56 protein-coding genes and 2 CRISPR repeat arrays (2 of these 58 cut by a window edge) are annotated in these 56,600 nt (G+C 54.8%); of the genes, 24 read left to right on the top strand and 32 right to left on the bottom strand.

The features are described from left to right. The 5 genes from Abin_RS12220 to budA all read right to left on the bottom strand — a co-directional run. A protein-coding gene (locus Abin_RS12220) for a lactate utilization protein B (protein WP_048847283.1) crosses the window boundary here: on the bottom strand, positions 1-924 show its 5' portion. The gene continues 471 nt to the left of window position 1, outside the view; the window shows 924 of its 1,395 coding nt (coding positions 1-924); the start codon lies at positions 922-924; its stop codon lies beyond the left edge, outside the window. Then, positions 921-1,664 (bottom strand): (Fe-S)-binding protein, encoded by a 744-nt coding sequence (locus Abin_RS12215; RefSeq protein WP_048847281.1) that lies wholly within the window; start codon positions 1,662-1,664, stop codon positions 921-923. The genes Abin_RS12220 and Abin_RS12215 overlap by 4 nt, the downstream gene beginning before the upstream one ends. 27 nt (positions 1,665-1,691) lie before the next feature. Continuing rightward, positions 1,692-3,392 (bottom strand): thiamine pyrophosphate-binding protein, encoded by a 1,701-nt coding sequence (locus tag Abin_RS12210; RefSeq protein ID WP_048847279.1) that lies wholly within the window; start codon positions 3,390-3,392, stop codon positions 1,692-1,694. Positions 3,393-3,406: 14 nt separating this feature from the next. Further along, the gene (locus Abin_RS12205; RefSeq protein WP_158319918.1) at positions 3,407-3,580 is read right to left on the bottom strand and encodes a hypothetical protein; all 174 of its coding nucleotides are present in this window, start codon (positions 3,578-3,580) and stop codon (positions 3,407-3,409) included. A gap of 230 nt (positions 3,581-3,810) precedes the next feature. Beyond that, positions 3,811-4,593 carry an acetolactate decarboxylase gene (budA, locus tag Abin_RS12200; RefSeq protein WP_048847278.1) on the bottom strand — a complete coding sequence of 261 codons (783 nt, stop codon included), beginning with the start codon at positions 4,591-4,593 and terminating at the stop codon, positions 3,811-3,813. A gap of 119 nt (positions 4,594-4,712) precedes the next feature. On the opposite strand from budA, the gene Abin_RS12195 reads away from it, so the two are divergent. Continuing rightward, positions 4,713-5,648: a LysR family transcriptional regulator gene (locus tag Abin_RS12195; RefSeq protein WP_048847276.1), complete on the top strand. Its 936-nt coding sequence runs from the start codon at positions 4,713-4,715 to the stop codon at positions 5,646-5,648. 53 nt (positions 5,649-5,701) lie between these two features. Here the strand turns inward: Abin_RS12195 and Abin_RS12190 are convergent, their stop codons facing one another. Then, positions 5,702-6,577, bottom strand: coding sequence for a sulfurtransferase (locus Abin_RS12190; protein ID WP_084593617.1), 876 nt, complete (start codon positions 6,575-6,577; stop codon positions 5,702-5,704). Positions 6,578-6,751: 174 nt separating this feature from the next. On the opposite strand from Abin_RS12190, the gene Abin_RS12185 reads away from it, so the two are divergent. Continuing rightward, positions 6,752-7,087, top strand: a complete 336-nt coding sequence (locus tag Abin_RS12185; protein ID WP_048847364.1) for an STN domain-containing protein — start codon at positions 6,752-6,754, stop codon at positions 7,085-7,087. 87 nt (positions 7,088-7,174) lie between these two features. Here Abin_RS12185 and Abin_RS12180 read toward each other — a convergent pair whose 3' ends face one another. The 7 genes from Abin_RS12180 to Abin_RS12150 form a co-directional block, all read right to left on the bottom strand. Next, complete coding sequence (locus tag Abin_RS12180; RefSeq protein WP_048847272.1) at positions 7,175-7,630, bottom strand: 23S rRNA (pseudouridine(1915)-N(3))-methyltransferase RlmH; 456 nt, start codon at positions 7,628-7,630, stop codon at positions 7,175-7,177. Between the two features lie 75 nt (positions 7,631-7,705). After that, entirely contained in the window at positions 7,706-8,158 is a 453-nt protein-coding gene (rsfS, locus tag Abin_RS12175) for a ribosome silencing factor (protein WP_048847270.1), read from the bottom strand. 92 nt (positions 8,159-8,250) lie between these two features. Then, the gene (locus Abin_RS12170) at positions 8,251-8,919 is read right to left on the bottom strand and encodes a nicotinate-nucleotide adenylyltransferase (RefSeq protein ID WP_052948225.1); all 669 of its coding nucleotides are present in this window, start codon (positions 8,917-8,919) and stop codon (positions 8,251-8,253) included. Positions 8,920-8,924: 5 nt separating this feature from the next. Continuing rightward, the gene (locus Abin_RS12165) at positions 8,925-10,154 is read right to left on the bottom strand and encodes a glutamate-5-semialdehyde dehydrogenase (protein ID WP_146867665.1); all 1,230 of its coding nucleotides are present in this window, start codon (positions 10,152-10,154) and stop codon (positions 8,925-8,927) included. A 123-nt stretch (positions 10,155-10,277) separates the two neighbouring features. Next, on the bottom strand, positions 10,278-11,372 hold the full coding sequence (gene ychF / locus Abin_RS12160) for a redox-regulated ATPase YchF (RefSeq protein ID WP_048847266.1): 1,095 nt from the start codon (positions 11,370-11,372) through the stop codon (positions 10,278-10,280). Then, the gene (gene pth, locus Abin_RS12155; RefSeq protein WP_048847264.1) at positions 11,372-11,953 is read right to left on the bottom strand and encodes an aminoacyl-tRNA hydrolase; all 582 of its coding nucleotides are present in this window, start codon (positions 11,951-11,953) and stop codon (positions 11,372-11,374) included. The genes ychF and pth overlap by 1 nt, the downstream gene beginning before the upstream one ends. A 93-nt stretch (positions 11,954-12,046) precedes the next feature. Further along, a complete protein-coding gene (locus Abin_RS12150; RefSeq protein ID WP_272931006.1) occupies positions 12,047-12,685 on the bottom strand; it encodes a 50S ribosomal protein L25/general stress protein Ctc in 639 nt (212 codons plus the stop codon). Between the two features lie 179 nt (positions 12,686-12,864). On the opposite strand from Abin_RS12150, the gene Abin_RS12145 reads away from it, so the two are divergent. The 3 genes from Abin_RS12145 to Abin_RS12135 all read left to right on the top strand — a co-directional run bounded on the left by Abin_RS12145 (position 12,865) and on the right by Abin_RS12135 (position 16,914). After that, entirely contained in the window at positions 12,865-13,908 is a 1,044-nt protein-coding gene (locus Abin_RS12145) for a threonine aldolase family protein (protein WP_048847261.1), read from the top strand. Positions 13,909-14,024: 116 nt separating this feature from the next. Next, positions 14,025-15,821: an aspartate--tRNA ligase gene (aspS, locus tag Abin_RS12140; protein WP_048847360.1), complete on the top strand. Its 1,797-nt coding sequence runs from the start codon at positions 14,025-14,027 to the stop codon at positions 15,819-15,821. A gap of 232 nt (positions 15,822-16,053) precedes the next feature. Next, complete coding sequence (locus tag Abin_RS12135) at positions 16,054-16,914, top strand: cell envelope integrity EipB family protein (protein WP_258027426.1); 861 nt, start codon at positions 16,054-16,056, stop codon at positions 16,912-16,914. Positions 16,915-16,950: 36 nt separating this feature from the next. Here the strand turns inward: Abin_RS12135 and Abin_RS12130 are convergent, their stop codons facing one another. The 3 genes from Abin_RS12130 to Abin_RS12120 form a co-directional block, all read right to left on the bottom strand. Beyond that, positions 16,951-17,517 (bottom strand): hypothetical protein, encoded by a 567-nt coding sequence (locus Abin_RS12130; RefSeq protein WP_255319327.1) that lies wholly within the window; start codon positions 17,515-17,517, stop codon positions 16,951-16,953. A 16-nt stretch (positions 17,518-17,533) separates the two neighbouring features. After that, the gene (locus Abin_RS12125; protein ID WP_048847259.1) at positions 17,534-18,829 is read right to left on the bottom strand and encodes an aminopeptidase; all 1,296 of its coding nucleotides are present in this window, start codon (positions 18,827-18,829) and stop codon (positions 17,534-17,536) included. A gap of 139 nt (positions 18,830-18,968) precedes the next feature. Then, a complete protein-coding gene (locus Abin_RS12120; protein ID WP_048847258.1) occupies positions 18,969-19,523 on the bottom strand; it encodes a DUF1643 domain-containing protein in 555 nt (184 codons plus the stop codon). 818 nt (positions 19,524-20,341) lie between these two features. Here Abin_RS12120 and Abin_RS12115 point away from each other — a divergent pair. Together Abin_RS12115 and gabT are read left to right on the top strand one after the other, a co-directional pair. Beyond that, complete coding sequence (locus Abin_RS12115; RefSeq protein ID WP_048847353.1) at positions 20,342-21,283, top strand: LysR substrate-binding domain-containing protein; 942 nt, start codon at positions 20,342-20,344, stop codon at positions 21,281-21,283. A 305-nt stretch (positions 21,284-21,588) separates the two neighbouring features. After that, positions 21,589-22,869: a 4-aminobutyrate--2-oxoglutarate transaminase gene (gabT, locus tag Abin_RS12110; RefSeq protein WP_048847256.1), complete on the top strand. Its 1,281-nt coding sequence runs from the start codon at positions 21,589-21,591 to the stop codon at positions 22,867-22,869. A 92-nt stretch (positions 22,870-22,961) separates the two neighbouring features. Here gabT and Abin_RS12105 read toward each other — a convergent pair whose 3' ends face one another. Then, positions 22,962-24,173 carry a cation:proton antiporter gene (locus tag Abin_RS12105; RefSeq protein ID WP_048847255.1) on the bottom strand — a complete coding sequence of 404 codons (1,212 nt, stop codon included), beginning with the start codon at positions 24,171-24,173 and terminating at the stop codon, positions 22,962-22,964. 379 nt (positions 24,174-24,552) lie between these two features. Then, positions 24,553-25,470: a nucleoside triphosphate pyrophosphohydrolase gene (gene mazG / locus Abin_RS12100; protein WP_371862215.1), complete on the bottom strand. Its 918-nt coding sequence runs from the start codon at positions 25,468-25,470 to the stop codon at positions 24,553-24,555. Positions 25,471-25,724: 254 nt separating this feature from the next. On the opposite strand from mazG, the gene argC reads away from it, so the two are divergent. Continuing rightward, positions 25,725-26,636: an N-acetyl-gamma-glutamyl-phosphate reductase gene (gene argC / locus Abin_RS12095; RefSeq protein WP_048847253.1), complete on the top strand. Its 912-nt coding sequence runs from the start codon at positions 25,725-25,727 to the stop codon at positions 26,634-26,636. 38 nt (positions 26,637-26,674) lie between these two features. Beyond that, positions 26,675-27,406: an SDR family NAD(P)-dependent oxidoreductase gene (locus Abin_RS12090; RefSeq protein WP_048847250.1), complete on the top strand. Its 732-nt coding sequence runs from the start codon at positions 26,675-26,677 to the stop codon at positions 27,404-27,406. An 80-nt stretch (positions 27,407-27,486) separates the two neighbouring features. Here the strand turns inward: Abin_RS12090 and acuI are convergent, their stop codons facing one another. Both acuI and Abin_RS12080 read right to left on the bottom strand, forming a co-directional pair. After that, the gene (gene acuI / locus Abin_RS12085; RefSeq protein ID WP_048847248.1) at positions 27,487-28,473 is read right to left on the bottom strand and encodes an acrylyl-CoA reductase (NADPH); all 987 of its coding nucleotides are present in this window, start codon (positions 28,471-28,473) and stop codon (positions 27,487-27,489) included. Positions 28,474-28,636: 163 nt separating this feature from the next. Beyond that, positions 28,637-29,929: a restriction endonuclease gene (locus tag Abin_RS12080; RefSeq protein WP_143217186.1), complete on the bottom strand. Its 1,293-nt coding sequence runs from the start codon at positions 29,927-29,929 to the stop codon at positions 28,637-28,639. Positions 29,930-30,319: 390 nt separating this feature from the next. Between Abin_RS12080 and Abin_RS12075 the strand changes: the two genes are divergently transcribed. Both Abin_RS12075 and Abin_RS12070 read left to right on the top strand, forming a co-directional pair. After that, the gene (locus tag Abin_RS12075) at positions 30,320-30,967 is read left to right on the top strand and encodes a flavin reductase family protein (protein WP_048847349.1); all 648 of its coding nucleotides are present in this window, start codon (positions 30,320-30,322) and stop codon (positions 30,965-30,967) included. Between the two features lie 334 nt (positions 30,968-31,301). Further along, on the top strand, positions 31,302-32,138 hold the full coding sequence (locus Abin_RS12070; protein ID WP_084593615.1) for an META domain-containing protein: 837 nt from the start codon (positions 31,302-31,304) through the stop codon (positions 32,136-32,138). Between the two features lie 405 nt (positions 32,139-32,543). Here Abin_RS12070 and Abin_RS12065 read toward each other — a convergent pair whose 3' ends face one another. Continuing rightward, on the bottom strand, positions 32,544-33,017 hold the full coding sequence (locus tag Abin_RS12065) for a nuclear transport factor 2 family protein (protein ID WP_048847244.1): 474 nt from the start codon (positions 33,015-33,017) through the stop codon (positions 32,544-32,546). Between the two features lie 174 nt (positions 33,018-33,191). On the opposite strand from Abin_RS12065, the gene Abin_RS12060 reads away from it, so the two are divergent. The 3 genes from Abin_RS12060 (at position 33,192) to Abin_RS12050 (ending at position 34,666) form a co-directional block, all read left to right on the top strand. After that, a complete protein-coding gene (locus Abin_RS12060; RefSeq protein ID WP_143217035.1) occupies positions 33,192-33,380 on the top strand; it encodes a hypothetical protein in 189 nt (62 codons plus the stop codon). 125 nt (positions 33,381-33,505) lie between these two features. Continuing rightward, the gene (locus Abin_RS12055; RefSeq protein WP_048847239.1) at positions 33,506-33,937 is read left to right on the top strand and encodes a CHRD domain-containing protein; all 432 of its coding nucleotides are present in this window, start codon (positions 33,506-33,508) and stop codon (positions 33,935-33,937) included. Between the two features lie 168 nt (positions 33,938-34,105). Then, positions 34,106-34,666, top strand: coding sequence for a YceI family protein (locus Abin_RS12050; protein ID WP_048847237.1), 561 nt, complete (start codon positions 34,106-34,108; stop codon positions 34,664-34,666). A 73-nt stretch (positions 34,667-34,739) separates the two neighbouring features. Here Abin_RS12050 and Abin_RS12045 read toward each other — a convergent pair whose 3' ends face one another. The 5 genes from Abin_RS12045 to Abin_RS12025 all read right to left on the bottom strand — a co-directional run bounded on the left by Abin_RS12045 (position 34,740) and on the right by Abin_RS12025 (position 37,055). Continuing rightward, complete coding sequence (locus Abin_RS12045) at positions 34,740-35,087, bottom strand: DUF3147 family protein (protein WP_048847235.1); 348 nt, start codon at positions 35,085-35,087, stop codon at positions 34,740-34,742. Positions 35,088-35,153: 66 nt separating this feature from the next. After that, the gene (locus Abin_RS12040) at positions 35,154-35,564 is read right to left on the bottom strand and encodes a hypothetical protein (protein WP_255319328.1); all 411 of its coding nucleotides are present in this window, start codon (positions 35,562-35,564) and stop codon (positions 35,154-35,156) included. Positions 35,565-35,750: 186 nt separating this feature from the next. After that, positions 35,751-35,984, bottom strand: a complete 234-nt coding sequence (locus Abin_RS12035) for a hypothetical protein (protein WP_146867660.1) — start codon at positions 35,982-35,984, stop codon at positions 35,751-35,753. An 81-nt stretch (positions 35,985-36,065) separates the two neighbouring features. Beyond that, a complete protein-coding gene (locus tag Abin_RS12030; RefSeq protein ID WP_048847231.1) occupies positions 36,066-36,551 on the bottom strand; it encodes a GAF domain-containing protein in 486 nt (161 codons plus the stop codon). Positions 36,552-36,593: 42 nt separating this feature from the next. Further along, positions 36,594-37,055: a hypothetical protein gene (locus Abin_RS12025; RefSeq protein ID WP_048847230.1), complete on the bottom strand. Its 462-nt coding sequence runs from the start codon at positions 37,053-37,055 to the stop codon at positions 36,594-36,596. Positions 37,056-37,138: 83 nt separating this feature from the next. After that, positions 37,139-37,411: a CRISPR direct-repeat array (repeat unit 29 nt; unit sequence CGGTTCATCCCCGCGTGTGCGGGGAACAC). A gap of 310 nt (positions 37,412-37,721) precedes the next feature. Between Abin_RS12025 and Abin_RS12020 the strand changes: the two genes are divergently transcribed. Further along, positions 37,722-38,882, top strand: a complete 1,161-nt coding sequence (locus Abin_RS12020; protein ID WP_146867661.1) for a hypothetical protein — start codon at positions 37,722-37,724, stop codon at positions 38,880-38,882. Between the two features lie 104 nt (positions 38,883-38,986). Here Abin_RS12020 and Abin_RS12015 read toward each other — a convergent pair whose 3' ends face one another. The 3 genes from Abin_RS12015 to Abin_RS12005 are packed head-to-tail and all read right to left on the bottom strand — an operon-like array spanning position 38,987 to position 42,626. Continuing rightward, positions 38,987-40,141 (bottom strand): glycosyltransferase, encoded by a 1,155-nt coding sequence (locus tag Abin_RS12015; RefSeq protein WP_048847225.1) that lies wholly within the window; start codon positions 40,139-40,141, stop codon positions 38,987-38,989. 30 nt (positions 40,142-40,171) lie between these two features. Next, positions 40,172-41,269 carry an ELM1/GtrOC1 family putative glycosyltransferase gene (locus Abin_RS12010; protein WP_084593622.1) on the bottom strand — a complete coding sequence of 366 codons (1,098 nt, stop codon included), beginning with the start codon at positions 41,267-41,269 and terminating at the stop codon, positions 40,172-40,174. After that, on the bottom strand, positions 41,259-42,626 hold the full coding sequence (locus Abin_RS12005; protein ID WP_048847224.1) for a lipopolysaccharide biosynthesis protein: 1,368 nt from the start codon (positions 42,624-42,626) through the stop codon (positions 41,259-41,261). The genes Abin_RS12010 and Abin_RS12005 overlap by 11 nt, the downstream gene beginning before the upstream one ends. A gap of 401 nt (positions 42,627-43,027) precedes the next feature. On the opposite strand from Abin_RS12005, the gene pqqA reads away from it, so the two are divergent. From pqqA to pqqE, 5 genes are all read left to right on the top strand, one after another. Next, positions 43,028-43,108 (top strand): pyrroloquinoline quinone precursor peptide PqqA, encoded by an 81-nt coding sequence (gene pqqA / locus Abin_RS12000; RefSeq protein WP_035378309.1) that lies wholly within the window; start codon positions 43,028-43,030, stop codon positions 43,106-43,108. A 74-nt stretch (positions 43,109-43,182) separates the two neighbouring features. Continuing rightward, positions 43,183-44,094 carry a pyrroloquinoline quinone biosynthesis protein PqqB gene (gene pqqB, locus Abin_RS11995; protein ID WP_048847220.1) on the top strand — a complete coding sequence of 304 codons (912 nt, stop codon included), beginning with the start codon at positions 43,183-43,185 and terminating at the stop codon, positions 44,092-44,094. Continuing rightward, positions 44,091-44,831: a pyrroloquinoline-quinone synthase PqqC gene (gene pqqC, locus Abin_RS11990; RefSeq protein WP_048847218.1), complete on the top strand. Its 741-nt coding sequence runs from the start codon at positions 44,091-44,093 to the stop codon at positions 44,829-44,831. The genes pqqB and pqqC overlap by 4 nt, the downstream gene beginning before the upstream one ends. A 74-nt stretch (positions 44,832-44,905) precedes the next feature. Next, positions 44,906-45,223 carry a pyrroloquinoline quinone biosynthesis peptide chaperone PqqD gene (gene pqqD / locus Abin_RS11985; protein WP_048847337.1) on the top strand — a complete coding sequence of 106 codons (318 nt, stop codon included), beginning with the start codon at positions 44,906-44,908 and terminating at the stop codon, positions 45,221-45,223. 1 nt (position 45,224) lies between these two features. Further along, positions 45,225-46,355, top strand: a complete 1,131-nt coding sequence (gene pqqE, locus Abin_RS11980) for a pyrroloquinoline quinone biosynthesis protein PqqE (RefSeq protein ID WP_048847216.1) — start codon at positions 45,225-45,227, stop codon at positions 46,353-46,355. Positions 46,356-46,554: 199 nt separating this feature from the next. On the opposite strand, the gene Abin_RS11975 is transcribed toward pqqE, so the two are convergent. Beyond that, positions 46,555-47,811: a dicarboxylate/amino acid:cation symporter gene (locus Abin_RS11975; RefSeq protein WP_048847214.1), complete on the bottom strand. Its 1,257-nt coding sequence runs from the start codon at positions 47,809-47,811 to the stop codon at positions 46,555-46,557. Positions 47,812-48,055: 244 nt separating this feature from the next. Here Abin_RS11975 and Abin_RS11970 point away from each other — a divergent pair, with 244 nt between their 5' ends. The 4 genes from Abin_RS11970 (at position 48,056) to htpG (ending at position 53,887) form a co-directional block, all read left to right on the top strand. Further along, on the top strand, positions 48,056-49,030 hold the full coding sequence (locus Abin_RS11970; RefSeq protein WP_255319329.1) for a hypothetical protein: 975 nt from the start codon (positions 48,056-48,058) through the stop codon (positions 49,028-49,030). A 106-nt stretch (positions 49,031-49,136) separates the two neighbouring features. Further along, positions 49,137-49,471: a CRISPR direct-repeat array (repeat unit 30 nt; unit sequence TCGGTTCATCCCCGCGTATGCGGGGAACAC). A gap of 255 nt (positions 49,472-49,726) precedes the next feature. Next, the gene (locus Abin_RS11965; RefSeq protein ID WP_048847213.1) at positions 49,727-51,232 is read left to right on the top strand and encodes a GntP family permease; all 1,506 of its coding nucleotides are present in this window, start codon (positions 49,727-49,729) and stop codon (positions 51,230-51,232) included. Positions 51,233-51,493: 261 nt separating this feature from the next. Then, positions 51,494-51,880, top strand: coding sequence for a putative hemolysin (locus Abin_RS11960; protein ID WP_255319330.1), 387 nt, complete (start codon positions 51,494-51,496; stop codon positions 51,878-51,880). Positions 51,881-52,021: 141 nt separating this feature from the next. After that, positions 52,022-53,887, top strand: coding sequence for a molecular chaperone HtpG (gene htpG, locus Abin_RS11955; protein ID WP_048847210.1), 1,866 nt, complete (start codon positions 52,022-52,024; stop codon positions 53,885-53,887). A 190-nt stretch (positions 53,888-54,077) separates the two neighbouring features. Here htpG and Abin_RS11950 read toward each other — a convergent pair whose 3' ends face one another. After that, a complete protein-coding gene (locus tag Abin_RS11950) occupies positions 54,078-55,553 on the bottom strand; it encodes a c-type cytochrome (protein ID WP_255319331.1) in 1,476 nt (491 codons plus the stop codon). After that, positions 55,546-56,600: the 3' portion of a GMC family oxidoreductase gene (locus tag Abin_RS11945; RefSeq protein ID WP_048847207.1), read on the bottom strand. It continues 583 nt past the right edge of the window; only the last 1,055 of its 1,638 coding nucleotides appear in the window; its start codon lies off the right edge, out of view; its stop codon occupies positions 55,546-55,548. Before Abin_RS11945 ends, Abin_RS11950 begins: the two co-directional genes overlap by 8 nt.

The raw sequence follows: 56,600 nt of genomic DNA, 5'->3' as shown, positions 1-56,600 counted from the left end.
GCGAATACATTTAAGAGACGTCCAGAATTCTTCCATCCCCAAACGGGTTGAACGCCCGTTATCCACCAGAATAATGTGCATCTCCCCACCTTTTTGCGGGCCACGGAAATGGGTGGTGTACTGCGTGATGGGAGAACCTAGCGCACTGCGTGACAGCAGACGCACAAACACGCCCAGATCAGCCATGCGCGGCACAAGCCGTTCAATACCCAGTGTCGCAATATGCAGGTTGGGCACAGTGGCGCTAAGGTCCGCGTTGCCTTCGTTGGTGCAGACAACAAACGTGCCTGTTTCGGCCACCAGAAAGTTACCGCCTGTCATACCCGCATCAGATGTCAGAATAACCGGGCGGGCGGCCATGCGCTGCGCTTCAGCCAGAGACTGCGGCGAATTATCGTTGGGGTCTGTATTATAATTTTTAGCAAAAATCCTTGCCACGTCTGGTACCAGCTTATGCACGGCCGGCACCACAATGTGACTGGGAAGCTGGTCATCAAGCTGCTGGATGCGTTCACCCAGATCGGTTTCTGTTACCGTAACACCACGTGGTTGCAGATAAGCCCGCATGTCACATTCTTCCGTGACCATGGACTTACTTTTGATAAGTGTTTTTGCACCGTGCTGTTCAAGAATTTCGGCAACGATGCGGTTATGTTCCTCGCCATCCTTGGCCCAGTGAACATGGATACCGTTCTTTTTGGCGTTGGCCTCAAACTGCTCCAGATATTCGGGCAGATTGGCCAGCGTGTGTTCCTTAATTTCAGACGCACGTGTGCGCAAATCCTGCCATTCAGGCAGCAGGTGCATCTGCTGGTCACGCTTCTGCCGCATGTCCCACAACCGTTCGTCATGAAAGGTCAGATGTGGGGCGTCTTCCAGAAACTCTTCTGCCGCTTTGGCGTGATTGACGGGTTTGACTTTCATGCCCGTGCTCCATTCAGGATTTCTGCAATATGAATAAAGCGGATGGGCACACCGCCACGTTCCGCACAGCCCTGCTGGTGCATCATGCAGGATGTATCGGCAGACACAATATATTCCGCCCCGGCCTGGTGATGGTCACGCACCTTATCCAGCCCCATGCGCGCAGAAACCGCTTCTTCCGTGACTGAGAACGTACCACCAAAACCACAGCATTCATCAGGGCGTTTGGGCGTCGCAAAGGAGATACCCTTGACCTTTGAAAGCAGATCCATCGGTTTGGAGAAGAAGGGCTCGCCCAGTTCTGACATGCTGGCCGTACGCAATGCGCGCAGAGTACCGCAGCTATTATGCAAACCAACCTTGTGCGGAAATTCCGCCCACGGGAATTCTTCAACCTTCAGAATATCGTGCAGAAATTCGACCAGTTCAAACGTGTTTTTACGCACATGCTTGACATCATCAGTTTGCGGAATAGCGTCAAAATTGTCGCGCACATGGTGGGTGCAGCTGCCAGACGGCATGACGATGGCGTCATATTTGGCAAAGTTCCGTACAAACAGGGCTTCAGCCGCTGCGGCATCCGAATTACAGCCGGAATTCGCCATAGGCTGACCACAGCATGTCTGGTCCATGGGGTATTCGACATCCTGCCCCAGTTTTTCAAGCAGTTCGAGGGTTGCTATCCCGGCATTGGGATAGAACGCATCAATATAACACGGTATGAACAAACCAATTTTCATCTAATACCTCCGGTATGAAGAACAGGGCTACCCTGCCGTAATCATGATTTCGACAAGTGATGGACCACCGGAGGCCAGAGATGCCTCAATGGCGGGTGCAATATCAGCAGCCCGTGTAACCTGACAGGAAGGTACACCCATAGACCGCGCCATAGCCTGATAATCTATGCACGGGTCCACAATATCCATGGCGGGGAAAGTGCCCCCTTTGGCAGAAAGATAATGTTTCTGCTGACGCATGAAATTTTTAAGAACATTATATTCGCGGTTGTTCATGACCACGAAGGTAACAGGCAGTTTTTCATGTGCTGCCGTCCATAACGCCTGGGGGGAATACAGGGCCGCACCATCCCCCACCAAAGAGACCACGCGCTCGCGCCCCAGCCCCAGCGATGCCCCAATCGCCGCAGGCATACCCCAGCCCAACGCGCCACCGCGCAGAAAAGAATATTGGCTGGACCACGCGCTTTCCAGAAAGAGCCGGACGTCTGAAGACGTGGCAATCGCTTCATCAACAATGGCGACATCTGGGCCGATAGCGCGCACAGCCTCCCATGCGGCAACACGCGGGGGAATACCGGCTGCTTCGTTCTGGCGGCTTTTTGCCTCCTGCACGGCTTCGGCACGCAAGAGACGTCGATGCGTTGCAACTGTTTCGGCATTTTTGGCATACACGGCCTGATGCCCCTCTGTTGCTTTGTGAAGCTGTGGCAACAGGGCAGAAAGAGACGCCTTGATATCACCCACAACAGAAAGAGGCGTGTAGAAGGTCCGCCCCAGATCTTTCACGTCGGATGACATCTGATATACCGCGCAACCGGGGGGCACCGCAGGGCCTTCGGTATAGAGGATGGTAATCAGCGACTTTCCACCCAATGCGAAAATGGCATCATAATCAGCCAGTTTTTCAGCGATGGCTGTTGCCTGTGTTGGCAAATTACCACACCACAGCGGATGCGCGGTCGGAAATGGCACGCGTGATGGCCATGATGACCCAAACACAGGCGCGCCCAGACATTCGGCTGTTGCCGCGACCTCGGCAGCAGCATCCGCCCAGTACACTTCGTCACCGGCAATAATAGCCAGCTTACCGGGCCTGACTGCGGCCAGCGCCGTTGCCAGTTGATCAAGCCCGCCCGCCACAGCCTGCCGATTTATGGTTGAAGGCGCACCGATATCAACGCTGCTCATTTCCTCCATCACATCCATGGGTAACGAGAGGAAAACCGGCCCGCTAGGTGCCGCCATGGAATCATGAAACGCACGGCGCATCAGAACCGGCAACTGATCAGCATGGGCGACTTCCTGCGCCCATTTCACGGCTGGCCGGGCAATCTGGACCAGATCACCAAACAGCAGCGGGTCAGAAATTGTGTGCCGCGAATCCTGTTGGCCTGCCGTTACCACCAGCGGCGTCTGCGACACACTGGCATTGAGCAGATTTCCCATGCCATGCCCCAACCCGCCGGCTGTATGCAGATTGAGAAAACCCGGCTTGCGCGCAGCCTGTGCATACCCATCGGCCATGGCCACCACGCTGGCCTCCTGCAAGCCGAGAATATACTGCACATCTGGCACTTCCAGCAGGGCATCCATAAGGGGAAGTTCGGTAGTGCCTGGGTTGCCGAAAATATACTCGACGCCTTCACTCCGCAGAATTTCCAGCAACACGACTGCACCCCGCCGCATTCCGCCATTTTCTGCGTTTTCGAGTGATGTAATCTGCATGTCTGTGTTCTACCTCAACGCTTCCGCCGCACGGCTTCCGATGGGCAGAAAACGCGGGGCAGCAAGCCACGTTCCGATGCTGCACGGCCAGCGTCAGGCTGGCAATGCAGGGCATCGTGCAGATGCTCGGCGGGTACGCACACAACAACAGGCAACCGGTGTGTGAGGTCGGGGGGCGACATCTGCACAGGACAACACTCTTTCACGTTACGCAGTCGATACACATAAAAGACCGGGCATCACGCGTCGGTCTATTCTGTTTCCGTTTTAACTGCGGCATTGTGTTATAACAGAAAACGAAGCAGGAAAACAGCAGAAGAACATGCGTCTGGTCAAGGGCAGACTTTACGCCCCTGCACAGGTTTGGCGAGAGAGTGTTTTACAGCCAGACAACCGCCAACGCTGGCAGAAGCGCTGCTTAACCGCCTTCTGCCTCACGAATGGCATCATGCAGATGCTCGGGGCTCAAATTCGCTTGAGCAAACTGTTCAGTACGCGGCAGTTTGATTTCAAGGTCAGACATGGTTGCTACTTCAAGCAACCCGCGCACCAGCCGATATTCTGTCACATGCCCACCTTTTTTCTGATCTTCCGTCAGAAAATGCAGATGGTAGCCCGCAACATTGATGCCCTGCATATAGCCGGGGGTGCGGAACCCGATCATGGTGCCTGTGACAGAATTCAGTGTGAAGGTCGGCTGCTTTTTTACCACTTCGAGCATGGGCGGATAGGGTTTGCACTGACAGAAGACCGTACGGGTATCAACCCGCTCAAACTGGCCAGTAAAGCGCATGGCGGCAAACAGGTTGGGGTTGCCCACAAGCTGATCAACCAGTGCTTCAAAACTTTCCCGGCTATGGGGGCGATCAAGGGTAAGCGTTTTTTCCGGCTCAAAATACGTCACGCAGGCGAAGGGGGTTTTCAGCGACCCCGGCACCTCGGCTGCCAGCCCTTCCGCACGGAACTGGCGCACAACGCCATCCGTCACAATCATTTCACCATCAAGCGCATTGAAGGTGCCCAAGCCGAAATTACCATGATGCAGCAGTTCATCCAGCGTGGTATCGCCATCATAGACAGCATCAAGCAGCGCCGCCATGGTGGATGTCTGATACAGGCGGTTTGCAGCCGGCTTTCTTGAAAGCCCATTCCCCAAAGCAGAGGACCGGGCATCCATATCCATTACCGGACCATGTTTCATGCTGCGCACCGACTCATTTTCCTGCTAATCGTCCTGATTACGGCTTTCAAACTATCGCAAGAAAAGACAGTCTTCTCATATATATTGAATACATTATCCATACTTATTATATATGGATAATGGATATTCGCCACCTGCGCTATTTTGTCACCGTCGCCAAGCTGGGCAGCATTACCCGCGCTGCTGAAGAGCTTGGCATGGAACAGCCCCCCTTAAGCCAGCAAATTCGTCAGCTTGAACAGAAGCTGGGGGTAAAGCTGTTTGAACGTCAGACACGCGGCGTCAAACTGACCGAAATTGGCGAAACTCTTTTACCCCGTGCCCGCGTCATTTTAGAATTGCAGGCACAGTTTATGGTAACAGCCGAAGGGCTGGCCAGGGGCGAACTGGGCCATATACGGCTTGGGTTGGCGGGGGCTGTGCCGCTTCTGCCCGTTATCCCACAGGCTATCCGGCTGTTTCGGGATGTTGCCCCCGACGTCACATTGTCGCTGGAGGAAAGCAATACGCCCGCTTTATGCGCCGCGTTACATGAATCCCGCACGGATATTGCCATTATCCGCCCCCCGGTGCCTGACCCGGCCCGGCTGTCTGTTTCCCATCTACTGGATGAAGAAACTGTTATTGCGTTGCCACGCGGCCATCCTCTGGCCAATGAACCTGTGATCAGTCTGGACATGGTGGCGCAGGAACCGTTGATTATCTTCCCGCGTGAATTGGGGCCGGGGTTTCATGACGCCATTTTGTCAGCGTACCATGTGGCAGGCGTAACCCCCACCATGGGCCAGCAGGCCCCCCAGATTGCGGGCACGGTGCCACTGGTCGCGGCGGGCATGGGGGTTTCAGTCGTGCCGCGTTCGCTCTGCCAGATTCATGCAGGCGGAGTAACGTTCCATACCATCAGCGACCCAGCCCCAAGTGCAACATTGGCTGTTGCCATACGGTCTGGCCAGAATATGCCCATCGTGACGCGCTTTGTGAAAATTCTGCGCACAGCCTGCCGCAAATGGGAAACCATGAGCCCGGAAGCACAATTTCCACAGACCGGGTTCTGAGTGGTTGGTCCCTCCGCCAAGCCAACACCACGGCGGAGGGATGGGAGGGTTTTTCAGCGCGGCCGATACGGTATGGCGGCGCGTGGCAACCCGTCTTCTATCGGCATATCCGGGTTACGGGACCACTCGTTCCATGACCCCATATAAAGCCGCAGATTCTGAAAACCGGCAGACGCCAGCGCAACATACGTATTGGCAGCCCGTGCGCCCTTGAAGCAGTAGATAATAATATCATCTTCAGGAAACAGGTTGCGTGTCGCTGCAAGGTCTCTGATCGCATCGGAGGATTTGAACGCAGACTGCACGCCATCCAGACGCATGAATTCATACCATTCAATCCACACTGCTCCGGGGATACGCCCTTTCCGGGGCGCGAAATCCACGCCATAGGGGGATGAGCTTTCCCCCAGCCATTCCTCTTTATCGCGGTTATCCAGCAGCTTGACCGTGCTGGAATCCAGCGCAGAAAACACGTCCTGCCGCGTGGCCATCAACCCCGCCTTGATCCGCAAAGGAAACTGGGTTGGCGTAATTGGCGTCTGATCTGTGGTGAAGGTGCCACCATAAGCACGCCACGCCTGTAGGCCGCCATCAAGAATACCAACATGCGGGTAGCCCAGATACTGCAATATCCAGTATCCGCGGCAGGATGCGCCATAACGAGTATGCAGCGCGTCTTCATACACGATGGCTTTTTTAGTCCCATCCAGCCCAAAGCTGCCAAACAGGCTTGAGAATTTCTGCTGTAATGTCTGCAATCCGGCATCAGACGTTTCAGCCAGATAGGTGAAAATATCGTGCATGTTGACTGCACCGGGAATATGCCCCTGCGCGAAATCTTCTTCAGACCGTACATCAATCAACAACACATCATTCTGGTTGATCAGAGCACGAACATGTTCTGGAGAATAAAGAACCTCAGCGGGCATCGCGCATATTTCCATCTCAAGTGACAAGATGCCCTTTGCCTATAAGATGCGTCCGCAGTCAGACAGCCCCACCATCACAAAGCCGCCATGTTAGGCCGCCATAGAAGAGTAATGGATCATCCTGTCTTCAGATTCAGAATTTTCCGTTTCTGAATTTCTCTGGGAGTTTTGAAAATGCCCTTTGCTGTAAGTCGCGCCTGTAGGGTTACTGCATTGCTGACCAGCGCTCTGCTGCTGCCTGCCGCAGCCAACGCAGCCTGCCAGCATCAGACGGTAAAATACGACTACGCGCCACAGCGGCTTGATCAGGCCGTGCAGGACCTGGCCCATCGTAGCGGATGCTTTGTGCAGGTTGACCCATCATTGCTGGAGAATAAACAGGGGGCTGCCGTTCATGGGCGCTATCGTCCGCTCCCCGCCCTGACGCATCTTTTACGAAGCACGGATTTGAAAGCCATTAAAACACGTGATGGTCTGGCTATTATCCGGAACGGCCCGCCACAGCCGTAAATCAGGCCAACTGGCTTGCAAGAACAACGGCATACAGAATGCTCAAAAGAGCATGTTATCCGCAGGTTACAAAAATAGCGGTATCAGTCAGGGGCGGCCCGAGCGATGGTAAGGGTGCCCGGCAGCAATAGCCTGCGCCCGATAAATCTGTTCGCTTAACATGATACGCACCAGCATGTGCGGCCATGTCAGTGTACCGAAAGACAGCTTGGCATCAGCGCGCTCAATAATGGACGCATCCAGCCCTTCAGCACCGCCAATAACAAAACACAACGGGCGACCAAGAGCCGACCAGTCCGCTATTGCGGCAGAAAATGCAGGGGATGTCAGCGTCTGGCCTGCTTCATCTAACACAATCAGAAAAGCCTGCTGGGGGCAGGCTACCAGAATGGCCTGTGCTTCGCGGCGTTTTATTTCATCCGGGCTACCGCGCCCATCGGCCAGTTCCACAATTTCCAGCCGGGGACGAAGGCGCTTGAGATAACGGTCAACAAGCGCCAATTCGGCTTTGTCTTTCATACGCCCAACAGCAACCAGCCTCATGACGTGGTGCTGCCAGAATCAGAAACCGACAAAGCCGTACTCACCTTTTTCAGGTCACAGAGCATACCAACAGAATCAGGCTGTCGGAACAGCCTCGGCATTGCCGTCATCAAACTCTGCGCCCCACATTTTTTCCAGACCATACAGTTCGCGGGATTCTGGCTTGAACAGATGAACAATGATGTCACCCGTATCCAGCAGCACCCAGTCAGACCCGTTGGCCCCTTCAATCAGCACGCGCTTAATGCCGATTTCTTTCAGTTTACGCTCAATATGCTGCGCCATAGCCGCAATCTGGCGGTCTGCCAGACCAGTAGCAATTACCATCTTGTCTGCAAAAGACGCCCGGCCAGCCAGATCAATCACGACAATATTTTCCGCCTTGTCGTCATCCAGACTGGTGGTGATGACAGTCAGGGACTGCTGCAGCACGTCAGGGGAAACTGGTTCACGCTTCACCTTGCCCTTGGGGCCAGATGCAGCGGCTTTTTTACGGACGGAGCCTGCCGTTTTTGCAGCATCCGCCACAATAGCGGTCGCAGCCGGGGCCTTGGCGGCCGCTTTGGTGGTTGCCGTAGAAGACCGTGTGCGTTTCGGTTTCTCGGCGGGGGGATTCGTGGTTATGACCGTTCTCCTGAATGTGACCTGCCAGAGGGAGCAAGCGGACCATTACCGCTTCCAAACCCACCGTTCTGGCGAATTGATGTTGCAGATATACCGTTTTGTCGCCCCGGAAGAAAAGTCCATACTGGGGGAATAAGGTCGGCCAGCAGTGCCGCACGACGCGCCGGGATGCGCCAATGCGCCAGATAATGACCGGCCGTGCCATGCAACGCACGATTGTTTTGCCCCGGCCGGGGCATAACGGCCAGCGGTACCCGATGCACCAACTGCCGCCATCCTTTCCAGCGCGGCAGGGTGGCAAAACCGTCTGCACCCGTCAGCCAGACAAACCGTACCCGTGGAAACCGCTTCTGCAATTTAAGAATGGTATCAACCGTATAACGCGTGCCGAGTCGGGCTTCGATATCGGTCGCAACCAGCTTATGCCCATCCACCAGTTGCAAAACCGACTGCAAACGCTGGGCAAAGGGCGCCATGCTGGAAGCAGCCTTCATCGGATTGCCGGGCGAGACCATGAACCACACCTGATCCAGCCTAAGCGCCCTCAACGCCCGCAGGGCGACGGCAACATGCCCTTCATGCGCGGGGTTAAAGGACCCACCAAGCAACCCTATGCGCCCCCGGCGCAGATCACCCGCTGTGGGGATGGAATCCTGCCCCCCCACCCAGATCAGGCCCGAACCTGCCCCGTGCCGAGAACTTCGTAACGGAAGGTAGTCAATTGTTCGACGCCAACAGGGCCACGCGCATGGAAACGTCCTGTCGCAATGCCAATTTCCGCACCGAACCCGAATTCCCCACCGTCACAGAACTGGGTCGAGGCATTCCACATCACAACTGCACTGTCCGTGCCATTCATGAAGCGGTTTGCAACGGCCTCGTCAGCGGTAACAATGGCTTCAGTGTGGGATGACCCGTACTGGCTTATATGGTCCAGTGCTTCGTCCACACCATCAACCACGGCAATGTTCAGAATGGCATCCAGCCACTCCGTCGAAAAATCTTTCTCGGTTGCGACGGGCAGAGTGGGCACGATCTCCCGCGCTGCGGCATCCGCTTTGAACGAACAGCCAAATTCAGAAAGATCAGCCACAATCTGTGGCAACAGCGTTGGCGCAACGGCGGCATCAATCAGCAGCGTTTCGGTTGAACCACAAATGCCCACCCGCCGCATTTTTGCGTTCAGGATAATACGCCGGGCCATGGCGTGATCCGCTGCTGAATGGATATAGGTGTGACAAAGCCCCTCGGCATGGGCCAGAACCGGCACGCGTGCATCTTTCTGCACCCGTTCAACCAGAGACCGCCCGCCACGAGGAATCAGCAGGTCAACCAAGCCAGCCGCACCCAGCATTTCCGCCACGTGGGCACGGTCTGCGTCAGGTGCAATCTGCACAGCATCTTCCGGAAGATCTGCCGCACGCAGACCAGCCTGCATGGCAGCATGAATAGCCCGTGCGCTGTGCAGGCTTTCTGACCCGCCACGCAACAGCACCGCATTGCCAGATTTGATGCACAACCCGGCAGCATCAGCCCCCACATTCGGGCGGCTTTCATAAATGACGCCAATCACACCCACCGGCGTTGCCACACGGCGAATACGCAGCCCGTTGGGGCGCGTCCATTCTTCAAGCACACGGCCAACCGGATCGGGCAGATCGGCCATATCTTCAAGGCCGGTTGCCATGGCTTCAATCCGTTCAGGCGTCAGCTTCAGCCGGTCACGGAAGGCTTCAGTGGCGGTTGAGGCCGCCATGTCTTTTTCATTCGCTTCAAGAATGATGGCCGAGGCGTCCCGCAATGCGGCCGCGGCTGCCCAGAGCGCCCTGTCACGCGCGGAAGACGGGCTGGTGGCCAGAGTGCGTGCGGCCAGCCGGGCCCGCTTGGCCAGAACCGTCATTGGTCCCGGCGCAGACGTGGCCACGGTCTGCGTTATCACACTCTGATCTCCGTCTTCATGCGCCTTCATGATGGCGTCCTTCATCCCCATAGCTTTTGCTTCACACTGCCTGACGTTACCGGATCAGACGTTGAAGCGGAACAGCAGAACGTCGCCGTCCTGCACAACGTAGTCTCGCCCTTCGATACGCAGACGACCGGCTTCCTTAGCGCCAGCTTCCCCAGCATACTGAATGTAGTCATCATATGCGACCGTTTCACAGGCAATGAACCCACGTTCAAAATCATTGTGAATAACAGCCGCAGCCTGCGGGGCCTTTGTGCCCGCTGTAATGGTCCAGGCACGCGTTTCCTTTGGCCCTACGGTAAAGTAGGTGCGCAGGCCCAGCAGCCCGTATCCGGCAGCAATCACACGATCAAGCCCGCTGTCTTTCAGGCCGAGACCTTCCAGAAATTCACGACGTTCTTCATCGGCCAACTGGCTGACTTCCGCTTCAATCGCGGCAGAAACGATCACAACCGCTGCGCCTTCAGCATCCGCCTTGGTTTTAACAGCCTGAGAAAACGCGTTGCCAGTTGCAGCCGAATCTTCATCCACATTGCAGACGTACAGAACCGGCTTTGAGGTCATAAGCTGCAAGCGACGGACAGCTTCTTCCTGCCCTTCCGGAATGGCGGTGCGGGCGGGGCGCCCCTCTTTCAGCGCCTCGATCAGGGGTTCAGCCACGGCAATCTGTGCCAGAGCCTCCGCATCGCGGTTCTTGGCGCGTTTCTGAAGCGCAGGCAGACGCTTTTCAAGCGAATCAAGGTCCGCCAGCATCAGTTCGGTTTCAATGATTTCCGCATCACGCACGGGGTCCACGCCGCCTTCAACATGCGTAATATCGTCATCTTCAAAACAGCGCAGCACATGAATAATGGCATCAACTTCACGGATGTTGGCCAGAAACTGGTTTCCCAATCCTTCCCCGCGTGATGCGCCGCGCACCAACCCTGCAATATCGACAAATTCAAGGCTGGTGGGTACGGTCTTCTGTGACTTGCCAACAGCCGCCAGTTTGTCCAGCCGCGGGTCTGGCACAGCAACACGCCCCACATTGGGTTCAATGGTGCAGAACGGGTAATTGGCCGCCTGTGCCGATGCCGTTGCGGTCAGCGCATTGAACAGGGTGGATTTCCCCACGTTGGGCAGACCAACAATACCGCAGTTAAACCCCATCAGCCCTTACTCCCTTCTGGCAACGCAACCTGCGTCATGAATTTTTCCGGCTGGCCATCGGCCAGAAGCGGCGCAGAAGCCGCCATTTTATCAAGCAGAGTGTCCAGCCAGTCCTGGCGGTCAGCCTCTGTAAAATTACCCAGCACCCAGCCGTGCACCCGTTCCTTGGCACCCGGATGGCCAATGCCAATCCGCACGCGCCAGTACTCAGGTGTACCAAGCATCTTGTCCATGGAGCGCAGGCCGTTATGCCCTGCTGCCCCACCGCCCCGCTTGACGCGTACCTTACCAGCCGCAAGGTCCAGCTCGTCATGAAAGGCGGTAATCTGTTCAGGTGCAATTTTGTAAAAGGCAGCAGCTTCCTGCACACTTGTGCCAGAAAGATTCATATACGTCATGGGGCGCAGCAGCAGCACACGGTGTGTGCCAACACGGCCTTCCGCCACTTCACCTTTAAAACGATTGCGCCAGGGTGAAAAACCGTAACGCTCTGCTATGGCATCAACAGCCATAAACCCGACATTGTGCCGCTGTCGGCGCATGGAAGGCTCAGGATTACCCAGCCCGGCCCAGAGCAACATCACTGGTCCTGTATCTTATAAAGCAAGCCGGGGGCACATGCGGTGTGCACGTACCCCCACGCCCAAATTCAGCCTGAAACAGACGACCTGTTATCAGGACGCTGCGTCTTCTGCACCGTCTTCAGCTTCGTCGGCTGCATCAACGCTTGGTGCTGCGATTGTTGCAATAACGAAGTTCGGAACATGAACCAGCGGGGTCACGTTTTCTGTACCCTTCAGGTCTTCCCAACGCACGTTGTCGTTGATGTCGAGCGCTGACAGATCAACAGAGAAGAATTCAGGAATGTGTTCTGCGTCGGCTTCAACTTCAACCGTGTGACGCACAATGTTCAGCACACCACCGCGCTTCAGGCCTGGAGCCTTGTCTTCACCCGTGAAGTGAACAGACACTTCAACCGTCACGCGCTGACCAGCAGCAAGACGCATAAAGTCAACATGTTCCGGGGTGTCTTTAACCGGGTGCAGCTGAATGTCACGAATCAGGGCGCGTTCGGTAGAACCACCTTCAATCTTGATTTCGTAAACGCGTGAGCGCCAGCCGGAAGCCTGAATGCCCTTGATAACGATACGGGGGTCAAGTGCGATCAGAGTCGGTTCTTTCTTGCCGCCATAAATAACAGCAGGCACCAGACCGGCACGCCTCGTTGCACGCGCTGCCCCCTTACCAGCCTTCGCGCGCGCAGAAGCTTCGATAGATGTAATCTTTGACACGTAAATTCTCCTAGAAACCATAACATGCGGGCCTCCAGGGGTGCCCACACGGTGCGGTGCCCTTAGCGGAAATCTGCCGCAAAAGCAATGCTCGGCCCCCATTGCATGGATTGACGCCCTGCGCGGACCCATGCCAGCCAGAACATTCTGGCCCACACGGGGCCATGTGCCGTTCCTCTTGCCGCCCGGACCCATCGCTCATGTCAGACAAAACGCCCCAGCACTTTGCCAGTGACAACTATTCGGGCATCTGCCCGGAAGCGCTTGAGGCCATTATCAAGGCGTCTGCCGCCGGGTCAGCCCCCGCTTACGGTGATGACCCATGGACTCGACTAGCTGAAGACGCCATTCGCACCCTGTTTGGCACAGATGCTGCGGTCTTTTTTGTATTTAACGGCACGGCGTCAAACGCACTGGCGCTGGCGACCCTCTGCCCACCTTATTGCAGCATTATTGCTACCGACATTGCCCACGCTGAAACATCGGAACGGGGCGCGCCCGAATTCTTTACCGGCGGCAGCAAACTGATGACACCCCCCTGCCCTGACGGCAAACTGACCCCAGCCGCCATAAAACTGTGCTGCCGCAAGGCCCAAAGCCCGCAGGCCTCTGCCCCTGCGGTGGTCACCATTACCCAACCCACCGAAAACGGTCTTCTTTACACGCCGGATGACGTCCGGGCTCTGGCGGGAACCTGCCGCGAATATGGGCTTTCGCTGCATATGGATGGCGCACGTCTAGCCAATGCCGTGGCCGCCCTTGGCTGCACACCCGCAGCCATAACATGGGAAGCTGGTGTTGATGCCCTCAGCTTCGGCGGCACCAAAAATGGTCTGGCGGTAGGAGATGCTGTCGTGTTTTTTAATCGCCCTCTGGCGCGTGGCTTTGCAGAGCGAGCCAAACAGGGCGGGCAGATTGCCTCAAAAATGCGTTTTATCACGGCCCCTTGGCTCAGCATGATCAAAAGCGGGGCGTGGCTGGAAAATGCCCGTCATGGCAATGCCTGTGCGCAGCTTTTTGCATCAGAACTAGAAGGCACCCCGGGCCTGCAACTTGCGTGGCCAGTGCAAAGCAATGGTGTGTTTCTGCTGCTGCCCGAGCAGACCATGAACAGCCTGCGGGTCAAGGGATGGCGATTCTATACGATGTTTGGTGGCGTCGCCCGCTTCCTGTTCGGGTGGGATGCCAGAACAGACGCCATAAAGGCACTGGCAGCCGATATCCGCGCCTGCATGCAGCTTTAACGCACCTCCTCCCTTGACAGATAGGCGGCCACCCGGCTTCCTCCCGCGCATATAGATAACAGACCGACGCGCCCCGCCTGTATTGGGCAGGCCGGGCCAAAATGCAGGACCAGACCATGCACCCTTACCGTACCCATAGCTGCTCGGCCCTTCGTGCCACGGATGCCGGCACAACAGCCCGCCTGTCTGGCTGGGTTCACAGCAAACGGGACCACGGCGGCCTGCTGTTTATTGACCTGCGAGACGAAACCGGCATTACCCAGATTGTTATCCCGGCCGGTGCCCCCGCGCTGGCGCTGGCTGAAAACACCCGTGTTGAAAGCGTCATCACCGTAACGGGTGACGTGGTTGAACGGGAAGAAGGCACACGCAACCCCGATCTGGCCACAGGTGACATTGAAGTCCGCGCCCGTGAATTTGTGGTGCAGTCTGCCGCCGCTGTTCTGCCGTTTCAAGTTGCCGGGCACGAAAACTACCCCGAAGACCTGCGCCTGCGGTACCGCTATATCGACCTGCGCCGGGACAGTGTGCACAGCAACATGCTGCTGCGTGCCCGCGTGATTCAGAGCATGCGCCGCCGCATGACTGACCTGAACTTCATTGAACTCCAGACACCTATTCTGACGGCTTCCTCACCGGAAGGCGCGCGTGACTTTCTGGTGCCGGCCCGTATGCACCCCGGCAAGTTCTACGCCCTGCCGCAGGCTCCGCAGCAGTTCAAACAGTTAGCCATGGTTGCCGGGTTTGACCGCTACTTCCAGATTGCACCGTGCTTCCGTGATGAAGCATCCCGTGCTGACCGCTCACCCGGCGAATTTTACCAGCTTGATTTTGAAATGGCCTTCGCCACGCAGGATGAAGTGTTCGCCACGCTGGAAAACGTGATGTCCGGCCTTTTCACGGAATTTGGCAATGGCCGCACGGTTAGCCAGGCTCCGTTCGAACGGATTCCCTACGCCCGCGCCATGAAGGTCTATGGTTCAGACAAGCCAGACCTGCGTAACCCGCTGCTGATTTCTGACGTAACGGAAGAATTCACCAACTCCGGCTTTGGCCTGTTTGCCCGTATCGCTGCCGATGGTGGTGAAGTGCGCGCCATCCCTGCCCCCGGCGCTGGTGACAAACCCCGTGCTTTCTTTGACAAACTGAACAACTGGGCACGGGACGCTGGTGCCGGTGGTCTGGGCTACATTATTTTTGCTGAAGAAGGCGGCAAAGGCCCGATTGCCAAAAACCTGGAAGCAGACCGCGTTAACGCTATCCGCACAAAGCTGGGTCTGAACGCTGGAGACGCTGTCTTCTTTGCCGCGGGTAAGGGCGATACCGTTGCCAAGTTCTCTGGCCAGGTGCGCACCCGCATTGCAGAAGAACTTGATCTGATTGAAAAGAACGCCTTCCGCTTCTGCTGGATTACCGATTTCCCGATGTATGAACTGAACGAGGAAACCGGCCGGATTGATTTCTCTCACAACCCGTTCTCCATGCCTCAGGGCGGACTGGAAGCCCTGAACACCAAAGACCCTCTGGAAATCACCGCTTTCCAGTATGACATTGTGTGTAACGGTATCGAACTGTCTTCTGGCGCGATCCGTAACCACCTGCCAGAAGTCATGATCCGGGCCTTTGAAATTGCCGGATACCCGGAAAGCGAAGTGGAAGCCCGTTTTGGCGGTATGCTGAACGCTTTCCGCTACGGTGCACCACCGCACGGTGGGTCTGCGCCGGGTGTGGACCGTATTGTCATGCTGCTGGCTGATGAACCCAACATTCGTGAAGTTATTCTGTTCCCGCTGAACCAGCAGGGTGAAGACCTGATGATGGGTGCCCCGGCAACTGTGCCGCCGGAACGCCTGAAAGAGCTGTCTCTGGCGCTTGATCTGCCCAAGCCCAAACCGACAGTTAAAAAAGACTGACACGGGAAATTCAGCATCCGGTGTGGTTGCGTCTCCACGCTGGATGCTCTTTTCTAGGGGCATGATCGGATTGCCCCCTTGCCTGCCCGCCCCTGTTTCTGCTTCCCGCCAGCGGGGGCCTGTTTTCCGGTTCTTCCATTTTCATCCCGCTTTCTCATCCAGCGTCTGCCTCACGGCATTGATGCTTGCGGCCCCGGCCACTGTTTTGGCTGAAACGGGTAGAAATCCCCTTTTGACACATAACTCCGCACCCAATGCCGCCGTGCAGCCGGTTCTGGCATCGGGGAAGGCTGTTGCTGCGCAGCACTCTGCTGGGGCTCCGCCCTCCCCTGAAGCACCCATTACGGGCGGGGATACTGCGGCTATTGTTCTGACCGCCCAGCGTGCGCAGTATGATCTGGCATTATCGGAATCGTCCGGGGGCAATACGCTTTCTGCCAGCGGCAGCATGACCTACACAGTGCATGATGCCTGCACCGCATGGTCAACCCAGCAACATCTGGATATTCAAAGCGCAACCCGCAGTGGCGGGGCTGTTACCATGGTATCCGATTACACCACTCTTGAAAGTAAAGACGGACGCCATCTGGTTTTTCGCACTGTGCAGAAATCAAACAACACAGTTCTGCAAACCATCAGTGGTGAAGCATCGCTTGAGCCCAAACAGGGTGGCGGCGTGGTACATTATGAAAAACCCATTCGCAAAACGGTTAAACTGCCACCGGGCACCATGTTCCCCATGGCGCATACTGCCGCCATTATAGCCGCAGCAAAACAGAAGACGGGCAGTATCTCCCCACTTCTATTTGACGGCACGGGCGATGACGGTGCCCAATATACTTACATCACGGCGTTTAAGTGGGGCGCACCTGAAACAGCACCACCCTTTCCGGCGTTGAAAAACATGCTGGCAGCCCGCGTGCACGTTGCGTTTTTCGGCCGTGCGCAGGAAACGATTTTGCCAGATTACGAAATTGGCATGCGTTACTTTGCCAATGGCGTTTCAGACATGCTTGATATGGATTTTGGAGATTTCAGGATGGCCGGCACACTCCGCAGCCTGACCATCCCATCAGCACCCAAACAATGCTGAGTGCTGACCAGAAAGATTACTTTTAAACCGTTTCTTTTACTTTGGTGCCTGTTCAGCACGCAGAACAGTAATCAGCGCCTGCAAATCTTCCGGGTGGGCTTTCAGAAGGGCTACATTTGCGGCTTCAGGAGTTGGCACCTGACTGTTGGCCTGCCCCGGCTGCACATTCATCAGGCTGCCGGTCAGCCCAACGCAGGTTAGGCTCATGACAAAATCATGCGGTGTAAACCCGTTCGCTTTCAAAATAGGGGGCAGACCCGGTACTTTTTCAACCATGCTCACCTGTTCATCCAAAGACATACCCAGCCGGCCGGGGGGCTGGATATTAGCCGCATGGATTGCTTTCAGGGTTGACGTCAGACGGGGCAGAACATCGGGGGCCAGCTTGTAATGCAGGGCGGTGTCCATGTCATGCCGCATGGTTGCCATCTGCTCGCCCGTCAGGGCCGGACGCTGTTGGCCTGACTGTGCTTGGCCCTGAGGCTGCGCTGTCTGCGCCAAAGCCGGATTAACCAGCGCGATCGTTCCACCGACCACAACAGCCGTTGCCGCCAGAGCCATCATCTTACCAGACACCAGAAGAGTGCGTGCTTTATTCATCATGTTTTTCAAATCCATTTCAGGCAGAAATAACCCATTCACCCTTACGCATAAGGGGCACACGGCCACCCTGTGCATCAAGCCCATCGACATCAATTTCACCGGAGCCGATCATCCAGTCGATATGAATCATGCTGCTATTGGCCCCACGGGCAGCCAATGCGGCTTCATCCTGACCTTCGGTGTCAATCATGCATTTGGTGTAGGCCTGCCCCAGCGCTATGTGGCTGGCGGCATTTTCATCAAACAACGTGTTCTGGAACAGAATTCCACTTTTTGAGATAGGGGAGGAATGCGGCACCAGTGCCACCTCACCCAGACGGCGGGACCCTTCATCCGTGTCCAGCACGCGGGCCAAGACATCCTCGCCTTTGGCTGCCTGCATTTCCACAATCTTACCGCCTTCAAACCGAACGCGGATGCCGTCAATCAATGATCCCTGGTGCGAAAGCGGCTTGGTGCTGACCACATACCCATCAACCTTCAGGCGGTGCGGTGTGGTAAACACTTCTTCGGTCGGGATGTTGGGGTTGCAGATAATCCCATTACCGGCTTTTTCAGACCCGCCTGCCCATTCATGCCCATCTGCCAGCCCGACAGTCAGGTCGGTTCCCGGTCCGGTAAAATGCAGCGCGTCATAACGGGCATTATTCAGAAACGCCGCACGCCGGTGCAGTGTGGCATTGTGCTCGGCCCAGTCAGCCACAGGGTCTGCGCCAGTCAGACGGGACGATTCAAAGATGGCTTGCCACAACCGTGCGACGGCCTGATCTTCCGGCAGATCAGGGAACACCAGCTTGGCCCATGCGGGTGTGGCTGTGGCCACGATATTCCAGTTCACATCGAAATTGGTGATAATTTCCATCGCGGGTTTGTTAGCGCGAGACGCCGCGCGGCTGGCGCGGGAGATACGCTCCGGGTCCTGCCCGGCCAGCAAGGCTGGGTCGGACCCCGTAATCGCCATGCGTGCCGCACCGGCCCGAAAGCCCTCCGTCATGCCTTTGGCCATCCAGTCGGCCGCCGTATCGAACGTGTCATCCTGTGCGTAGCGGTAACGCGCCAGTGTGGTTTCAGCATCCGAATAGAATGTCGTGACCAAGGACGCGCCAGCCTTATAAGCATGCTCTGTCACCCGGCGCACCAATGGCACAGCATCAAGTGGTGCCGTAATGATAACCTGCTGCCCCGGTGCCACATTCAGACCCGTACGAACAGCAACCTCGCCCAGACGGTCAAGCATGCTTTCAAACTGCGCGCTACCGGGGGCAAAGGCCACCGCGATTTCGGATTTCTGCCCCTGTGCAGAGTCTGTCATGCTGATCCTTCCTGCTGCGGGAGGACACAATGCCCCCCGTCCTTCTGAACATCATTCCACCATACCAGATGCCGGTACAGTTTTGCGGGGATGATCGGATACTGAAGCAGAGCATCCGTCAACCGTTGGATGTGAGACGTCAGGTGTCAGGCAGCAACACGGGCTTGAGTGCGGCTGGCAGATAAAGCGGATGGCAAGGGCGGCCATTCACCCCAACCCGCATGGCATACACCGGAATACCGTGCTGCTGCAGCATACGCACAACCGCCGGCCCACGTGCCAATAGAGGTTTCAACTGTGGCGAGCCATAAGCCGCAATGACCCTATCGGCTTGCTGCGCCATAGCCAGTAGGGCCGCGTCATTGCCCGGCCCAACGGGGTCTGGTGTTTCAAGCAGGCGTTTCTGATCCGTGCACCGATAGGCAAAGGTATTGCCCACCAGAATGCTGCCATATCCCCAGGCGCGCGCGTATCGCTGACATTTGGCGACTGTCCGGTCATCCCCATATTCCGTCGCGACGGAGGGGTTCATCATCAGCCACATGACAGATGGTAAGGCCGCGTTCCATACGCGTTTTAACTGATAACGGTAACAGCGGTCCGGCCCGTCATACGTGGCGGTGCTGACAACGTCGTCAGACAGGCTAAGGGGGCGGGATTCCCCAACATGATGGGCATCAAACAGATCTGGCATGGTTCTTCCGGGTCGTCTTACTCATGTGCTTTGGCACAGTGGTCTGTTTTAACCGGAATACGGACTGAAAAAACCCGCATGCCCCCATGTTTAAGACAATTCAGGCACAAAAAAACCGCCCACAGGCGGTCTATCCTGCCCCGGACTGACGTCATTCTCACAGGAATGACTTGTCCGGGCACCCCCAGCATTGCCGCATGGCAAGCCAGGATGGTGCATCACGCCAAACGGACGAAACGCTTAGGCGATGCGGTCAGAAACAGCCGTTGCAATCATCAGCGTGGCAACAACTGGCAGAAACGCAAGCATAGGAGCGATGGTGGCGAAGTTCACAACTTCATTCAGAATTTGCATAGACATTATTTGTATTTCCTAAGAGTTATTCGGTGCAGGGCTACAACCACAGTTTCGCACCACCCGGCAACAGACCGAGAGAAGCTGCCTGCTATCGAGAAAATGCATAATGAATACTTTTATTTTTTCGCTGATTTCCAAGTAATCAAATGGCATTTATTTTGTATTAAATCTGTATTTCCATAAAAAGGCGTGGTATAAAAAAGAAGCAGATTTACCCAGAAATCTGGTAAGCCTTGCCGAATCTGCCACTTTAATAAGCAGATGCCACAAAACGAACCATCAACGGTTTGTGATAAAAAATCGCTGTTTTCTGCCGTTTTTTATTTATTTCTCCGCTTTTTCGCCTCCACAAACAGGAGGAGTTAAGCCGAAGCGCAGCGTCACTACAGGATTCCCGGCTTGCACCCGACCCGATTTCAGCCCACCTACAGGACATTCTTTGCCTCAACCCCTGCGTGATGATGGACCAGCGATACCGCATTCCCCCTCTGGCAGCCCTGAACGCCTTTGCCGCCTTTGCACGGACAGGCGGCATCCGACGCGCTGCAACGGAATTACGGGTAGATCATGCTGCTGTCAGCCGGCACTTACGCGATCTGGAACAGATCGTCGGCACCACGCTAAGAGACCGCACATCCGGTACACTCACCCAGGCGGGGCAAACCTATTACAGCCAGATTGCCCCTTTACTGGAAGGGCTGGCACGCGCCACGGCGGATATCCGCCAGCAGACGCCGCATCTGACCGTAACCTGCGCGCACGGGTTTGCTTATCACTGGTTGCTGCCTCGCCTTTCGCTCTTCAGGCGTACCTATCCACACATTGATCTCTTATTGCGCCCGGTTGATGCAAACACCGCATTCCATGCCAACGGCATAGAGACCGATACGCACGCCGATATTTTCTACGCACGGGATGATGCAATGCCACCGTCCCTACGCACAGTTCGCAGCGTGGCCATTGCTCGCCCTCCTGTTTTCCCTGTGGCCTCCAGCGGCTGCATTACCGCAATGGGCGGCCAGCCACACTTCCTTGCCGATCTGCTGAAAGCCCCCCTGTTGCAGGAGGAAAATGAAGCTGAATGGCGGTGCTGGTTTAACGCGCACCATGTTCCCGCAGCGCGCATTCCTTGTGCAGGCCGTCTCTGGCAGGCGCATATCACACTGGCCGCAGCACGAGCCGGAGAAGGCGTTGCTCTTGGAAACGCCTTCCTGCTGGGGGATGATCTGGAAAATGGGCGGCTTGTCAGGGTTATCCCTACACAAGAACCGATGGAGGAGACCCCTTTAGGGTCTTATATCTTACGGGCATCAGATCGTGCCTGGGAAAATCACTCCCTGTCCATTTTCCGAACATGGCTGCTGGAACAGGTTGCTATACAAACGGTAACGCTTTCACCGTAACGCATAAAGCAAACCTCAAGCCCAACAATCTGTCTGCACAGTCAGAGCAAGGGCCGAATAAAGCAGAATACCTTCACGCATGAACCGAGCAGCCTCCAAAAAATTACCCGCCACCAGCGATCGGCTAACAGAACACACCTGAAGGCTCCCGTTCCATAAGTTATAGCATGCGGTGACTTTTTATCACCACGCAGACACTAAAAAATCGCCTCCCCTGAAGGCACGGAATCACTTACGACACAGGAACGATCCGATCGGACACATTCCGATCTCTGCCGCATTCTTTCTTCAGGAGCCTTCCGGGCATGAGCACCACCAATCAGGATCTTCTTACCCGCCGCGCCAATGCTGTTCCGCGCGGTGTTGCCACAGCCACACCCGTTTTTGCTGACCGGGCAGAAAACGCCGAGTTGTGGGATGTAGAAGGCCGCCGGTATGTTGATTTTGCAGGCGGGATTGCTGTGCTGAACGTAGGCCACCGGCACCCAAAAGTCATGGCGACAGTCAAAGCACAACTTGAACGCTTCACACACACCGCGTTTCAGGTGTCAGCCTATGAATCCTACATTGAACTGGCAGAAAAACTGAATGCGCTGGCCCCGTTTTCTGGCCCGGCCAAAACAATTTTCTTCTCCACTGGGGGAGAAGCCACTGAAAACGCCGTCAAAATTGCTCGCGCGGCCACTGGCCGCAACGGCGTAATTGCCTTTTGTGGTGGGTTTCACGGCCGCACCCTTCTGGCTTCTGCCATGACGGGCAAGGTGCTGCCTTACAAAGCGCCCTTCGGCACACTCCCCGGTCAGGTGTACCATCTGCCCTTCCCAGATGCCGACGTAACAGTTGAAGACAGCCTGAAAATGCTGAACTTCCTGTTTGCATCGGACATCGGGCCGGAACAGGTTGCTGCTATCATTATTGAACCCGTGCAGGGTGAAGGCGGCTTCCGCACGGCCCCGACCGAACTGCTGAAGCAGTTGCGCGCCATTTGTGACCAGCACGGCATCAAGCTGATTGCTGACGAAGTGCAGACTGGTTTTGCGCGCACAGGAAAGATGTTCGGCATCGAACATTCAGGCGTTGAACCTGATCTGGTCTCTGTTGCCAAATCTCTGGGGGGCGGCATGCCGCTGTCTGGGGTTATTGGCCGTGCAGACCTGATGGATTCCGTGCCGCCGGGTGGTTTGGGTGGTACCTATGCGGGCGCACCGCTGGCCTGTGCGGCTGCACTCGCTGTTCTGGACGTCATTGAAGAAGAAAAACTGATAGACCGCGCCAACAGCATGGGAGAACGACTCAAGGCACGCATCAGCACATGGCAGAACCGTAAGGATCTACTGCCCATCAGTGCGCCGCGTGGGCTGGGTGCCATGATTGCGTTTGATATTCTTGACGGGCATGGCAGCACGGAACAGCGTGCCGGTTTTGCCTCAGCCGTCTGCGCCAAAGCCTGCGAAAAAGGCCTTATACTGCTGTCCTGTGGTGTGAAAGGAGCAACTATCCGTATCCTCACCCCCCTGACGGCGTCTGATGCAATTGTGGATGAAGGGCTCGATATTATCGAACAGGTTCTGGCTGAACTGGCCTGAACCGAATTATCCATTGATGGTTTAAAAAAGGGGGGCTCTGTAACAAGAGCCCCCTTTTGCATGGTCGTAACCTTTTGCTGATACGCCCCGCCCTAGCGCGCAACCCGACCAGAGAAAAGGCGGAACATAGGGCCAGTCAGAGACGTAGAAATAACGGCCAGAACCATGAGGGACGCAAAAGCAAATTCGGAAATCATGCCTTGCCCATGCAGAATGGTGGCAGCCACAATTTCCATCAGACCCTTGCACTGCAACAGCGCGCCAACACTCAATTTCTGGCGCTGGGTCAGCCCAGATGCGGGTGGAAAGACATAAACTGCCCCCATTTTGGTCACGATGGAAATGCCCACCAATGCCAGAGACGCCACAACAGATGGCCATGTCAGGGCATCACCATCAATTTTCAGGCCACTATGCCCAAAGAACATCGGTGCCAGCCAGATGAGCGAGAACGTACCGACTTTTTCTACAGGCAGACGGCGCACCCAGCTGGGCGGCATAATAGCACCCGCAAAGTAGGCCCCAATCAGTTCATGCAGCCCAAGCTGCATACTGGCCCACGACCCGGCGGCCAGATAAACCGGCACAGCCAGCCAGATGACAAAAAGCGACGGATGCTTGTAATGACGGGACGCCCAGCCACCCGCGACCGCTAAGCCCACCAACAGCAGTACCGCCAGAAATTCCAGCCCCGTCCACCCATGAAGGGCCGCAGCACCACGGGCCGCAAACTGCAAGATGGCAAGGCCAATCCACAAGGCCGCATCATCTACTACAGCCAGTTTCAAAGCTAGTTGGCCAAGGGACCGATGCTGTGGTTCAAGTTCACGCACAACGCCAATCAAAACTGGCAGCGCACTGACAGCAATACATAGCCCCAGAGAAACAGCGGCTATTCCGGGTGATACTTGGGGAGCCTGCCACCCATGAAGCGGCAGAAAAAAGTAATAAACAATGACCGACCCGATAAGAAAGGGTCCGCCCAAAGCCACCGCTGCCCCACCCAGCAAACGCCCAAGCGTAGGGGTGGAGATAGCGTTTTTCCCATATTCCTCACCGGGGTGCTGCCACATCTCCAGCCCGGCGGTAAACGCCAGTACCAGCACGGCAACCCAACCGATATCGTTGCCGTAAACGGATGGGATGCCCCAGTGTTCAACCGGCACATGCCAGACCGCCAGAAGAATACCCAAAAGTATAGGCAGAACCGCTATTGGTAATATTTTGCGCGTTACATGCCAAACAGCCCAAGGAAAAAGAACAAAAACACCAAAATCCGCAAAAAGAGATATTATTTTTTCCATTATCACTCCTCATTCCGGATTAATAAAAATATATTATCAGTCTTTTACCATACATTATAGAAAATTACAAGAAATACTAAATTTATATAATTTTATACCATTTTATTCGTGAAATTATGGTGATTTCAGCCTCTCTTGATGCCAAAATTCATTCAGAAACCGTTGAAATGTTTCCGTTTCATGCTTGACCAAGCTTTGGTGCCACTCCAGCCCAATGCCACCACAGAGACAACACCCTCTCCACCTGAAAGCAGCACCCCACGTTCAGGCTCACAGAAGCACGCTCGCAGAGAATGCTTGGGGCACATCCTTTACCCACGAATGGTAAAGGCGGCCTCCTTTGCAAGGAGCAGAGTAAAGCGCAGGTAGTCGATTAGTCTTACCCCTGCTCTTTTTTAACCTGCTTCCAGATGTCATCCAGCTTCTCTACTGGCTGGTCCTGCATGGATAGGCCTTCTGACGCCAAGTGAGCTTCAACCGCTTCAAAGCGCCGGGTAAATTTATCGCAAGCCTGACGAAGACAGGCTTCTGGGTCCAACTTTAAGCGACGCGCAAGGCTGGCGAGCGAGAACAGGACATCGCCCAGTTCATCCTGCATCCGGGCCTTATCCCCTGTGGCCATTTCCACAGCAAATTCGTTCATTTCTTCATGAACCTTGGCCACGACGCCTTCAACATCTGGCCAGTCAAACCCTACACGGGCAGCACGTCCTGCAATTTTGGATGCTCGAAGAAGAGCGGGTAATTGCGGAGGCACCCCCGCAAGAGCCCCAGCCCGTTTCCCTGCACCAAGAGCATTTTGGCGCTCTTTCTCTTTCAGTTTTTCCCACTGTCCCAGCACCGTAGTGGCTGAAACGCCAAGAGCATCGGCGGTGTTATCTGCCGTCTCACCCACAATATCCGGCCCGAAGGTTACATGCGGGTGACGGCGAATCATTTTCTCTGTCACCATTCTGGCGACGGTTGCCAGATCAAACTGTCCGGCTTCCTGTGCCAGTTGGGCCTGATACACCACCTGCAACAGCAAATCGCCCAGTTCGTCCGGGAAAGCCTGCCAGTCTTTACGGGTAATGGCATCCAGAACCTCGTAGGCTTCCTCAATGGCGTAGGGGGCGATGGTTTCGTTGGTCTGCTCAAGATCCCACGGGCATCCTCCGTTCGGGTCGCGCAAGCGGGCCATCAGGGCAGCCAGTCGGGTCACTTCATACGCCGCATCTGTTTTTGCCGTGGCGTCTGCCTGCGGCTGTACCGGCGATGCATCCTTGTCATGCAGAGACGTCTTTTGCTGTGCGTCCATCTGTGTGCCCTTCTGCTGTTTGCCCATAAACTGCCCCTTCTAACCTTTCGACACCCGAAGCCCTACCGACATCCGTTTCATCATCACGCCCCATATAGCGTGTGACAAGCCAGACCTATAGGGATCAGGTTTTTGAAAACGCCCCCTTTCATGGGTAGGCCATTCCCCCCTATATGCGGTAAAACATGGACGAACACTCGCCCCCAAGAAGCCCGTAGCCAGCAGAGGCCGCCCCTGCCGCAGGAGAGTAAGGTATGACACAGCACCCCGTTATTTTTATCGATGGTGAAGCTGGCACCACCGGCCTGGGCATTCGTGACCGTCTGTCTGCATTGCCGGTTACACTGCACTCCATTGATCCTGCCTACCGTAAAGATCCTGCCGCCCGTAAAGACGCCATGGCAGTCGCTGACCTGGTGGTGCTTTGCCTGCCTGATGCGGCCTCGCGTGACGCTGTGGAAATGGCCGATACGCTGGGGGCAAAGGCTCCGCGTATTCTTGACGCCAGCACCGCGTTCCGCACAGCCCCAGGCTGGGTGTATGGCTTTCCTGAACTATCAGCGGCCCAGACAGCAGCCATTGCGGGTGCGCCCCGTGTTTCAAACCCCGGTTGCTACCCTACCGGTGCTATTGCGCTGCTACGCCCGTTGATTGAAGCCGGGATTATGGATGCCCGCTATCCTGTCTGCATCAACGCTGTCAGCGGTTATAGCGGTGGTGGCCGCACCATGATTGAAGCGCATGAGCGTGATGGTGGCCCGGCATTTGAACTTTATGGATTAGGGCTGGAACACAAACATGTTCCGGAAATCCATCTCCACGCAGGGTTGGACCGCAGGCCGGTTTTCGTCCCGTCCGTTGGGCATTTTGCACAGGGCATGATTGTCTCCATCCCCCTTCATCTGGATGATCTTAACGGAGGCGTGACGGGGGGAGACCTGCACACAGCGCTGACAACACGCTATGCGGGGCAGGCTAATGTGCATGTGCTACCCCACGACGCCACCCTTTCAGCCGAAGCTCTGGCCGGAAGTGATAAAATGGAATTGCGGGTTCATGCTTCCCCCCACAACAGGCAGGCAGTACTAACGGCCCGGCTGGATAATCTGGGGAAAGGGGCATCAGGCGCAGCGCTACAGAACATTGCTCTGATGCTGGGACTTTAAAACGCTAAAACGACTGTAACGTATTTTAGGAGACTGACATGACAAACCCAGTTGCCATAGTAACCGGCGGAAGCCGTGGTATTGGCGCAGCTATTGTAGAACAGCTTGCAAAAGATGGTTTTGATATTGTGCTGTCTTACGCACGCAATGCCCAGGCAGCAGAAGAAACAGCTGACAAAGTGCGTGCACTTGGCCGCAAAGCCCTGACTGTAAAAGCCGACGGGGCCTCTGTTGAGGGCAACAAGGCCGTCATTGCAGAAACCGTAAAGGAATTCGGACGGCTGGATACCTTGGTCTGTAATGCCGGTATCTATCCCTATGGTCCCATCGATCAGATGAGCGTGGAGCAGATTGAACAGGTTCTGAACCTGAACGTCCGCGCCGTAATGGTGGAAACATCTGAAGCCGTAAAGCACATGAAAACAGGTGGCCGCCTGATTTTCATCGGCTCGGCTTTTGGCGCGCGCGCGCCCTTCCCCGGCATTTCACTTTATGCCGCGACCAAAGCGGCCCTGCGTGGCTTTGCCCAAGGTGTCGCACGGGATCTAGGCCCGAAAGGCATTACCGTAAACGTGGTTGAACCCGGCCCGATTGATACAGACCTGAACCCCGCCACCGGCGAAGGCGCAAAGCTGATCAGCAGCTTCGTGGCAACAGGGGCTTACGGGACGGTGCAGGATATCGCCAGCATGGTGTCATTCCTGGCCAGCCCGAAAGCGGGCTACATCACGGGTGCGGCTCTGCCGGTTGATGGTGGCCTGGAAGCCTAATTCAGCCTCTCAGGGGGACGACCCTTTAAGTTTCCCTGCTCAGCGCCATCCATCCCATAAGGGGGGGATGGCGTTTTCCGTTAGCCAGAGACTTTTACAACAACCCGGCCACGGACTTTGCCAGCCAAAAGATCTTCTGCCGCCTGAATGACATTGCCGAAAGCAATTTCAGACGTCACGTCTTCCAGTTGTTTCTGGTCTATCAGTTCCGCAAGTTGCTGCCACGCAGAAAGACGCTCGGCCTTTGGGCAATTGACACTCTCAATGCCAACCAATGTCACACCGCGTAAAATAAATGGGGCAACAGTTGCCGGGAAATCCATACCCGCAGCAAGACCGCACGCTGTCACAACGCCATAAGGCAGCATGGACGCACACACCGAAGCCAGCATTTTGCCACCAGCAACATCTACCGCCCCAGCCCAGCGTGCTTTTTCAAGCGGACGTGTCAGGCTATCAAAAAACTGACGCGGCATAACCTCTTTAGCGCCAAGGCTTTCCAGATAGGGTTTTTCTTCCATGCGGCCCGTCACCGCCGTCACGGCATAACCCAGTTTGGACAGCAGCATGACAGCTACACTGCCCACCCCGCCCGATGCACCTGTGACCAGCACTTCTCCGCTTTTGGGTGTTACACCCTGCTTCTGTAATGCCTGCACACATAGCATGGCGGTATACCCAGCCGTGCCGAGTGCCATAGCCTGACGCGCTGTAAATGCTGAGGGCAAAGGAACCAGCCAGTCGCCTGAAACACGGGCGCGCCCTGCCAGACCGCCCCAGTGCTTTTCTCCTACTCCATACCCATTGAGAACAACCTTTTCCCCTACCTTGATATCGGGGTGAGAAGACGCCTCAACTGTTCCCGCAAAATCGATACCGGGCACCATTGGATAAGAGCGGACAATGGGCCCCTTCCCTGTAATCGCCAGCGCATCTTTATAGTTCAGGGTGGACCACTCAACCCGGACCGTCACATCACCCGCAGGCAGGTCTTTCTCTTCCAGTTGGCACTGCCGGACAGACTGGCTCCCGCCGTCATTTTTCTCGATCAGGTAGGCATCGAACATGCTTTTTCTTTCTTATATTCTGATGGCTGGAGATTTGGGAAAGCATCAGAAACAATCCCCCCATCAAATGCAAAACACGTAATGGTGACGCGTTTTCACCATTGCGCCCCAACACCCTGATCGCCCCACGCTCCCGATTACCGACCGTAGAAGGACGTAAGAATTAGCCTCTTAAATAAGACCGGGCCGATTTTTCCAACCGACGAACAAAATCTGGCAATTCGTCATGGTGAAGTAGAAAAACCTTGTTCGTACGGGCCAGTTGTTGGGCCGGAATGGTGTAGGGCGCATTTGAGACAACCGCCGCCAAACGAGCCGAATAATGATGCCGCGCTGCCGCCACCTGTTGTACAGCATCATTTCCTACCGCTTTTGAATAAAGCTTACACTGCAAGACAACACGCAGGCCATTTTTGCTGGCAATAACATCGGCCCCTTGGTCCCCACATTCGGACGTGACCAATGCTTCCCACCCCTCTTTACGCAACAGTTTGGCGCAATAACGTTCGTAATCGAACGGGTCCATGCCCGGTGCATAGTGATCTGGCGAACTGATTTTTTCAGGCAGTTTGCGTGGTTCCTGAAAAGCAATCAAATCCAGATAGGTCAAAATTTCTGGAGATGCCTGTTCAAAATAATGCTCACATCGGTGCTCGACCAGGTGAGAATACATTTCCCGCTGCATGAACTCAGATTTTTCACGGTTCCATTTGTCATAAATGGTCGTGCCATAAGCATTTTGATAAACAAGCTGCTTCCGCCTGATCTGAAGACGGTCCGCCAGTTTATCGATCAGTTTTTTACCTAACTGCACTGTGCGCCTAAAGGCGCGCCTGCGCCGATAAGCAGTCACAAGTTTCAACAACAGACCCAGCCCTAAAAGCCAGCCGAGTAACTTTATAATTCCTGTATTTTCCAAAATATGGGAAAGTTTATGGAAAAACGAAACCACATCTGCGTTGAGCGTGTTTTCAATATTTTTAGCGAAATGCGCCATATCAACAGGCTTGACCTGATCAGCAACCTGATTTTTTTGCCGCACGTCCGCCAACACCAAATTGCGGCTGGCAGTCATAGTTTTATGTTCTGCTTCAGTTTCCTCAGTTCCGGCCTGTTTGTCGGTAGAAGGAACAGACGCATTTTCATCAGTTGCCACCACACTATTTTTCGGAAAATAGAGTGGTGGCAAGCCTGGTGTCGGGGGTGTTTTCCGCAGCAGCAGGGTATCATCACCTTCAGCAATAACAGTCCATTTTCCTACGGTATCGACTGTGCGGCAATCAAATGTGTTTTGCAGGTCCGGCCTCTGCTGCCCATGACGGAAAGCGTTGTTCGCCGCTATAGATGCACCCGGCGTTGTACACCCCACACCGTGTGCCGGTATCCGATAAACTGTTTCTGCTTGCACTGGCATCGTCAAGATTGCAAACATAATGACGATGTATCGGACCTTCACGTAAAAACTTTCCTTTTTTCCTGCCCTCGCTCCGCGCCCTGTTCATACACAAAAATGTGTGTGAACAGGTAGGGAACAGAATCGGGTAAATGCTCTATCATTTTGCTGCATATGCCAGAAAAATCAAATCAGAAAATAGTCTAACCCTTTGTAAAATAGAATTTTCTTACCATTTCCCTCTTTAACCCTCTCGATACTTTGTCTTTTGCGAGTGTCAGTTTGCCCATTTTGCACGTCACACCAAAACCGCTCATAATGGAAACAGCACTCTATATTCGTTTCTTTTTAAAATAGAATATTTGAAAAATCGTTTCCCTACGTAGCCTTATTCACATTAGGATGGGTAACCGTTTCCGCTCTCATTCAGTGTTCTTGTTACAGGCAGATATCATGACCGATTTCCACACCTACAGCCCCGGTGACCCTAACGGTCTTCTGCATGATCCATTCAACGCAATCATTGGCCCGCGTCCCATAGGATGGATTTCAAGCATCAGTTCCAGCGGTTCAGTCAATCTGGCACCATACAGCTTTTTCAATGCCTTCAATTATAAGCCGCCAATTATCGGTTTTGCTTCCATTGGGTGGAAAGATACCGTGCGTAACATTCAGGAAACAGGCGAATTTGTCTGGAACCTCGTAACGCGCGAACTTGTGGAAGCCATGAATATTTCATGCGCACCCTTTCCCTCCGAGATCAATGAATTCGATGCTGCAAACCTACAAACCCTGCCTTCCGAAACTGTTAGACCCCCACGGGTGGCCGACAGCCCGGTACAGTTTGAATGCCGATTGACGCAATGTATCCAATTACAAAATCACCACGGTGATCAGATCTCCACATGGCTTGTTTTAGGAGAGGTTGTGCGAGTGCATATTCACAGGAAAATGGTACAGGCGAGTATCTATCAACCGCTTGCCGCCCGAACAGTTCTACGAGCAGGCGGCCCTGGAGATTATGTCGAAATACAACCCGATGCCGTTTTTACCCTCCTGCGCCCAAGCTCCTTAGAAGGCATTCTGCCCTCATCTGACTAATCCTCAAGCGAAGAAAAAACTCTTTACTTTAAAAACCACCTCCTTAACCTCCTCCTATAAAACCAGTCACAAAGACAGCCTTAGGCTTGAACCATATAATTTGCTTAATTGCGTTGATTGGCACGATGTTCCTTTTATGTTCTTATACCTTTTTTAGTGCATATTCAAGGGAACAAATGTGGGATTTAAGCTCGGAAAAGATAGAAAGTGGCTGATATTATACTTTTAAGTCTATGATTTCTCTGATTCAAAAGTTTTGAACAATACCTAAACAACCGGTAACTTCTGCTGCATACTTGCGTTAATAGAGAGACTTACGATTAGGACGCACTTTATGCACAATTTTCAACGCCCTTCTGGCCGACCTGCCTTCCCTCTATCGCGCTTTGCTTTCTTAGGCGTAACACTCAGCTTATCAGCTACTCTGGCAGGGTGTGCTATGACGCAGGAAGGGCGGCCTGTTGCAGCCTCTCATGCAGCGGGATCTGTGTATCAAGCGTCAGGGAATGAACCATTCTGGCACCTGACACTCGCGCAGAATACTTTGACGCTTGAACAGCCAGGAAAAGCAAAGCTGGTTCGGGCTGTTACACATGCTCAAGGCCTTTCTGGCCAACGGATTTATGATGCTCAAGATTTAAAAGTTGTCGTAGAGCCAAAATCCTGTTCAGATTCCATGACAGGTCGCACCTTTGCAGAAAGTGTTTCCGTAACGGCACAGGGCCAGACAATGCAGGGTTGCGGCGGTGACGCACAGGGACTTTCCAGCCTGAATGATACACGCTGGGTTGTCATTGCTCTTAACGGACAAAATCTGGCAGATGGCCACCGTCCGCCTACAGAGAAGGACCGCACGACCGATCAACCCGCGCATGACAGCAGCGGCCCGATGATGGCCCCGACACTCGACATTAATGCCACCGGCAAAGTGTCTGGTTCAGACGGCTGCAACCGTTATGTCGGTGGTTTGGTTTTTGGCACGAAAGGTGACGTCAAACCAACCAAGGAAGGCGGCTTGAGCACCCTGATGGCATGCCCCGGTGTGCATGATGATATGGCTAACAAATTCAAGAACTTAAAGCAGGCCGCCACGCAGTGGCACATGGATGGCACAACACTGGTTCTTGAAACAGATGATAAACGCACCATCCGTTTGCGTCAGGTTTTTTAAGTTCTTGTAAAATGCAGTTAGGGGCGGCGTTTTGTAGCCCCTAACGTCTTTTATCTCCTATTTTTAATCACACTCAGACAGCCTCGTAAAACCGGTCTTTAATCTTATCCTTGCAGAAAACTTCTATATTTGAAGTGTGCTCTTTAAGGGATTAAGTCTGCTTTCCATTAAATGCCTATCAGCAACTAGAGACACATCGACAGCAGCGACAGGAACGATAAGGATCGCTATGGAGTAGCCCATCCCGTGCCACTCTCCAGATCATGTCGTAAGTTTTTCGAGAGAATAGGCAATTACTCAGTTCTGATCACTTGGACCAAAAGTTCCTTATCTGCCTTCCCGGTCTTCATCCTTAGCACTTTCTACCCTGATGAAGTGACAAAACAGCGACCTACACACCGTAAGTTACAGTCCCAATGCGGATAATCCGGGATGTTCGGCAGGACGTGGGGCAGACCGGTCCCAATGAAACAGACGTTGGCTTTCTTCTATTGGCACATCATTAATACTGGCATGGCGGGCCTGCATAAGGCCTTGTGAGTCAAAATCCCAGTTTTCATTACCGTAAGACCGAAACCATTGACCTTCAGCAGTGTGCCATTCGTACGCGAAACGCACGGCCAGACGCGCATGGGTGTACGCCCAGAGTTCCTTGATCAGCCGGTATTCGTGCTCCTGCTCCCACTTGCGGATGAGGAAGGCTTCTATTTCTGTACGACCTTGTATGAATTCATGCCGGTTTCGCCATACGCTCTGCGGGGTATAGGCCAGCGCCACCCGTGCTGGGTCTCTGCTGTTCCAGACATCTTCAGCAGCACGCACTTTCTGCGCGGCTGTTTCGGCAGTAAAAGGTGGTAACGGCGGGCGAATATCTGACATGCTGTGCGCTCTTTTCTTTCTGCATGGCTGCGGATGCCAGCGTTTGACCTAGAACAACCTTGCCACCGTTATGAAACGCACAACAGGGCAATCAGATTTCAAAAAATCGTCACACCTGAGAACGACCTGAACGCTTACAGAGAAGCAGACCCTCCTTTTTGTGCGAGCATGAGCATGGCCTATTCTCCTTGCCCTACACTGGAAAACGAGCAGGGACGTTCCCTGCATGACGCCGCCACAGAACGGTGGCTGAAAACGATTCAGCAGAAAATGCGGGCCGCGACTATTCAGCCCCGTGTCCATTTTCAACGCACGCCCATGCGCCCTGTTGATGAAGAAGGCATTCTGCGCGACTTCGAATAAGGGAACGCCAAACCTGCCACTGCGTTACTGAGCCATGATTCATTGCGTTGTTTTAGAATGCAATGAAAGAGGGTTTTCTTCAGGCCTACCAATACAGGCCTGTCAAGACGGAGGAAAACGCAGTGATGGGATTGCAGCGTAAATCTGTATTAGGTGCAGCCCTGCTGTTGAGTGCAGGCCTGATAACAACACTGCCGGCTTATGCTGAACGAAGCGAGCGCTTTGCAGGAACATTTGCCGCCGAACACTCGGCCACAACAAAGCCGGATGGACGGGTGGACGCGTTGTTTTATCCGGCAGCCCACGTGCTCCGCTACACGATCACATGGAGTGGATTGAGTGGCGGCCTTAACGCGGCACATTTTCATGGCCCCGCTGGCCCCGGTGAGGGTGCTGCGCCCGTCATTACCATTAAAGGGCCTTATAAAAGCCCGTTAACTGGCAGTGTTTCCCTGAATAAAGATCAGGAAGACATGCTTGAAAATGGCAAGCTCTACGTCAATCTGCATACGCAAGCTTACCCAAAAGGGGAAGCGCGAGCACAATTGACAAAATAGCGTGCCTACCTTTTGAACAGGCAAACGGTTTGACCGCTTGCATCGGAAGCAGCCCGTATTTCTATTTTATGTAAATTTGCATAGCGGCTGACCCCAGAAAGGTGACGAAACCACCTGGATGGATCAGCCGTTTGTCTTTTTATCAATTACAGGGAAGTATTAAAAACAATGCGACTGACGGGTGTTCTGCTTACAAGTGCTCTTACAGTGAGTGCCTGCATTCTCCCTGCACAGGCTACGACACAACATTTGAAACTGACACCAGCCAACACGCAGGCTCTGCTGCACGCACGTTCGGCCCTGACAGACATTGACGGACGATTTGAGACGGTGAGTGGTTCTCTGGCTTATGATCTGGAAGCGCAGACATGCCACGTTGATCTGACCATGAATGTGGACACGTTAAAAGTTGGCAGTTCTGTTTTACGCAGTGTCATGCTGTCCGGGCTAATGCTGGACAGCGACAGTCATCCAACCATGCATTACGTTGGTAATTGCGTACCGAAAATTACCAATGGTGCACTTCATACCCAGCTTGTGGGCAAACTGACCATGCGCGGACAAACACACCCACTGACATTTTCCGTGCAAATGCGCTTTACAAAAAATACCCTGACAAGCATCGCCAGTTCCGCCGAATTTGACCAACGGCAATGGGGCTTAAGCACTTTACTCCATTCCGTTGACCCGATGGTCAAAACAGAAACGATTATAACCCTCGGTTCATAATTTAGCGGTTATTCTGCATCGCTGGTCTTGCCAAAAATATGAGTCGTTTATGTTTATTTCTAAAAGGCTAAGCCTACAACGTAACCCCGAAGCGCGCTGCGACCCAGACAGTTAGGAAATAAAGCCCAGCCGTAACCATGCACCCTGCGAACAACGCAGCATAAAATGGCACACCGTTCTTGAGAGCCAACGGAATAAGCAGGAACATTGGCAACGACGGTAGCACGTACCAGAAAGTTGCGTTCGCATGGGCTGCCATACGGACAGGGTCTTTTGTTTCCTGCCACAACCAGATCATACCCATTACGGAAATAAGCGGCAGCGACGCAACCAGTGCGCCGAACGCTGGATAACGCCGCGCTAAAGAAGAGACTGCGGCAATAAGAAAACCGGACAGGATGGCTTTCAGCCAGAAAAACATTCTGCCGGCTTCCCTGTTTTGCATACTCCGCAGGCCGATAAAGCTGCCTGCGGGTAACTGCTGATATTAAAAATGCGTGCTATCTTCTGCCGCACCATTTTGGCCCTGCGGGGGCTGGCCGACAGGTTTGCCGCCAATCGGTGCATCGGCGTTCATTTTACCCGGCTGGGTAGAATGCTCGACGTCATAGGCCGTTGCTTTTTCCTCATACGTGCCTTTTGCGCCGGGGTGCTCCTGATCGTACAGAGCCGCCTTCTGCTTGGCTTCCTTACGATAAACGTGGCGACGATACATCCCCGTCACACATCCACCCAGCGCCCCGATAACGCCGTGGTGCACAACATGGCCGCCAACAGCACCGGCTGCCCCATATTTCAAACAGCCGCCGGGTTCGGCCTGAGCAATGGACCCCGTGCCTGCAACGCCAGTGCTCAACGCAACAACGGCGACTGCCGCCAAAGATGTCATACGACGCATTGTGTCTTCAATCCTTATCAAATGCCCGGAAACAGGCAGACTTCGCAGGCAAGGTACCGAACCAGAGCACTGTAGACAATGTTAAGGCCCTGCACAGCGCAGATGCATGCTTTGCAGACCATTTAAGCAGTCTAAGCGTTAATTGTGTTCTGATTCAGGTAGGGCATCATCAGTCTGGTAACGGCGTTATGGTGCAGGAGCAGGCCCACAATGACGCACACCATGTGGCCGCGCACCATGCTGCATTGGGCCAGTGCTTCCCATGCCCCCCATTCCGTTGGGGCCGGTCATTCCCGGGCCGGGGGCCATGCCGCCGTGGGGTGGCATGCTATGGCAGGCGGTATCCTCACCGCCGTGGCAGGCTGTCACCGTCAGGCCTGCACACAACATCACAAGGCGGGATAATTTAGGCAGCGTCATGCTGTATCCTTAATTCTGGCTGTTTCTTCCATCGGGCCGATAAAACGAACCATATGGTCAAGGTTTAAGCCAGAACGCCGGTCAGGCCGCAGCGTTGCCTGAAGAGAGCGCCTTCTCCAACACAGCGACAACCTGTTCAAGCAAACGCTGGTCTTGTGCCGTAAAACGGTCAGGGCGCGGGCTATCAAGGTCAAGCACGCCGACCAACTGATTTTGCACAATAACGGGTAACACGATTTCTGAAGCAGATGCCGCGTCACACGCAATATGGCCCGGAAAAGCATGGACATCTGGCACAACCAATGTCTGCTGGTTTTGGGCCACGGTGCCGCATACGCCCTTGCCCACGGCAATACGGGTGCAGGCTACCCGCCCCTGAAACGGACCCAAAACAAGCTCGCCGTCTTTCAGCAGATAAAATCCGGCCCAGTTGAGGTCTGGCAGAGCCTCAAACACCAACGCTGACACGTTTGCCAGATTGGCAATCATATCGGTTTCGGCCTCCAGCATACCGCTGACGGCTGGCAGCAGATCTTCCGGGGTCAGACGGTGTGTTGGGGCGCTCATGCTCTGGGCTTTCTGTCTTTAGGCTTGCTTGGAAAAAAGGATTTATTCGCTTTTCAGCAGATCAGGCCCACGCAGGGCAGACCGGGCACAAACAGCGGCACGCTGATCGCGGTTCAGGCTACCTACATCAAACATGGTCTGGCCACCCAGTTCCAGACGCCCTACGCCACCCCAAGCATAAGCCGGATTAGTGCTTACGCCCTCGCGGCTAGCCAATTTACGCCCTAATGAGCGCACAGTCGTATCTGTCACCAGTTTATGGCTGTAACAGTATGACATAAGGCCAGCCACATTGGCGGCGGATGCGTGCTCAACAGTCGGGATACCGTCATAATCCAGCACACCCGGAGCAGCGGTGCTGGCAGTCATGGGGGCAGGCACGGCCGGCACTTTCAAAATTGTTGCCGCAAGCGCCTGCTGTGGCATTGGAAAAGCCGCCAATGTGATTCCCCCCATAAAAGCAAGAGAAGCCACAGCCTTAAAAACTGGACGAAATGCCACCATAACACGCTCCTTACACACAAAAAGTGCCCATAGAGTGCGGCAGATACGCCCCACCAGCAAGAGCCCACACATACTAGCTGGGTTTCTTTATCCCCGCATGTGCGGGGAACACATAGACGCCGCCGTCACAGTAACGCGCCCGCGCGGTTCATCCCCGCGTGTGCGGGGAACACGATGAAATGGGCCGGGGATGAACAATTAAGTTCGGTTCATCCCCGCGTGTGCGGGGAACACTCTGGCCAGCATCGAGATTGAGGCAGACAGCACGGTTCATCCCCGCGTGTGCGGGGAACACCCACCCCCGATTAACGCAACCTCTCCGTGCAGCGGTTCATCCCCGCGTGTGCGGGGAACACTCTTCCTGGAAGAGTTTGATTTTACAGGGTTATTTTGTTGTCAAAGAGTCTACCAGCATTTCTGTGCTCTTTTTTAGCCTTTTCCGCCGTATGGGGAAAGAGGGCGCATCCGCTAAAAATCGGAGCTTGGCAGCACATGCGCTGATGCTTTTTGTGGCTGTGACATTCCCTTATCGGTATAAAATGCTACACTCGTGGCCAGATAAACACCGGGCGGTAGCTGGGCATACTGGCTGTCAGGCTGGCTGTGTTATGCAGTTCTGTATTTTCTGTGGTGTTCTTTCTTTATAATCGGATTTCCCTGCCCTCCATGACCGCTCCTTTTGTGACCCGTGCTGCTTCTGTGGTGCTTCGTGTTTCTGTACGCCGTGCCGCGCAAAGACAGAAACTGGCTTTTGCCCTGATGCTGCCCGTAATCGGATTAACCGGGTGTGGATATTTTGATTCCCGCACCGCGCACAACGCCCAGATCTCCCTTATCGGGATGAGCAGTAGCGACGTACGCGGCTGTATTGGGTTGCCTGACAAACAGCAGAAACTGGATGATGGGACGGAAGTTTACGAATATGTGCGGTCCCTGAACATTCCCGCTACAAATGATTCCACCCTGTTCCCACTTCAGTCTGTGGTCAACGTAGTTGAAACCACATTTGGTGGTGCCGGGAAAACCTGTGTGGCCGACATCCGCATTGCCGATGGTAAAGTGACGGATGTTCATTACAGCGGCGATAATGATGAAATGGTGGGCGCAGATGGTGTGTGCTCCATCATCACCCGTGGCTGCACCCGCAGACCAATGGCCGACATGAAGCCGGTTTCCTATAACCCACTTGGTCCCGTCAACAGCTTTCGCCAGCCGCAGATACAGGCACAGGTGCCTGCCAGCACAACACCGCTGAATGCCCCTTCGGCCACACCCGTTGAAGCTCCCCCTTTGAGCGAGCAGACCATTGCAGCCCCCACCCCGGCAACAAACGCCAATGATATCCCTTCTCTACCGGCCAGCACACCCGCCGCAGGCGGAGCAAGCCAGCCTGTCGTACCCCCCAACAGCGCAACCCCGACACAGTCTGTCACGACAACGACAGTCCCTGCTCCTGGGGTGGTAACATCTGGCAATGTTCTCTCTGGCGCTGTAACCCCGGCGTCCCCTCCTGCTGCGGTGAAAACAGCCGTGCAAAACACGCCCCCTGTCACACCTGATGCAGCAACAACAACAGCTATCTCCAATAGCCCATCACAGGCAGCCACGACCACATCAGCCCCCAGCCAGAACATTTCCACGCCAAGTGCGGAGAATGATACCAGCGACAAAACAGGGGGTGTTCAGAATAAGGTTTCCGAAAGTTCTTCTGGGCAAAACAATGTGACAAAAACGACTACCCAACCAGTACAATCCAAGAAAAATGTGACCGATCCAGAAGAATTTTCACCAGTCTCCCCGGTACCGGAAGACCCATCAACGCCTTAAACAGAGTATTTTAGCAAAATTTGTATGATAGAGTTTTGATTAGTCTTTAACGCCAAACTTGCGGCCTAAAATCTGTACGCGACGTTTAATGTAAGGGCTTGGCACTAGCTCTTGCGGCGTGATGGTGTTTCGGCAAGGCTATTATCAAAAACACTGTTATTTCCATCATGGATCGCTTTGAAAATCAGCTTCCAGCGAGCATACATTTTAGCCGGGTGGCGTAAGTGGTAACAAATGCTTTGCAGATTGGGGCATGCCACCTTAACCAGTAAAAACAGCACCATATTCAGCGTGTGCAACACTTTGCTTGTGGCTGTTTTTTGCTCAAGAATCAGACGGTTTCTGAGTGAAAAATAGGTTCTGATTGGCCCTTTGTCTGTCTGAAGCCAATGATGCAGGAATGATTTTTCCGTTGTCCATGATGGCTCAAGGTCTTGCAAAAGACTTTGCTGGCATAACCATATTTCACCCTGTAACTGCGTCATACGCAGGGTGAAATCATAATCATCAAAATACAGGTAATATCGTTCGTCTGGTTCACCAATCAGGGACAACCAGTTTTTGTGAAACCACAACCCGCCATAACCCGCCATGGCCATACCCCGGCATACCAGTCCGCTCTTCTGCCAGACCGGCACCGCATGTTTCTGCCATGGGCTTTGCACCGAAAACCCGAAAAAGGAGTTCGGCTTTATGTCATTGGGTTTATTGCGTTCAACAAGATTGCGGTATGTTCGTTTGTCAGCCCGGTAACTGACCAGTGACACATCATTCCGTGCCCCCATCAGCCGCCATACCCGGGCCAGGACAGACAGGGCGTCCGGTTCAGGTTTGTTATCGTCATCCAGCACCCAGATATGCCCGGTATCTGCCCGTGCAGCAGCAGCCACTATACCGGCCCGGAACCCCCCAGCCGACCCGGTATTATGCGGCAACCGCACAAGCGTAAAATGCTCATCGCCATAGGAGTGCTGTAAATCTATCAGTTTTTGGGCGACCGAAGGCTCCGTGCCATTATCAACCACCACAACATGCCCGACACCGCGACGGCTGCTGTTTAACTGTCCTGCACTCTCGCTCTCATTATCTGTTGGCTGGTTAAGGGAAAAACAGGCTCCCTCCGCACTATTTCCCCCCAAAACCCCCTTCACGACCTGAGCAAGCAAGGAAACTCTGTTGCCATATGTCACAATAACCGCGCAGGTCTGTGCGATGACAACGCTTTCGTCCGCTGTCGGGGTTAAGAAGGGGTGTGTCATAGGAACAACCGTGAGCTGTAAACCAGATTATTAGATTTGCACCACAGGCCGCCTGTCGGCGGGCACCTGAGCAGGCGGCTGTTGCCCCGTTATTTCTGCTAACTGGGGAAGTGCCAGAATCCGATCACGGCAAAGTTTCAGGCTCCGATCAATACGCCCAAACACAGGCTGCCAACGGAGTTCCTCTTTCTCCAGCCCCGGTGTGACGGCATGGACGTAGCCTGCATGCACAAGCCATGCGTGCCAGCGTGCGAAATCAGCCCCGCTTCCCAATACCCCCATCTTGACCAGAGCATAGCGCAGATGCCGTAACCCGAGGGTATCGACCAGAGTTTGCAGGGTTGTAAAAAATGTCTTTTTAGATGGAAGTTCATACAACCAGACAGGAGCCCCCGTTCGGCAGGTTTCTGCCACCATGGACGCACTATCCCCCGTCACAACAAAACGGTTTCCAGTTGCCAGAGCCTGCTGAAACATCTGCGACCCAGTATTAAACTGCGCGATGGGGCTGCCGGGTTCAGCCGCTTTTGCCCGCAACCATTCAACCGCATCTGCCGGGGTTCGGGGGCTTGTCAGCACATGCAGGGGTTCCTGATTGGCGACGGCCAATGTCTGTGCAAACTCGATAACGCCCTGCATGTCCGTCAATGTCATGCTGAAGTGCTTGGTGGGTGCACCGTAGACCACAACCGTACCGCCACACCGCCCGCCCGGTGCGGGGAAAACGGGCTGGGCCAAAGACGCTGCATTCAGGGGGAAAGCCAACCGCAACACGTTAGGGGCAGACGGATAATCGTCCTGAGGCAGAATAATAATCAGATCAAGCGCCCGCACCGGAACATGGCTGGGCCGACCGATATGCACTATAGCCGGGGCACAGCCTGCATTTTGCTGCGTGCAATAATCGCGCAGGGCCAGCGCAGCCTGCACCGCGTTGCCGAAAGACAGAATAACCCGCACGCCCGTTATGTCAGGAAGGGCCTCGGGCACACTGAACTCCGGCCCCAGCCGCAAGAGTGTGTAGGGTAACCCCAAAGCCTGGGCCAAGGTCAGGCATTGCGCCATTTCCCCCGCACGCCCAGTATCAAGCACCCATACTGGTGCTGCCACGTTGATGTCAGTCACCATTCCGTTCCTTTGCGAGAGAGGGGTGGAGTGTGTCTTCCTGACTGTTCTGGAAGTTCCGATGTCGGTTCATCAGCAGATACGGGCCAAGACGGGATAGAAAAATGCCCAGTTCGCTTAGCAGCGTGGCAACACCCGCCCCTGTCATGCCCCACAATGTTGCAAACACGTACAGCAACGGCAGGGAAAAACACATGGTTGCCATCCGGCCGAACAAAAGCTGATGCGCCCGGTTAAGCGACACCAGAATGGGCTCCAGCGGCACATCCCATAAATCAAGAATGGCGGTGGTTGTCATAAGCAGCAGCAGGGTACGTGTGCCGGACCACGGTACAGTCAGCAACACATGCAGCAGCCACGGGCCAACAAGTGCAGCCGCTACAATCACGACGAAAGAAAACGCACCAAGCGCCTGAAGAATACGGTTTGTGACCTGCCGTATTGATGCCCAGTCCCGTTTGTCACGCAGGGCGACGAGTTCCGGGTACAGGGCGGGGGTCATCATTTGGGCAGGACGGGCCATACCATCTGATATCTGCCAGGTTACATTATAAATCGCAGCACTTTGCGGGCCTAGCACCACCCCGACAATCAGCACTGTCAGGCGAGAGGCTAGACGCGATAACGCCTGATCAACACTAACAGAAAACGTAAAGCGCCAGAGGCCCTGAATGGGGCTTAGCCACGGCACGTTGACCAGCCGAAAGCCCTTCAGACCATCCGTATGCGCCAGAACCCATAGCGCGATCAGACCATCCAGCACGAAAGACGCAACAAAGGATGCGTACCACAGTGCCAGAAACCCAATGAGTGACCAATGCAGGAAAAACCCGACAATGCAGCCCAGAAAGCGGACAAAGCCTGCAACGGTGTCACCCAGAACAGACAGTTCATACCGGTTGGTCAGACGCATGACGCCGATAGCTGACCCTGCATTCATGAACAGAACAACAGTCAGATACCAAAGGGGCATATGCCCGTAGGCTGTCGCATTCCACCCCAAGGCCTGCCCCAGAACCTGACTGAATATGACAGCCACAGCCAGGGCAACCACGGCCCCCAAACCATCCAGCACCGCACAATGACGCAGCAGCGTCTGAAAACCGGATTTATCGGCCCGCTTAAAGGCTGTGCCGCCATATTGCAGCAAAGGCTGCCAGGACTGAAACCGTGTGCTGACCGAGCATGAACTGGTGAAAGCGTTTATCAGCAGCAGGATACCGTATTCTTCCAGCCCCAATGCCCGCACAGCGATCGCAGTACTGCCCAAAGCCAGAGCCGCCGTAGCGCCCTTACCCGTCAGCAAATACCCGGTATTGCGGAAAACCCGTCCAAATAGTGCGCGGACCCGACTGTTCATCCCACCTCATACCGCCCCTGCGGGGCGGCTTCCTTGTGTTTGTTTCCTGCTGTCATGTCTGACCATAGGGCAGGCCGCAATACACAAACGGGACGGTACTGTCCTGTTTGAATCGGGGTTTAAGTGGCAGAAAGCCACATGGCAAACGTTCTGCGCCCTGTCCGTGTTTTATGACAGAGGTGACACACAGACGACAGAAATTGCCAGATTTGAAACAGAAGCGTGAGATCACTTCACACTCCCGTGAGGATGGGCTGAAAGCTGCCACATTACAGGAAAAAAGGTTGCGTCGGGGCGTCTTTTCCCCAAACTCCACCCTTGTTGCAGGCAGCCATATGTCCCCATGCCATGTGGCAAGGCCTGCATAACCGTGAGTGATAACGCAGACAGGGAGAGCCACCATGGCCTGGACCGCACCGAAAATTACCGAAATTCCGCTGGGCGCAGAAATCAACAGCTACGTCTGCGGCCAGAAGAAATAAGACGGCCTGCCGCCAGTAGCGGGGGCAATGTCTATGCCCTCGCGCTGGTGGCGTTTTTTCTCTAAAAGCAGCGCATGCTTGATCTCATCGTTCTAGGCGCTGCCGCTGGCGGGGGCTTCCCGCAATGGAACTCCAACGCGCCAGCCTGCAACCGCGCCCGTGCGGGTGACCCCACGGCCCCGGCCCGTACCCAAGCCTCCATCGCTGTTAGCGGGGATGGTGAACAATGGTACATCCTCAATGCCTCGCCCGATCTGCGGGCCCAGATCAATCAGACTCCTGCCCTGCACCCAAAAGCGGGCCTGCGCTCCACCCCTATTGCCGGTGTGGTGCTGACCAGCGGGGAAATTGATACCATTACCGGGCTGCTGACCCTGCGTGAAAAACAGGCGTTTAACCTGTACGGGGCTACCCCCGTGCTGGCCCAGCTGGATGCCAACCCGATTTTTGAGGCTCTGGACCGCACCCTAGTGCCGCGCCACACCATGGTTCTTGATCACGCTTTGCCCCTGAAACCCGCAGGCTTCAGCATCACGCCTTTTGCTGTACCGGGCAAAGTGCCGCTTTATGCTGAACAGGGCGCAAACCCGGCTGAAGTCAAAACAGATGGTGAAACTATCGGCCTTGAAATATCCGACGGCACGCATCGGGCGTTGTTCATTCCCGGCTGCGCGATGATGACGGATGCGCTTCTGGCCCGCATGAACGGGGCAGACGTGGTATTTTTTGACGGGACCTTATGGACGGACGATGAAATGCTCCGCGCCGGTCTGGGCGCAAAAACAGGAAAGCGCATGGGCCATATGTCCGTAGCCGATGAACCCGATGGCACCATGGCCGCGTTCCGGCCGTTGAAAATTGGGCGTAAAATTCTGATTCACATCAACAACTCCAACCCTATCCTGCTGTCTGACTCAGCCGAGCGCAAAGCTGTTGAACAGGCCGGATGGGACGTCGCCTTTGATGGTATGAGAGTAACGCTATGACTGACCGCCTGCTTTCCCCCGATGAACTGGAAGCCGCCCTGCGTGCCATTGGGGCCGAACGCTACCATAACCTGCACCCCTTTCACCGGGCATTACACGGCGGCAAGCTGAACAAGGGGCAAGTGCAGGCATGGGCGCTGAACCGCTATTATTATCAGGCCAGTATTCCTGCCAAGGACGCCACCCTGCTGGCCCGTCTGCCCACGGCTGAACTACGACGCGAATGGCGGCGGCGGCTGATTGATCATGACGGGACAGAACCGGGCACCGGCGGTGTAGCGCGGTGGCTGAAACTGACCGATGGACTGGGTCTTGACCGAGCCTATGTAGAATCCCTTGACGGACTTCTGCCCGGCACCCGTTTTGCTGTGGAAGCCTATGTGCATTTTGTGCGTGATCGTTCCATTCTGGAAGCCATTGCGTCTTCCCTGACCGAACTATTCTCGCCCACCATCATCAGCGAACGTGTGTCTGGCATGTTGCGCAACTACAGCTTTATTACCGAAGAAACACTGGCTTATTTTGCGCCACGCCTGACGCAAGCCCCGCAGGATTCAGCGTTTGCTCTGGCATATGTGAAAGAGCACGCCCGCACGGTTGAACAACAACAGGCCGTGCTGAATGCCCTGAAGTTCAAATGCGGGGTTCTGTGGTCCATGCTGGATGAACTGGACTACGCCTATGTCTCACCCGGTAACATTCCCCCGGGAGCCTTCCGCCCACAGGCCGAGGCATGACAGAACACACACCATCCCCCGCTGAAACAGAGAAAGCACTATCGGGCACGGCCGTGACCGCGCCTGATAACGATTTGGCAGGGGCAGACGCATCACCAAAAACACCTGATGCTGCTTCTTTCCCTGAAAGCACGGTGCTGAAATTTCGGCGCGGTACACGGTTACAGTATGACCGTGTGCGGGAGCAGTGGTTTATTCAGGCCCCTGAACGGGCATTTTTTGCAGACCCTGTTGCTGCGGAAATTCTGCAACTGGTTAACGGTAAGCGGTCACTCACCGCGCTTATTGATACACTGGCTGCAAAATTCTCTGCCCCGCGTGAGACAATTGCCCAGGACGTGTTGCGCATGACGCGGGATCTGGCCGACAAACAGGTGCTACAGGCGGTATGAGATGAACGCCATCGCCCCGCCCCCACCCATGAGCCTGCTGGCAGAATTGACGCATCGCTGCCCGCTGCAATGCCCTTACTGCTCTAATCCGCTGAAGCTGGACCCCCGCAAGGATGAGCTTGAAACAGCCAGCTGGAAGCGCGTCTTTAAGGAGGCAGCGGAGATGGGAGTCTTGCAGGTGCACTTTTCAGGCGGCGAGCCAATGGCCCGGCCTGATCTGCCTGAACTGGTCGCTTATGCGGTGGAACTGGGGCTTTACACCAATCTGATTACATCCGGCGTGTTGCTGACTGCGGCCAGCCTGAAGGCCTTGGCTGATGCGGGGCTGGATCATGTGCAGCTTTCTTTTCAGGACGCAGACACACAGCAAGCGGAACGTATTGGCGGTATGGCTGGGGCTCAGGCCAAAAAGCTGGAGGCTGCACGGCTGATTGTGGCCGAAGATGTGCCGTTAACACTGAATTTCGTTATTCACCGCCAGAATGCAGCCCGTGTTCCTGCAATGCTGGATATGGCGGAACGCCTCGGCGCGCGCAGGGTAGAAATTGCCCATACCCAGTATTATGGCTGGGGCCTGATGAACCGCGATGCTCTGCTACCGTCGCGGGATCAGTTGATTGAAACAGAGCAAGCTGTGGCCGCCGCCCGCGCACGCTTCGGCACCCGTATTGCCATAGATTTTGTCACGCCCGATTACTATGCAGATCAGCCTAAACCTTGCATGGGTGGCTGGGGGCAGCGCTTCATCAATATTGCCCCTACTGGCAAAGTTCTGCCCTGCCACGCAGCAGAAAGTATTCCGGGCCTGACATTCCCTACCGTGCGAGACGAAAGCCTTTCGGACATCTGGCAACATTCGCCCCTGTTTGGGCTGTATCGCGGCACGGACTGGATGTCCGACCCATGCAAAAGCTGCGCGTTCAAGGAAATTGATTGGGGTGGGTGCCGATGTCAGGCTCTGGCATTGGCGGGTGATGCTGGGGCAACTGACCCTGTGTGCCATCGCGCACCCGGCCATACACTGATTGAACAGGCTATTGCCCAGCGCCCCGCGGTGCCGCCAGCCTTTCGCTATCGCCGTTATGGCAATGCTGATTTAGGGGTTGCTAAGCCGGAAGAAAGTCAAACCTGACTTTTGGCTTGGCGCTTCTGCTCACGCGGCACACGCAGTGCCACTTTGAACCAGCGAGCCTCCGGATGAAGGCTGCTCTCAAAGCACCTCCGCTCCCGGTTCCTTCTTTTCAAGCTAACGGATGAGAAGGCGGATAACAGGTCGCACCGCGCCTGATAGGCCCCTCACCGCGTATGCCTCTGCGATGAAAGGCGTTTTCTTAAAATTCGTCTTCGGCTGGGCCGTCAGACAGCACACCTTCCCACTTGGCTGAGACAGCCGCCGCGTAGCCATTCCCCAGCACGTTGGTTGCCGTGCGGGCCATATCGAGAAAGTGGTCGATACCCAGAATAAGAGCGATGCCTGCTTCTGGCAGCCCAAACTGCGGTAGAACCGCAACCAGCGTTACCAGAGACGCCCGCGGCACCCCGGCAATTCCTTTACTGCTGAGCATCATGACCAGAACCATCAGAATCTGCTGGCTCCATGTCAGATGGATGCCATAGGCCTGCGCAATGAAGATGGCCCCGAATGACTGGAACATGATGGAGCCATCAAGGTTGAAGCTGTAGCCCAGCGGCAGCACAAAACCGGCAATGCGCCCCGGCACCCCTGATTCTTCCAGTTTTTCCAACAGTAATGGATAAGCGGATTCACTACTGGCGGTTGAAAAGCCCAACAGCACCGGCTGAACCAGATTTTTGAGCAACGGCTTAAGGCGCGGACCAAGCACGCAGAAAGCCAACGCTGTCAGCACAATCCACTGCGCCATGATGGTGCTGTAGAATTCAACCAGAAAACGGCCAAACTGCATCAGCATACCAATGCCGCTATGGGCCAGACTGCCCATAATAGACCCGAACACCGCCAGCGGTGCCAGCACCATGACCATATCGGTCATGCGCAGCATGATGTGGGATAACTCTTCCGACCAGCCGAGCATGGTTTTACCCGCTTTTCCGGCGGCAGGCAGCGATAGACCGAACAGAACCGAGAACACGACAATCTGCAAAATATCGTTACGGGCCATGGCGTCCAGAATGCTGGTGGGCACGATATGCAGCACAAAATCAATGGGCTGAAACGGGTGCTTCAGGCTGGAAATATCGGCCGGTAACGGGGCGGAGAACCCGGCCCCCGGCTGCAACAGATTGGCCGCCGCCAACCCGATAACCAGCGACAGGAAGGACATGCCGACAAACCACAGCAGCACACGCCCACCCACACGCAGCACAAGGGTATCATCCCCCAGTTTGCCAATACCGCTGACCAACGTGGCAAAAACCAGCGGGGCAATCACCATACGGATAAGCCGCAGAAACAGCCCGGTCAGCAAAGACGCGATCTGTTCAGCATCATGAACATAAGCAGGCAGGAACGAGTGGATGGCCAACCCCGTAACAACCCCCAGCACAAGCGCTATCAGAATAGCATAGGTGCGTTTGCGGGTATTGGCTGGCTGTGCAGCTAGCGCCATGCGCGTCTCCCCCTTTCCTTATGAACGATGAACCACTGGAACAAAGAGCGACGGTATAGAGAAAAGGGGGGTATTGGTCAAAAAGGGAAATTTTTATGCCTGCATATGATTGCAATATTTCCGATTCTGTCTGTAAAAGGGCGCGTCCTTTCCGACAATTACGATACAGTTCCGTATCATTTTGGTTTTGATGGAGCGCTTCATTGTTGTTTCAGTCTGAATTTTTTGATTACTGACCAGAATTATGACGAGTCTTCTTCATTATCCAAAAAAATCTGTTCTTTTTTACTGTTTGATTATTTGTTGTGCGTCTTTAAACGCAACAGCCGCGCGGGCGCAGCAATGGTATACGGGCTCCCTCGTCTCCCCTGCGCCAGCAAAAGACCATGCGGGTGACGCGGGTATTGAACCCTATTTTACCTATAGCCAACCTATTGGATATTACGATGCCCACGGCATCAGCCACCCGCAGCACCCCCGCCAGCAACTGTTCAGTAACTCAACCATGTGGAAGTATGGCATCACCGATGCGCTGAGCATTCAGGCCCACACGGTTATCAGTTACGGATGGAAAAAAGACGCGGGCCATTCAACCGGGCCAAAGTTTGGTGACTTCCCGGTTGACCTGATCTGGCGGTTTGTAAACGCCAACCCCAAACGCTATATTCCGTCACTGAATCTGTTTGCTGGCGTTGTGTTTCCCACCGGCGATTACAGCAGTCTGGGCCACGGGCAGGATGGCGTTGGCGCAGGGTCTTACGTGTTCCGCACGGCGTTAATGAGCCAGTCAACCTATAAACTACCCGGCAACCACAACCTGAGGTTGCGCGTCTGGAACTGGTTCAGACGCGCGCTGAACGCAGCAGATGTGCGCGATACCTCCACCTATGGCACCACAACAGGCTTTCGCGGCAAAGGCCGCCCGGGCATGAGCGGACAAACCGGGTTTTCACTTGAATACGGGATTAACCGCCAATGGCTTCTGGCAATTGACGTCGCGCGCGACTGGGCCAATGGGTCCCGCGTGTGGGGCCACACAAAAGCAGGAAGCTATACAGACCGCACCGGCGCACCGTCAGGCGACTGGCAGGTAGCCCCCGCATTTGAATATAACTGGAACGCCAACTGGGGCATTATTGCCGGGGCATCCCTTTATTATGCAGGCCATAACACCAGCATAAAAATAGCCCCTCAATTTGCCATCAATACGGTCTTCTAAAGCACATAACCCTGCAAACTGACTTCCAGACCCTCAAGAATAACTTAACTTTATCCCTGCATCTGCGGGGAACACTCCTCACTACAGGCAAGGGGCTTCCACCCCATCGGTTCATCCCCGCATGTGCAGGGAACACTGTGCAGGCCAGTCCTTTGCGCTGCTCCGCAACGGTTCATCCCCGCGTATGCGGGGAACACGAATAAAGAGACGCCGTAAATGACAGCCCCCTCGGTTCATCCCCGCGTATGCGGGGAACACAACGAGAGGCAGTTGGGTTTGCGCGTTGGCTTCGGTTCATCCCCGCGTATGCGGGGAACACCGTGTCGATCCTCAACCCGTGGGAAAAAACGTCGGTTCATCCCCGCGTATGCGGGGAACACACGCAACGCTCTATACAGAGTAGATCGACCAACGGTTCATCCCCGCGTATGCGGGGAACACACTTCCTGGAATAGTTTGATTTTACAGGGTTATTTTGTTGTCAAAGAATCTACCAAGCTTTGACGCCTTTTTTAGCTCGTTTTTTACCCTCGCGAAAGAGGCCTTGGGACAGCCTTAACGCACCATGAGGTATGCTGCTGCAAGCAAAGGTCAGGATAATACGCCCGACGTCACACATCACGCATTCCTGATGTGTATTCAGCCCGCAAGATGGGGTGAGATAGCCCAAAAAGAAGAACATAAGGGGCTACGGGCTTGCATTTTCTTGTTGTCTGGGGGACGCACGATACAGGGTTAGTCCTGTCATGTGCTTTTGCGTTGCTGGTGATTATTCTTGCCATTAGCGTGGCAAAGCTTCCGCCATTTCTGGGCATTTTGATTGGGGCGCTTGTCTTCAGTGCCTGCGTAGGGTTGGCACCTGCCCGTGCGCTGACAGCGTTTCAGACTGGGGCGGGTAAACTACTGGGCGATAGCGGGCTGATTATTGCTCTTGGTGCGTTACTTGGCAGCATGGTGGCGGGAAGTGGAGCGGCGGCCCGATTGGTGCATGCCCTGCTAAACCCCGGTGGCCGCCCCCTGCCCGTATGGCTGCTGCCCTGGTGCGTGGCGGCCGCAGCCATGCTGGTTGGGTTGCCGCTGTTTTTTGAAGTGGGGCTGGTTATCATGTTGCCCCTTATTCTGGGCATTGCCAGCAGCGCCAGGCAGCCTGTGTTGCGGGTTGCCATACCAGCCCTTGCGGGCATGACCGCCCTGCATGCTTTGGTTCCCCCACACCCCGGCCCCCTGATTGCCATTTCCGCCCTGCATGCATCATTAGGCACCACCTTATTACTGGGGCTATTGATTGCAGTGCCGGCAGTCATTCTGGCCGGGCCGCTATATGGTAATCTGCTGACACGCTATGAGGCTTATCGCACGATTGGTGAACGCAACAGTCTATCACCCCCAAACACGCCCAACGCTCCAAACCTTGCGGCTAAAGCTGCATCTGCCGCCCAGATAAACCCGGATACGACAGGCCCCTCTGCGGCTCTGCATTCAAGTTCTGCTGCACACAGCACACGCGCCAAGAGACAGAATACCCTACCGCCCTTATCTGCTGCTGCCATAATAATTCTGTTGCCAGTCTTGCTTATGTTGGCGCGCACCATTTCTGAACTCTGCTTGCCCCAGACAACCTTGGCCGCGCATGTGCTTGATACCATTGGCGAGCCTTTTATGGCGCTGCTGATTTCCGTCATTTTTGCCGTCATTGTTCTGGGGTGGGTGCGGCGTCAACCCCGCGCCGAAATTGGGCGTACACTACACGACAGCCTGCCACCTTTGGCTGTGCTTCTGCTAACCATCGGGGCTGGCGGAGGGCTGAAACAGGTTCTGCTTAGCGCTGGCATTGCAGATACCATCAGCAAAGTTGCCATCTTTTCGCCTTTTCCCTTTGTCGTTCTGGCGTGGCTGGTTGCGGTGTGCCTCCGCCAAGCGACAGGATCTGCCACGGTTGCGACATCCACCACAGCCGGGCTTATGGCCCCTTTGCTCGGCGGCATGGCATTTTCACCGGGTCAGACATCGCTTATCGCCCTCTCCATTGGGTCTGGGTCAGTCTTTTTCTGCCATGTGAATGATGCCGGGTTCTGGATGGTGCATGAATTATTCGGCCTGACATTAAAGCAAACCGTTATGGTCTGGTCCGTGCTTCAGACAATTGTATCAGTTACCGGGATTGTTCTGTGTTGCGTACTCTGGCCCATGATGGGGCATTAACGCATGCCGCTTAAAAACAGGTTCGAGAAAGGACTCCTTCCCTACGCAGTATCATGGCAGTTCTCGGCCACCATATCCGCCCTGACAGGACTGAGGGCAGAACTTCAGGGTAAGTCTGGGCGCTATACGGATGAACCGAGCGTTTTCCACATGACGCTCCTCTGTCTGCACCCACGGCGGCGCTAACCCTTTACGGGAATAACAACTGCCTTCTATCCTTCCGTTGCGCAGTTTTTATAGTCGATACGGAGTAAATGCCTGATGTCTAATTTCCCCCTTATTGCTCAGCGCCGTGCGCCACTTTCCTTCTTTGGTCGTCCCGTTACGTTGATGGGTGTGTGTCTGTTCGGGCTTGTGGCCTGTCAGTCGGCTCCAGCCACGGCAACGCCCACGCCACCAGCTACACCGGTAGAAACCACGGCACCGGCACAGGCTGTCGAACCGACAGTAAAGCCCGCGCAGTCGCCTGTTATTGGCATAGCCAACCCGGCTTCTGTTCACTGCGAAAAAGCAGGTGGCACACTTGAACTGAAAAACGGGAAAAATGGCACCTATGGCATCTGCCACCTGCCTGACGGCAGCATGTGCGAAGAATGGTCTTTTTTCCGTACCGGTAAATGCACCGCTGATTCCTTGAAGAAGAAGTAAGCCTTGCGCCTGAAAGATATTGAAAAATCTTTCAGGCCGTCACATCTCTTAAGACGATGCAAAAGGCGGCGGCTTTTGGCCTGCGGGCAACAACCACCGTGCTTGTGATGCAGAAACGATGCAAATTTGCTGGGAACATTTATGACTGACACAACCCAACCCAAAACGGGCAGTGAAACACGGGAATTCAGCGCCGAAGTCGGGCGGCTTCTCGATCTGGTTGTACATTCGCTTTATTCTGAACGGGAAATCTTCCTGCGTGAACTGGTTGCGAACGCGGCAGACGCCACGGACCGCCGCCGGTTTGAAGCGCTGACAGATGGCGCGCGCGCCCTGCCAGAAGACGCCAAAATCCGCATCAACCCCGATAAAGATACCCGCCTGCTGACCATCAGTGACGATGGCACGGGTATGACGCGGGATGAACTGGTTTCTAACCTTGGCACTATCGCCCGTTCCGGCACACGCGCTTTTGGCAAGCAGCTTGAAAACGCAAAGCCGGAAGACCGCCCCAGCCTGATTGGCCAGTTTGGCGTGGGCTTCTATGCTGCCTTCATGGTGGCAGATAAGGTTGACGTTGTCTCTCGCCGTGCCGGGTCAGACGAAGCCTGGCGCTGGACGTCGGACGGCAAGGGCTCATACACGCTTGAACCAGCCACACGGGATAAGCCGGGCACGGACATTACCCTCCACATCAAGGAGGATGCTGACGAGTTTCTGGATAGCTGGCGCCTGCAGGCCATTATCCGCAAATGGTCTGACAACATTGCATGGCCTGTCACCATTCTGCGCGACGGTAAGGAAGAAGCTGCAAACGAAGGGACAGCCCTGTGGCTGAAACCGAAAAGCGACATAACGGAAGACCAGCTTAACGAATTCTACCGCCATGTTTCTCACAATTTTGACACGCCGTGGGATACGCTGCACTGGCGCGCAGAAGGCACGCTGGAATTTGCAGCGCTGCTGTTTATCCCCGGTAGCCGCCCCTTCGAATTTGCCGAGCAAACACGCGAAAGCCGTATCCGGCTGCATGTGCGCCGGATGTTTATTACGGATGAAGCCAACATTGTGCCGTCATGGCTGCGCTTTGTTCAGGGCGTTGTTGACACCGAAGACCTGCCACTGAATGTGTCGCGCGAAATGTTGCAGGCCACCCCTGTTCTGGCCCGTATTCGCAAGGCCGTAACAGGCAAGGTGATGGGTGAACTGAAAACCCGTGCAAAAGATGCCGAAAGCTACGCCACCTTCTGGGAAAACTTTGGCCCTGTCCTGAAAGAAGGGATGTGGGATGATGCTGCCCACCGCACAGAAGTTGCGGGCCTAAGCCGCTTCCGCTCCAGCGCGGTTGAGGGGCTGACATCATTTGATGACTACATCAGCCGCATGAAGCCTGAGCAGGATGCGATTTATTACCTGACCGGCGATAACGCGGAAACACTGGCAGCTTCTCCACAGATCGAAGGCTTCAAGGCGCGTGGCGTTGAAGTTCTGCTGCTGTCTGACGCGGTGGATTCCTTCTGGCCCGACCGCCTGTCCAGCTACGAAGGCAAGACGCTGCGCAACGTGGCACAGGGCCAGAATGATCTGGAAAAATTCGGTGCCCCGGCAGAAAGCGATGCTGAAAAAGCCGACATGGACACTCTGGTCCCTGCCCTGAAAACAGCATTGGGTGAAAGCGTTTCTGACGTTCGGGCAACGGACCGTCTGGTAAACAGCGCCATGGTGTTGACCGCCCCTGAAGGTGGCCCAGACCTGCAACTGCAAAAACTGATGCAGCGCAGTGGTCAGTCTCTTCCACCGGTAACGCCGGTGCTGGAACTGAACCCGGCCCACCCGCTGGTGCATCATCTGGCTGACAAAGTGAAAGCCGGTGAACAGGTGGATGATCTGGCCCACATTCTTCTGGATGTCGCCAGCATTCAGAACGGTGAGCCGCCCAAAGACGTCAATGCGTTTTCACGCCGTCTGATGGATTACCTGTCTGGTAGTGCGTCAAAAAAAGACTGATACAAACCCAGTCTTTCTGAACAAAATAAAACGCCCGGTGTAACGCACCGGGCGTTTTTTTCATCTATCATCAGCAGACATGATCCGCCACGCATTCATAAAAAAAGGAGAAAGAGGTTTTATGCTCTTTCTCCTTTTTAAACCCGTCGCAGACTGCCCGTTTCCACGTGCAATCTGTTTTTGAAAACAATCAGAAATTTTTCCGGAAATGAGAAACCTGATCTGCAGTAACGTGCGGATCACCGCTGCCAAACGTGGTCATGATGTACGTCACCAATTTAGCAATTTCTGAATCACTTAGACGCTGCACATCGGAATGACCATCAAACGCAGGCATTCCGGCATGGCCTGCGGCTGTCTGCCGGTTTACGCCATGCAAAATGGTCATGATCAGGTTATCTGGCCGTGCGCTACCCACTGTCGTGTTGTTAAACAGCGACGGAGCATACTGGTCGCGCGTACCAGCCCCATTGCGGCTATGGCAGGCTGCACAGTTTGCATCATACAGATGCGCCCCATCCATTTCGCTTAAATCATCAATACGGGTTGGCACCTTGTCCCGCAGGTCAGGCAGGTCAACCGCGTGGCCAAAGCTTTCGCGTGGCTTATGCTCAAGATCATCTTCCATGGCGGGAACCTGAAGAATATAGGCCGCCAGCGCATGCAGATCCTTGTCCGTCAGGCGGCTTGTGCTGTGTTCCACCGCCTCACCCATCGGACCAGCCGCCTGTGCGCGGGCCTTGGCATGACCGGTCTGAAGATAGGCCACCAGATCATCCTCGCTCCAGTTGCCAATACCTGCTGTTTTGCTGGAGGTAATGTTGGGGGCATACCAGCCGCTTAACGGTCCGCCAGCCAGATAACGATCCTGCTTTTCACTCAACATAAAGTTGCGTGGGGTATGACAGGTGCCACAATGCTCAAGCGCGTTGGCAAGATATTTCCCGCGACGCAGCGGATCATACGTAGCGGAATCTCCGCTTTCCGGCTGTTCCTTTGTCGTCACGAAGTTCCAAGCAGCCATGGCACTTCGCACATTGGCCGGAAACGTCAGTTCCGTTGGCTTTGGGGCCGTCGCAATCGGTTTAACCCCGTGCATGAACCATACATACAGCGCATGCACGTCCTGATCTGTCATGCCTGCGTAAGATACATAGGGCATGACCGGATACAGATACGCACCATCACGCCGTACGCCGTGACGCACAGCCTGCTCGAACTCCTGCTCTGTATATTTGCCTATGCCGTGATCAGCATCTGGCGTGATGTTGGTTGAAACAACATCTCCCATGGGTGTTGCTATTTTGAGGCCGCCAGCAAACGGCTGACCACCCAGCTTTGTATGGCACGCCACACAATCTGCCGCTGTAGCAATATAGGCACCCCGTTCCATCACCGCGGCATCTGACTGTGCACTGGCCATACCATTAGCCGCAGGAGTGACCGCAGGATTGGTCCCGGTGGCCGAGGGTGAGGCAACGGGTTGAGCAGCCTGCGTAGCGACCGGTGCCGATGTGGGCGCGGGTGTCGATGTCGCTTCAGGTGTGGGGGTGGCTGCCGGTGCAGCATTCTGCGCGTGGGCGGCAATAGCCTCACAAGACAACGCCCCAACGGAAAGGGCGCTACTGACCAGAAGCGCAGAAAGGGTTTTGCGGAAATCAAGCATGGATCAGTTCTTTTTTCAGCGTATCGGCCACGCGCAGTGCGAGGGCGGCAACAGTCAGCGTGATGTTGCCGGTCCCGACGGTTGAAAACACCGATGAGCTGGCAATGAACAGATTGTCATGATCATGAGTACGACAGAACCCATCAACCACGGAATCCGTGGGGTCCGTGCCCATGATGGTACTGCCAGAGGGATGATCCTGCGGGAAGTAACCGGGCGTCCATTGCTCATCCGTGCCGTGCATCAGGCCGATTAACTGACGGAACACGCCACGGGTATGTTCGCAACTTTTTACAGTATATTCTGGCAATTTGTAATACACATCAGGATGCGGAATACCCAGAATATCCTTATTGGTTTTGCTAAGTGTCAGACGGTTTTCAGGGTCTGGCAGGGCTTCATTGTGGCTGAACAGACGCACGGTATGCGCAGCCAGATAGCGGATCTGTTCTTCCAGATCACGCCCCACATAGCCTTTTGAAATGGCAAGCTGGGTAGCAAGATCAACCTGATTATCATCAACCATATGCACAAGATACGCACCGCGTTCAGAACGCCAGTCGCCATCACGGAAGTTGTCAATCACGTTGGTTTCAAGCGGACCACGGCCCGGCCACAGGGCTTTGTCCCCGCTGATGAACGTCACCTGCACACCGGTATGGTCCATCATGTTCCGGCCAACATGGCCAGAACTGTTGGCAACGCCATTGGGGCTTTTGTCATCTGCTGAAACAAGAAGCAGTTTTGCGGTTTCAATACAGTGGGCCGCAATAACAAAATACTTACCTGTTACGCGGTGTGAGTTTTTGTCCGGGTCATAATACTGAACGGCCGTGACGCGTTTGTTAGCGCTGTCACGCTCAATTTTATAAACGACCGCGTTAGGGATGAACTTGGCCCCGGCGGCTTCAGCGTGGTACACGGAATAACTGCCGTTATACATGGCCCCAATGGGGCAGATCGGCATGCAGTTATTATGGCCTTCACAGGTGGGCCGACTGTCATAGGGACGTGTGTTGCGGGCCTGTGGTTCATGCACCACGCGCC

Origin of the sequence: Acetobacter indonesiensis (assembly GCF_000963945.1) — a bacterium.
GTDB lineage: Bacteria > Pseudomonadota > Alphaproteobacteria > Acetobacterales > Acetobacteraceae > Acetobacter > Acetobacter indonesiensis.
The sequence above is the reverse complement of the archived record's forward strand: the minus strand, read 5'-3'. Positions and strand labels throughout refer to the sequence as shown.

Excerpts from the sequence above, each read along its gene's own strand:
- Abin_RS12215 (WP_048847281.1), bottom strand. The coding sequence starts at position 1,664 with ATGAAAATTGGTTTGTTCATACCGTGTTATATTGATGCGTTCTATCCC.
- Abin_RS12210 (WP_048847279.1), bottom strand. The coding sequence starts at position 3,392 with ATGCAGATTACATCACTCGAAAACGCAGAAAATGGCGGAATGCGGCGG.
- budA (WP_048847278.1), bottom strand. The coding sequence starts at position 4,593 with ATGAAACATGGTCCGGTAATGGATATGGATGCCCGGTCCTCTGCTTTG.
- Abin_RS12195 (WP_048847276.1), top strand. The coding sequence starts at position 4,713 with ATGGATATTCGCCACCTGCGCTATTTTGTCACCGTCGCCAAGCTGGGC.
- Abin_RS12190 (WP_084593617.1), bottom strand. The coding sequence starts at position 6,577 with ATGCCCGCTGAGGTTCTTTATTCTCCAGAACATGTTCGTGCTCTGATC.
- Abin_RS12185 (WP_048847364.1), top strand. The coding sequence starts at position 6,752 with ATGCCCTTTGCTGTAAGTCGCGCCTGTAGGGTTACTGCATTGCTGACC.
- Abin_RS12180 (WP_048847272.1), bottom strand. The coding sequence starts at position 7,630 with ATGAGGCTGGTTGCTGTTGGGCGTATGAAAGACAAAGCCGAATTGGCG.
- Abin_RS12165 (WP_146867665.1), bottom strand. The coding sequence starts at position 10,154 with ATGACGGTTCTGGCCAAGCGGGCCCGGCTGGCCGCACGCACTCTGGCC.
- ychF (WP_048847266.1), bottom strand. The coding sequence starts at position 11,372 with ATGGGGTTTAACTGCGGTATTGTTGGTCTGCCCAACGTGGGGAAATCC.
- pth (WP_048847264.1), bottom strand. The coding sequence starts at position 11,953 with ATGTTGCTCTGGGCCGGGCTGGGTAATCCTGAGCCTTCCATGCGCCGA.
- Abin_RS12150 (WP_272931006.1), bottom strand. The coding sequence starts at position 12,685 with ATGGTTTCTAGGAGAATTTACGTGTCAAAGATTACATCTATCGAAGCT.
- Abin_RS12145 (WP_048847261.1), top strand. The coding sequence starts at position 12,865 with ATGTCAGACAAAACGCCCCAGCACTTTGCCAGTGACAACTATTCGGGC.
- aspS (WP_048847360.1), top strand. The coding sequence starts at position 14,025 with ATGCACCCTTACCGTACCCATAGCTGCTCGGCCCTTCGTGCCACGGAT.
- Abin_RS12130 (WP_255319327.1), bottom strand. The coding sequence starts at position 17,517 with ATGATGAATAAAGCACGCACTCTTCTGGTGTCTGGTAAGATGATGGCT.
- Abin_RS12125 (WP_048847259.1), bottom strand. The coding sequence starts at position 18,829 with ATGACAGACTCTGCACAGGGGCAGAAATCCGAAATCGCGGTGGCCTTT.
- Abin_RS12120 (WP_048847258.1), bottom strand. The coding sequence starts at position 19,523 with ATGCCAGATCTGTTTGATGCCCATCATGTTGGGGAATCCCGCCCCCTT.
- Abin_RS12115 (WP_048847353.1), top strand. The coding sequence starts at position 20,342 with ATGGACCAGCGATACCGCATTCCCCCTCTGGCAGCCCTGAACGCCTTT.
- gabT (WP_048847256.1), top strand. The coding sequence starts at position 21,589 with ATGAGCACCACCAATCAGGATCTTCTTACCCGCCGCGCCAATGCTGTT.
- Abin_RS12105 (WP_048847255.1), bottom strand. The coding sequence starts at position 24,173 with ATGGAAAAAATAATATCTCTTTTTGCGGATTTTGGTGTTTTTGTTCTT.
- mazG (WP_371862215.1), bottom strand. The coding sequence starts at position 25,470 with ATGGACGCACAGCAAAAGACGTCTCTGCATGACAAGGATGCATCGCCG.
- argC (WP_048847253.1), top strand. The coding sequence starts at position 25,725 with ATGACACAGCACCCCGTTATTTTTATCGATGGTGAAGCTGGCACCACC.
- Abin_RS12090 (WP_048847250.1), top strand. The coding sequence starts at position 26,675 with ATGACAAACCCAGTTGCCATAGTAACCGGCGGAAGCCGTGGTATTGGC.
- acuI (WP_048847248.1), bottom strand. The coding sequence starts at position 28,473 with ATGTTCGATGCCTACCTGATCGAGAAAAATGACGGCGGGAGCCAGTCT.
- Abin_RS12075 (WP_048847349.1), top strand. The coding sequence starts at position 30,320 with ATGACCGATTTCCACACCTACAGCCCCGGTGACCCTAACGGTCTTCTG.
- Abin_RS12070 (WP_084593615.1), top strand. The coding sequence starts at position 31,302 with ATGCACAATTTTCAACGCCCTTCTGGCCGACCTGCCTTCCCTCTATCG.
- Abin_RS12065 (WP_048847244.1), bottom strand. The coding sequence starts at position 33,017 with ATGTCAGATATTCGCCCGCCGTTACCACCTTTTACTGCCGAAACAGCC.
- Abin_RS12060 (WP_143217035.1), top strand. The coding sequence starts at position 33,192 with ATGGCCTATTCTCCTTGCCCTACACTGGAAAACGAGCAGGGACGTTCC.
- Abin_RS12055 (WP_048847239.1), top strand. The coding sequence starts at position 33,506 with ATGGGATTGCAGCGTAAATCTGTATTAGGTGCAGCCCTGCTGTTGAGT.
- Abin_RS12050 (WP_048847237.1), top strand. The coding sequence starts at position 34,106 with ATGCGACTGACGGGTGTTCTGCTTACAAGTGCTCTTACAGTGAGTGCC.
- Abin_RS12045 (WP_048847235.1), bottom strand. The coding sequence starts at position 35,087 with ATGTTTTTCTGGCTGAAAGCCATCCTGTCCGGTTTTCTTATTGCCGCA.
- Abin_RS12040 (WP_255319328.1), bottom strand. The coding sequence starts at position 35,564 with ATGCGTCGTATGACATCTTTGGCGGCAGTCGCCGTTGTTGCGTTGAGC.
- Abin_RS12035 (WP_146867660.1), bottom strand. The coding sequence starts at position 35,984 with ATGACGCTGCCTAAATTATCCCGCCTTGTGATGTTGTGTGCAGGCCTG.
- Abin_RS12030 (WP_048847231.1), bottom strand. The coding sequence starts at position 36,551 with ATGAGCGCCCCAACACACCGTCTGACCCCGGAAGATCTGCTGCCAGCC.
- Abin_RS12025 (WP_048847230.1), bottom strand. The coding sequence starts at position 37,055 with ATGGTGGCATTTCGTCCAGTTTTTAAGGCTGTGGCTTCTCTTGCTTTT.
- Abin_RS12020 (WP_146867661.1), top strand. The coding sequence starts at position 37,722 with ATGACCGCTCCTTTTGTGACCCGTGCTGCTTCTGTGGTGCTTCGTGTT.
- Abin_RS12015 (WP_048847225.1), bottom strand. The coding sequence starts at position 40,141 with ATGACACACCCCTTCTTAACCCCGACAGCGGACGAAAGCGTTGTCATC.
- Abin_RS12010 (WP_084593622.1), bottom strand. The coding sequence starts at position 41,269 with ATGGTGACTGACATCAACGTGGCAGCACCAGTATGGGTGCTTGATACT.
- Abin_RS12005 (WP_048847224.1), bottom strand. The coding sequence starts at position 42,626 with ATGAACAGTCGGGTCCGCGCACTATTTGGACGGGTTTTCCGCAATACC.
- pqqA (WP_035378309.1), top strand. The coding sequence starts at position 43,028 with ATGGCCTGGACCGCACCGAAAATTACCGAAATTCCGCTGGGCGCAGAA.
- pqqB (WP_048847220.1), top strand. The coding sequence starts at position 43,183 with ATGCTTGATCTCATCGTTCTAGGCGCTGCCGCTGGCGGGGGCTTCCCG.
- pqqC (WP_048847218.1), top strand. The coding sequence starts at position 44,091 with ATGACTGACCGCCTGCTTTCCCCCGATGAACTGGAAGCCGCCCTGCGT.
- pqqE (WP_048847216.1), top strand. The coding sequence starts at position 45,225 with ATGAACGCCATCGCCCCGCCCCCACCCATGAGCCTGCTGGCAGAATTG.
- Abin_RS11975 (WP_048847214.1), bottom strand. The coding sequence starts at position 47,811 with ATGGCGCTAGCTGCACAGCCAGCCAATACCCGCAAACGCACCTATGCT.
- Abin_RS11970 (WP_255319329.1), top strand. The coding sequence starts at position 48,056 with ATGACGAGTCTTCTTCATTATCCAAAAAAATCTGTTCTTTTTTACTGT.
- Abin_RS11960 (WP_255319330.1), top strand. The coding sequence starts at position 51,494 with ATGTCTAATTTCCCCCTTATTGCTCAGCGCCGTGCGCCACTTTCCTTC.
- htpG (WP_048847210.1), top strand. The coding sequence starts at position 52,022 with ATGACTGACACAACCCAACCCAAAACGGGCAGTGAAACACGGGAATTC.
- Abin_RS11950 (WP_255319331.1), bottom strand. The coding sequence starts at position 55,553 with ATGCTTGATTTCCGCAAAACCCTTTCTGCGCTTCTGGTCAGTAGCGCC.